The organism is Ruminococcoides sp. (genome assembly GCF_057037865.1).
The window spans coordinates 1-57671 of sequence record NZ_DBLZMS010000004.1 but is presented as its reverse complement, the minus strand read 5'-3'; the positions used below and the strand labels follow the sequence as shown (position 1 = coordinate 57671).

Sequence of the window (57671 nt, the reverse complement as noted above, 5' to 3'; positions counted from 1 at the left end):
CTGTTCCTGACAGAACGATTTAAGATCGGCACAGGTAACGGTCTTTCGGTCGGTTTCGATATTATCGGAAGGCGTGAAAATGCTCGTCTGAGTTTTTGAAAATACCTTTGCATACAATGAAAACGCTCCGTGCATAACAAGTCTGCGGGGACTTAATGCCCTGCAGTTTATGTATTCCGGCTTGGTTTTTGTGATGATAACCGGATTGTCGGGAGCGTCTTTTACCGAAAAGTTCTGTGAAAAATTCACGCTTTGTTCGCAACAGCGCACGCTTTTCTTTATGCTTTCCACATACATTACATTTACTGTGCAGAATCCGTCAATCTGGAGCTGACCTCCCGAAAGGGTTCTGCTCTGAATTTTGGGTGTGAGGGTACATTTCAGAATTTTTTCTATATCCGGACAATAATCGGGCAGAGTGAGGTCAACATCTGCAAGCTGTTCGGCAACCGTGTCCAGCACAGCCGACGGCGTGCAAAACGAGCGGTTTTCCTGATTAAACTCCATATTTTTCTCTCCTTTATGTTTTATAGTTCAATTATATTAGGGAGTGCGGAAAAATATTACCCGTAAGATTAATCATAATTTTATTTTAAAAAATAAGATGTGCAAAGTTTTTTGTAACTATGCACATCTTTGGCTCGAATTTATTGTAAACTATTACCAATAGCAAGATTTTGGAACAGCGTCCAAACATATGACTGTTATTCCGGCTTGGTTTCCTTTTTGATTCCGTAAATTTTTCTCAAAATTGCCGATATGAATTTTGGTTTCTCAATAAGTACAACTTTCATAATTACCTCCGTACACAACAAATACTGACAACTACGAGTGCGCCTGCCGCAATGACGAGTACCCATTCACTCGGCAGAAGTGATGCACACAGCAGTCCCAGTCCAAAGCATACTGCAGATTTTATTCTCTGTGTGTAACAATTCACTGTATCACCCTATATCAGAATATACACAAAATCAAATTATGTGCAAAAGCGGTTGAATTATTTTTAAAATTGATATAAGATAAACTGAGAAAACAATTACGGAGAATTTTACAGACTATGAGAACACTTGAAATTAAAAAGAATGACGCAAATCAGCGACTCGATAAATTTTTACAGAAAAGATTCAAAACTCTGCCAAAGTCGCTTATGTACAAATATATAAGAAAAAAGTGTATTAAGGTAAACGGCAAAAAGTGTGATATTCAGACCATGCTCAAAGAGGGCGATGTGCTTACCTTTTATATTAAGGACGAATTTTTTGAGGCATCGGAGCAAAAAAGCTATGAATTCATGAAGGCACCGAAAACCTTTGACATTGTTTATGAGGATGAAAACCTTATACTTATAGATAAAAAGCCGGGCATAATCGTACACCCCGACAAGAATTATCACTTTGATTCACTTGTTGCAAGAGTTCAGCACTACCTGTATGACAAAGGTGAATATAATCCCGATGAAGAAAAAGCCTTTGCGCCTGCACTTGTAAACAGAATTGACAGAAACACGGGCGGAATTGTTATTGCGGCTAAAAATGCCGAAAGTCTAAGAATCCTAAACGTAAAAATGAAAACAAGAGAGCTTGAAAAATACTATCTCTGCCTTTTATACGGAAAGCCAAAAAGGGACAGCGACACACTTCACGGCTATATGACCAAGAATGAAAGTAAAAACAAGGTTACTGTTTTCAAAAATGAAGTTGAGGGTTCAAAAGAAATCAAGACAAAATATGAAATTCTTGACTTCAACGGCAAATTCAGCCTTGCCGAGGTTGAACTGCTGACGGGCAGAACTCATCAGATAAGAGCGCATATGGCATCAATCGGACATCCGCTTGTGGGCGATACAAAATACGGCAAAGGCAAAAAAGCACCCGACAGCATTAAGTATCAGGCGCTTTACAGCTATAAGCTGAAATTCAATTTTGAAACCGATGCAGGCATTCTTAATTACCTTAACGGCAAGGAATTTGAGGTAAACGATGTATGGTTTGCAAAAAACAGAAAGATAAATCTAGATAGATAAAGGCGGTCAATAACCGCCTTTTGCTTTGCAAAAGCAAAAATAGTATTCTTATTTTATACACATAAATGCACTCATTGTGCCTCTGTGACCTTTGGTGGCACGGTGACTCCATAAGAGGTCGCTGTTGCAATTGGTGCAGACATCCGAAACTGTTATGTTTTCATTTTTTACACCTGAAGCAGTAAGAATCTGACGGTTGGTTTCTAAAAGGTCAACCATATATTTTCCGTTTCCTTTTTCAAAAACGAACTTTGAGCTGTCAAGGTCTGCAAGATTCAGAAAATGTTCTGCACACGGATAGTCAACCTCATAGCAACAAACTGAAATTGCGGGACCGATTGCAGCTTTGATATCGGCAGGATTTGTACCGTAAAGCTCAGTCATTTTCTCAACAACCTTTTCCCCTATTCTGCCGACAGTTCCCCTCCATCCGGCATGGGCAAGTCCGATTGCCTTATTCTTTGTATCGACAAAAAACAGCGGTGTGCAGTCGGCATAGTAGGTTACAAGGGTTACTCCCTTTTCATTTGTAATCAAAGCGTCAACGCTCTCCATATCACGGGGCTTGTAGATACCTATGCCCTTTTCGGCAGATGTTACCGCTCTTACAACCGTGTGGTGATCCTGTGCCGAGGCTACAAGACTTTCATAATCAAAGCCTGCACTTTTGCAGAATCTTTTGTAATTTTCGGTTACGCTGTCGGGATTGTCACCTCTGTTGAATGCCATATTCATTGATGTAAATTCACCCGTTGACACACCGCCGAGTCGGGTTGTGAATGCGTGATTGATGAAATTAATTTCTGATAAAGAATTATATGTAAGATACGGAACCGTATCAATGTTGTTGAGCTTCATTGTTTTTGAAAAAAATTTCATAAGTGTTCCTTCCATATTTTATAATAAGATTATTTTTAACCGATTAATTGCTTTGTCAATATTTTCCGACAAAATATTATGCTTGAAACACGGCTGAGTTAATGATATACTATATTCATTCAGAGGTGTTGATTATGAAAAAAAGTTTGTTTGGCAAGAATATTCCTGTCAACTGTTCATATTGCGAATACAACGGAATTGAAAATGATATTATGTTCTGCAAAAAGTCAAAGCAGGTCAAAGACGGAAAATGCAGATCGTTCAAGTATGACCCATTGTTGCGTATGCCGAATGTCACGGTTTTTAAGACAGATTTTTCGGCAAAGGATTTTAAACTTTAATCCGCCGTATTTCGTATTTTTATTATACAGGAATGAATTTTGTTAATATTCCTTTTCAGAATTAAATTACACATTCAAAAGAAAAAGCTTTACCGTTTTTTGGTAAAGCTTTTAGTTTTGCAGTCTTTATAAATTTACGCCATCTGAAAATCTCGAATATAGCTTGTGATAGCCTTTTCAATGATTTCCTTTGCCTTGTCAACACCGTCAGTTTCGGTTACCGAAGTAACCTTGTCAGCCTCAAGTGTTTTGTAAACCTGGAAAAAGTGCTGAATTTCTTCAAAATAGTGTTTTGGAAGTTCGCTGATGTCGCTGTAGCAATTGTAGTTGGGATCGTTAACGGGAACTGCAATAATTTTTTCGTCACAGCTGTCGTTATCAACCATATTGAGAACGCCGATAGGCTTGCATTCAACGAGCGTCATCGGCTGAATTGTTTCACTGCACAAAACAAGAACATCAAGCGGATCGCCGTCATCTGCAAAGGTTCTCGGAATAAAGCCGTAGTTTGCAGGATAGTGAGTTGATGTAAAAAGCACACGGTCAAGCTTGAGCATACCTGTTTCTTTGTCAAGCTCATATTTGTTTTTGCCGCCCTTTGAAATTTCGATTACTGCATAAAACTTGTCTTTTGTAATTCTCTTCGGAGAAATGTCGTGCCAAATGTTCATAATTTCTGCCACCCTTCTTAACCTTATTTTTTATATATCCTGTAATACCCTGTGAAACATTATGTTATGGTTTAATTATAAGAAATCTATCAAACTTTGTCAAGGAATTTTTGTAATTTCAATCAAAATAATTCAAAATAAATAATCCTCGGTCATAATTACTCAAAGATTATGACCGAGTTTGATTATTTAAGTGTTTTAAATTTTAAGTGTTGTCATAAACCTCTCGCCTGTGACCTATAGACAAAGCAAGAATAACAAGTTCTTCGTCTTCTATAAGGCAGAGCAGTCTGTAATCTCCGATACGATACCGCCATTGACCTTTGCAATTTGCCGTGAGAGCTTTTCCCTTTACTCTGGGGTTTTCACAACCCGACAAATTCTTTTCAATCCACGCTTTAATCATCTTCATGGTATATCTGTCGAGTTTTTTAAATTCTTTTTCAAATCTCGGAGTGGTTCTTACAACATAACTCATATGTCAAGTTCCTTCCAAAAATCAGAGATTGGTCTGCTTTCTTCACCGCTCTTTTTGTATTCATCATAAGCGTCATCAAAAACGGCAAGGTCATATTCTTCTTCGATTTTTTCAAACAAAGCCTGTTTAAAAGCCTCTCCGAGTGATATTGAGTGCAACCGAGCATAGCTGTCTACTATTTTCTTTTCCTGTTCTGTTAATCTGATTGAGAATGCCATAATACTGACCTCCTTGTATAGTACATTGTACTACATTATTATTTCTTTGTCAATGAATTTTATTCGATAAAAGTAAAAGAACACGACAAAATCAATCTGCCGTGTTCAATGTTATTAAATTTACTTTCTCACATTTTCAACAATAACTTTTACAAACTGAATTATAAATGTCGGGATGAATGCAAGGAGGGCTATAAAGCCTGCCTGTGCGCCTGTGAGTGCGGTAACGCTGAAAAGCGGCTGCATAAACGGAACAAACAATACAAATGCGAGCAGTAATGTTCCGATAAAGAAAGCACCTATGCTTGCCGTATTTGAAAAAAGTCCGAGTTTAAAGATTGAATGTGTACTTCTGCAATTAAAGCCGTGGAACAGTCTTGCAAGCGTGAGTGTTGCAAATGCCATTGTGCTTGCAACGGCTGGACTTGTCTGAAGTCCGATGTAGAATGAAATGAGCGTTACAACGGCAATCAAAGCGCCCTGTCCGAGCATAAGAGCAGAAAAGCTTTTTGTAAGGATTCCCTGTTTCGGATCACGGGGTTTCTGCCTGAGCAAATCTTTTTCGGGCTTCTCCATACCGATTGCAATTGCTGGAAGTGAGTCTGTAAGAAGGTTGATAAACAGAAGGTGAACCGCCTCAAACGGTACGGGCAGAGCCATGATTGAACAGAACAACACGGCAAAAATACCTGCCATATTACCCGAAAGCAAGAAAAGAATTGCATTTTTAATGTTGCGGTAAACATTTCGGCCGTTTGCAACCGCCTTGATAATTGTAGCAAAGTTATCATCCTGAAGAATCATAGATGCGGCGTCTTTTGAAACTTCGGTACCTGTGATACCCATTGCAACACCGATATCCGCTTTTTTGAGAGCGGGTGCGTCGTTTACACCGTCACCTGTCATGGAAACAATGTTGCCTTTTCTTTGCCAAGCCTCAACGATTCTGATTTTGTTTTCAGGAGAAACTCGTGCATAAACAGAAATTTTTTCAATTTTTTCGTCAAGCTCCTTATCGCTCATTGCGTCAAGCTCAAGACCTGTAACTGCGATGTCGCCGTCATTGAAAATACCAATCTGCTTTGCGATTGCACTTGCTGTGATTTTGTGGTCGCCCGTAATCATAACAGGCTTGATTCCTGCACGGATTGCATCGGCAACAGCCTGTTTTGACTCCTCTCTCGGAGGATCTATCATTGAAACAAGTCCGATGAATGTATAATCATTCTCTGTGTCAACCGTGAGAGCCTCATCAGATTCCTTATATGCAAAGGTGAGAACACGGAGTCCCTGTTCGGAATATTCACGGTTAACTCTTGAAATCTCAGCCTTATCTTCATCTGTAATAGGACGAATACCGTCTTTTGTTGCGATACTTACACAACGGTCAAGAATCGAATCAAGCGCACCCTTAGTGAGAATATGATTTACACCGTGCATTTTGTACTTTGTGCTCATCATCTTCCTGTCGGAATCAAACGGAACTTCCTCAACCCTTGTAAGGACATCCCTAAGCACATTTTCGTCAAGTCCGATATGCTGAAATGTTTCAAGCAAAGCGTACTCGGTCGGGTCGCCTATTCCCTTTCCGTCAACGATACTCGAATCGTTGTTTAGAACCATATCGTAAAGGAGATGACGGTGGCTTTCAATATTAAGGTCGAGCTGATCCTCAAGAATACTTTCGCCGTTCACATAGATTTTCTGAACAGTCATTTTGTTTTGTGTGAGCGTACCCGTCTTATCGGAGCAGATTACAGACACACAACCGAGGCTTTCAACAGCCTTCAAATCCTTGATAACGGCATTTTCTTTTGCCATTTTTTGCGTACCCATTGCCTGAACAATTGTGACGATTGAGCCGAGTGCCTCAGGGATTGCGGCTACTGCAAGTGCAACGGCAAACATAAGAGAGTTGAGAACCGACATTCCGTTGAACATACTCAAGCCGAAAACTACTACACAGATTGCCATAATAATAACGGCAAGTCTGCTCGAAAATTTATCAAGGCTGAGCTGGAGGGGAGTTTTCTTGCTCTTTGCCTGATTCATAAGTGTAGCAATTTTACCGATTTCTGTGTTCATGCCTGTTTCCGTAACAACGACAATTGCTCTGCCATATGTTACAAGGCTACCCGAAAAGACCATATCAGTGCGGTCGGCAAGCGGAACTTCCTTTTCAATTGTCTCCACACTTTTGTCAATATTTGTAGATTCACCCGTGAGCGAGCTCTCATTCACCTGTAATGAATAGTTATTGATTATTCTTCCGTCTGCAACAACAAGGTCACCTGCCTCAAGTACAACAATGTCGCCAGGAACGATGTTTTCTGAATCAATTTCAATTTTTCTTCCGTCACGGATTACCTTTGCCGAGGGTGACGAAAGCGATTTAAGGCTTTCAAGTGACTTTTCTGCCTTGACATGCTGAACCGTGCCGAGAATAGCGTTAAGTGTGATTACCGCAAAAATTACGATTGTGCTTTCAACACTTCCCGAAAACATTGAAACAATTGCCGCAATTATAAGGATTATTACCATAAGGTCGGCAAACTGACTTAAAAACACCTGAAAAACAGATTTCTTTTTGCTTTCTTCAAGCACATTTTTTCCGTGTTTTTCAAGAAGGCTGTCAGCCTGTTGTGACGAAAGTCCTTCGCTTGTGACACCGAGCTTGTCAAGAGTTTCGCTCTCGGTCAACTGATACCAATTTTTCATAATTTTCTCCTCCGTTCGGATTGCAGAATACAGACAGACTGAAAAAGGCAAATAAAAAAGACCTTTATTGCAAGGTGCAACTCACCCCACAATAAAAGTCTTGTTCTTTAAGATATAACCGATACCGAAAACGGTATGTACTGACGATTAATATCACAGATTATCTGCGAACTACTCCCCTTTATCTGCAACCATTCTATCAAATTTATTCCTCATTGTCAACAGAATTTTCCGAAATTTTGTTGATATCATCATTTTCGGCAACAATTTCATCTGTGACAAGGTGTCTTTTGCGTTTTTTGGGTTTACTGCAGGTTGCAAATATTATGCCCAAAAATGCAAGAAAAGCACCGCTGCATGAAAAGGCTGCGGAGAAATACGGGCGTTCAAGAGCATATGCAACAATTGTTGCAACAATGAAAAGCACTGCGGCAACAAGCATTAATATAAAAGCGGTTTTATAAAGACCGTTCATTTTTCTTTTCATAATCAATCACCAAGATTGTTTGCAATGTTTGCAAAATCTTCAAGTTTAAGCTGTTCCGCCCTTGCATTCAGAGGAACGGATGAATTTTCAAGAATTGCGTTGACCTCTGCCTTTGGCAAAGAAAGTCCCGATGCAAGAGAATTTGAAAGTGTTTTTCTTCGCTGTGAAAAGGCGGCTTTTACAACCTTAAAAAACTTCTTTTCGTCATCAACCTTCACGGGCGGTTCTTTGAGAATGTTAAGTCTTAAAACAGCCGAATCAACCTTTGGAGCAGGCATAAACGAGCCGGCACTAACCGAAAACAGCATTTCGGGTTCTGCGTAATAGTTGACCGATACCGTTACCGCACCGCTTGCACGAGAACCCACCTCAGCACAAATTCGCTGAGCCGCCTCTTTTTGAACCATAACCGTGATTGCACAAATCGGCAGTCTGTCCTCAAGTAATTTCATAATTACGGGAGATGTGATGTAGTACGGAAGATTTGCACACACAACAACATCCATTCCCTGAAATTCTTCTTCAATCAGCTTGTGCAAGTCAATTTTAAGAATATCATCGTTTACAACTTTAACATTGTCGTGTTCGGAGAGTGTTTCTTCAAGAACGGGAAGAAGTCGCTTGTCAAGCTCAACCGCTACAACCTTGTCGGCAAGCGAGCAAAGCTCTGTTGTGAGAACACCTATTCCGGGACCGACTTCAATTACGCCAACTCCCTCTCCGGCACCCGAAAGCTCTGCCATTCTCGGACAAACTGACGGGTTTATAAGAAAATTCTGACCGAGTGACTTTGAAAAAGTAAAGCCGTGTCTTGAAAGTATATCTTTGATTGTACCTATATCTGATAATTTTTTCATCTTAATATGCGAAGCCCTTTCGGATATTTATTTTTCAGTCTTGAATTTGACGCTTTGCCAAAGCCTGTTGTGATTCCGTTTACGCAGACAGCCGTATAGCCTTTGACATCCTGTGACACGGCAATTTCCTCACCGTGAAGATACGCTGCAATTTCTTTACTGTTCACATCAAAATCAACTGCGGATTTACAGTTTTCCTTTTTAGCTGCCGTAAATGCACTGTGATGCGGTTCGATTCTGTTCTTGACAATTTCGCCGAGAATAACTCCCGCACGTAGAATCTGCAAGCCTTTTACATCAAAATTATAATTCTGTGGAAGAACTATAATTTTATCCTTTATAACCTCAATATTTTCACCGAACGGTCTATCGATAAAAATACTGTCATAAAAATCAAAAATTTTCGAGTCAATTTTATTATTCTTTTTAGGAATATTATAATTAGAATACGGCTCGCCCTTTTTGTGAAGCTTGGCGGCAAAATGTCCTTCTCCGCCGTCCATCGGGAAAATTCTTCTCGCATAATCAAGCGTAGGTCTGCCGAATGTTACGCCCGAATCAACAAGTTCAAAATCGGGATTTTCTGTAAGGAAGCGAGAAATTACGCCCTCGTTTTCTTCCTTTGAAAAAGTACAGGTTGAATAAACCATATGTCCGCCGTTCTTTAGGGCATCCTTTGCACTGTTAAGAATCAAAAGCTGACGGGCGGCACAACTCTTTACATGCTCAATGCTCCATTCACGCTCCGCATCATTCTTGCGGAACATTCCCTCACCGCTGCAGGGGGCGTCAACAAGAATCCTGTCAAAACGATTTTCAAGCCTTTTGCAAAGTTCATCGGGACGGCAGTTTGATACAACTGCGTTTGAAATTCCCATTCGTTCAATATTCGATAAAAGAATATTCGCTCTGTTTCTTACAATTTCATTGCTCCACAAAAGTCCTGTTCCGTTAAGTTTAGCGCCAATTTGCGTACTTTTTCCGCCCGGAGCGGCACACAAATCAAGGACATAATCGCCCTCATGAACATCAAGCATTGTAACTGCCGAAGTTGCAGACGGTTCCTGAACATAGAATGCTCCTGCATGGTGCAGAGGATTGTTGCCGATTGACTTAACATCGGACGGAATATAGAAGCCCTCATCGCAAAACGGAGTTTTTTTGAGTTCAAAATCAAGAAGTGAACAAAGCTTTTCGGGCAAACATTTTAAGGTGTTGACACGAAGTCCCTTTATGAAATCGTCACTGTTGTAAAATTTTAAAAATTCGTCAAATTCATCACCCAGAAGTGATTTCATTCGCAATAAAAAATCATTCATGAATAAACAAGCCTTTTCGGGTTAATAATAGTTTTGTAAAGGAGGTGTTGAAATGAACTTCAATCAGAATCGGAACAACAATAAGAACAAGAACGAGCAGAACAGCCAGAATAAGAATCAGAACAACAATCAGAATAAAAATCAGCAGAACAGCCAGAACAAAAGTCAGAACAATTGCAGATGATTACATTCTGAAGTTCTCCCGAGCCGTGTCTTTTTGATACGGCTTTTTTCTTTATGGGAATTAATAGCCGTATTCTTCGCCGATGATAATAACCTTGATTCTGTCAATATGTCTTTGCTGAGCAGATACCACATAGTTACAGCAGATTCTTGTGTCACCGTGACAACCGTCACAGAGCTCGGGATTTTCTTTTCTCAATGAAACACATTCGCCTGTTTTTCCGCAAGGGGTTTCAATGCCGAGTCTGATTGTATTCTGCGGAGCGGCAATTGTTTTAACTCTCTTGATTGCCTCGTCAATATTCTTTACAATTTTGTTGATACCGCATACAACGATAACGCTTTTCGGACCGTAAAGAAGTGCGGCAACACGGTTTGAGTTGCCGTCAACATTATAAAGCTCTCCGTTTTCGGTAAGAGCGTTTGTACTCATAAAAAATGTGTCTGCCCTGAAAGTCTGACGGTAAACCTCTTCAACCTCGGGACGAGTCATTCCGGGTGCGGAACGGTCAAGAAAATTGTAATCGGGTGAATTAATTATCTGATAAATTCCCGTTTCGTCGAGAGTTTTTGAACCTCCGCATGAAATTGTTTCGCCCTTTTTAATGAGTGTTTTTACAAGTGCCTGAGCCTCTTCGCTGTTTTCGCAAAAATAAGGTTTCATCTTGTTGCGTTCAAGATTTTTCATAACTTTCTCAACTTTTGCTCTCATTTCATCCGTCATAATAATTTCTCCGTTTCATAATTTCATAAAGTAATTAAGCAAGCTTTTACATTAAATAATAGTTCTTTAAAAGAACAATATTCGCCCCTACACTTGACATTCTGCCTACGGTTACAATCTGCTCACACACAATAATTGTGATATTATACACTTGCCAACATTTTCGCCAAAATCATATGTAATCATTATACAATACAAATTGAATTTTGAAAAGAAAATTATTTGTCAACGGCACGCGTTTTGCGAATAAAATGATAAGAGATTAATTTTAGGAGAGATTTTATGCCGTCAGTTTATCTTTCACCGTCATTGCAGGAGTACAACCCTTATATTGACGGAGGAAATGAAGAATATTATATGAATCTTATTGCAGACGCCATGGAGCCTTATTTGAGGGCAAGCGGAATAGATTTCAGGCGAAACGATCCCGATATGACGCTGAGTCAGGCAATTGCAGATTCAAACAAGGGCAATCACGATTTGCACCTTGCAATTCACAGCAATGCCGCTCCCGAGGGTTCGGCGGGCAGATACACGGGTGCTGACATTTATTACTATCCGACAAGCAGTAACGGCAAGCGTTTCGCTGAAATTCTGCAAAAGAATTACAAGGATATTTATCCCGAATCGAACGATGTTGACATAATCCCTACCACCTCACTTGCGGAAGTCAGACGGACAAAATCACCGTCGGCATTGATTGAGGTTGCATATCACGATAACCCCGAAGAAGCTCAATGGATTAGGGACAACATTAATGCAATCGGCAGAAATCTTGCAAAATCAGTTGCCGAGTATTTTAATTTGCCGTTTGTCGAGCCGTAATTTAATTTTGACAAATAATAAAGGTCAACACGATTATGTGCTGACCTTTTGTTATTCATCAAGATATGCGTTTAAAAATAATCAGATCTTTCGCTCATATTGTTTCTTTCATTACATTTCAATTAGATGTTCACAACATTCGGAACACAAATTTCTTTTAATATTAACTGCTTGCCCAACCGCAAATTTCAATTTGTTTTTATACAACTTCAATATCATTCATCTCAATACTGCCCCAGGCTTTTTGCCAGGTGTTTTGGTATTTATCGGGTTTTCTTCTTCTGAAAGTCAAACCGTCTGCGACCTCTAAGGTTTCAAAGGGGGCGGCATCGTTCTTTCGGCTGTAAAAAACATAGCGTGTATAGTATCCGCCACGAACAATTTTTGATATGTCTATTTTCAATTTTGCCGTGTGGGTTTCGCCCTTTTTTCCCGAATAGAAATTTTCAACCACAAATGCGGTAACGGGATATCTTCGGTAATCGCTCACTTCAACACGCAGACAAAGATTTTCAATATCAGCCTTGTTTTTCCATGTGAGTTCAAGCAGAATCTGCTCGTCATCATAGAAAATATTATTCTCTTTGCCGTTATATCCGGCAAATTGCAGACATAGGTCGTTTCTGTCGGCATGATGCTTGTGTTCGTTTCCGACATATTCAATGGCACGGAAATTTTCGTTTGCACTTCCGAGATAGATTTTTACAGCGTCTTCAACATCGCCGTCAAAAACAATTTTGCCGTGATCAAGAACTATGCACCTGTCGCAAAGGTCACGAATAGTATTCATATTGTGTGAAACATAGAGGACAGTTCTGTCCTCCTCGGTTGCAAGGTCACGCATTTTCCCGATACACTTTTTCTGAAAGTGCATATCTCCGACAGCAAGCACCTCGTCCATAATCATGATTTCTGCATCAAGGTGTGCCGCAACAGCAAACGCAAGCTTTACGAACATACCCGATGAATAACGCTTTACGGGCGTGTCAATGAACTTTTCGCACTCTGAAAATTCAATAATACTGTCTATTTTTGAAGCGACCTCTTTCTTTGTCATTCCGAGGATTGCACCGTTAAGGTAGATGTTTTCCCTGCCGGTAAGCTCAGCGTGAAAGCCTGTTCCGACCTCAAGCATACTGGCAATTCGTCCCCTGAAACGCACTCTGCCGTCTGTCGGAGAGGTAATTCTGCATAAAACCTTTAACAGAGTTGACTTGCCTGCACCGTTAGCGCCTATAATTCCTATGCGTTCTCCACGGTTTACCTCAAGGTTCACACCGTCAAGTGCTAAAAATGTGTCGCCTTTTGTGTATTGTTTGGCACCGATTCTCTGATTCGGATCTTCTTTACCTCTTTTTTTTGCATACCAACTCTGCAAATCATGACGGAGAGTTCCCGAACCGATTGCACCGAGTCGGTATTCTTTTGAAAGATTTTCAATTTTTATTACGCAATTTTCATTCATTTCAGTCATGACATCATACCGTATCTATAAAATTCTTTTCTACCATATTAAAGACGATTATTCCGAACAGAAGAACGACTGCCGTAACAGCAAAGCTCAATATGAGATATTGCCACGGAAATGTTCCGCTGCCTAAGAATCCGTAACGGAATGTTTCAATTAGCGGAGCAACAGGATTTAAGAGTACAAGCGGACGGAATGAATCCGACACCTGAGAAACAGGATAAACAACAGGAGTAATATACATCCACAATGTTACTCCGAATGAAACAAGCACACCGAGGTCACGGTATTTTGTTGTTACAGACGAAACAATCAGTCCGCAGCCTGTGCCTAAAAGTGCCGAAGAAAGCAAAATCAAAGGCATAAGCAATGCACATAAATTCGGGTGAACATTTGAACCCGTAAACATATATATAAGAACAAGTATAAAGAACATTACAAAGTTAATCAAAAAACCGATTGTGTTGTAAATTATGTTTGCGCACGGCATTACGAGCCTTGGAAAATACACCTTGCCGAACAGCCTTGCGTTGCCGATAAAGGTTGATGAACTGCCGTTAAGACAGCTTGAAAAAAACGACCACAAAATATTGCCTGCCATAAAAAACAGGAATTGAGGCATTCCGTCAGTTGAGATATTGGCAATCATACCGAAAATTACGGTGAAAACAAATGTTGAAAGGAACGGCTTTATTATTATCCACAACGGTCCGAGTACGGTTTGCTTGTAGGAATTTTTAAAATCACGCTTTACGAACAGCATAACAAGGTCACGGTACTTTCGGACATCACCGAGATTAAGCTCAAACAATCTGCGTTTTGAAGTAATATCGGTTATTTCATTATTTTTCAAGCCACATTCCCCTTTTGTCGGTATTTCACATACAAAAAATTTTAACACATTTATATTTTTGTGTCAATTCAGGTTGATTTGCAGACATAATAATGATAAAATAAATTAAGTTTATTTACGAAAGGAATTTGAAAATGACAAAAATTAAAAAGATTTCGGCAATTATGGTTGCCGCAGTTATTCTCTGCACATGCTTTTTAATGAGCGGTTGCGGCGGTGACACAGAGAGCAGTTCTTCTGGAAAAGCAACTTCTGCAGTTTCAAACGAAGAAACGACATCCGCAAGCACAGACACAACCGACTACAAATCAAGCTACACAGCTACTATTGATGTTAAAGACTACGGTAAAATTGAAGTTGAGCTTTATGAGGAGCTTGCTCCGATTACAGTCAAGAACTTTGTTGACCTTGCAAAAGACGGCTTTTATGACGGTCTTACTTTCCACAGAATTATTACCGGCTTTATGATTCAGGGCGGCGACCCAAAGGGTGACGGCACAGGCGGCAGTAAAAAAACAATCAAGGGCGAATTTGCTCAGAACGGTGTTGAAAACAACCTTTCACATACAAGAGGCGTTATCTCAATGGCTCGTTCAAATGATCCCGACAGTGCAAGCTCACAGTTCTTTATTGTTCAGGCTGACAGCACATATCTTGACGGTCAGTACGCTGCATTCGGCAAGGTAACAAAGGGTATGGATATTGTTGATAAAATCTGCAAGGACACACCTGTTACAGATTCAAACGGTACTGTTGAAAAGAAAAATCAGCCTGTTATCAACTCAATTAAGATTGAGGAAAAATAATGAACGGTATAACTGTTCTTGTTGATGCGGATGCCTGCCCTGTTGTAAAATCGGTTGAAAGGATTGCACAAAAGCACAATGTTCCCGTTGTGCTTTTATGTGACACAAACCATGTTCTAAAGTCAGATTACAGCGAGATAAAAATTATCGGTGCAGGTGCAGACGCAGTTGATTTGGCGCTTGTCAACCTTTGTAAAAAGGGCAACATTGCGGTAACTCAGGATTACGGAGTTGCGGCACTTGTGCTTGGAAAGGGTGCGTACTGTATTCATCAATCGGGAAAAATTTTCTCGGATGATAACATAGGCGGTCTGCTTATGGACAGACACCTTGCCAAAAAGGCGAGAATGTCAAACGGCAAGCATCACATTAAAGGACCGAAAAAGCGTACAAAACAAGATGACGAAAACTTTGAAAAAAGCTTTGAATCTTTGCTTGTGAAAGCGTTAAATAATTCTAATTAAGAATAATAATTTTTCGGCATATACTTGAAATGCACAGAAATGTGTGTTTCAATAATCATAGGCAAAATGATGTAAATAGTCCATTGGGCAAAACGAAACCCTCGAAGCTACCGACTTTGAGGGTTTATTCATAGGTTGGCTGTTGAAGTTACTATCTATCCAACCACTTGCAAATGTAGTAGGCAACTACACTTGCTCCAACAGATAGGAAAAAGGATATAAGCAACTCCAAGAAAGTCGCCTCCTTCCTGCCGGAAAGAGTCAACAGCACAATCAGTATATCACATCTATTGAAATATGTCGATATACTTTGACACTCATTTACAAACAGAACACCCCGAAGAACTTAATCTTCGGGGTGTTTTATGTTTTACCGTAAGAATTTTTGCAGTCGCATACTCGGGCAAAATATGATATAAACGATTCAAACTATCTTCCCGACCGCACCTAACAGCTATTAACTTTTCACTCCTCACTTCCAACGGTATCCGTTGGTTCGGTTGATTTGACTTTTTTCTGATAGGTGTCAATACTAAAAATGCCGAGATTTTGTTTCCATTTCAGGATTCGCTTTACAGATGCGTCAACCTGAGCTTCGGGAATTTCACCGTTTTGAACAGCCTCAAGAACTGCGGGATATTGGGTATTGACAGATGAACAACAGAGCAAATCGTTACCGCATTTTGCCGCTGTGACTGCCGCCGCTTCATCCCCCGTAAAATCCGTGATTGCGTCCATGATAAGGTCATCGGTCATAATTACACCGTCAAATTTGAATTCATTTCTGAGAATATCATGCACCTTTTGTGAAAGTGACGCAGGATATTCGCTGTCCATGCAATTAACTATGTTGTGTGAAACAAGAATACAGTCGGCACCGGACTCAATTCCCTGATAAAACGGTTTAAAATCTGTATTTTCAAATTCCGAATAGTCACGGTCATCGTATGCAATTCCCGTGTGTGTGTCGCTGTTATTGCCGTAACCGGGAAAATGCTTCAGAACCGTGCCGAGCTTTTTTGATTTGCTTGTTTCAACAACGGTTCGCACATATCTGTTTTCCATATCAACATCCGAGCTGAAAGAACGGTCATACATAAAGCCGTATTCATCCGAGGTCATATCGCACACGGGAGCCAGATTCACATTGATTCCGAGTGAAAGGAGCAAATCCGCTTTTTCTTCTGCATCCTGCTTGACAGCATCCCAACCGCCGTCTGCATAAGTATCTTTTGGAGAAAGAAACGGAGTTTCACGGAGGTTTGGGTTACTGCTGACACGCACAACCGTTCCGCCCTCCTCATCAACGCCGATTAAAAGCGGAATATCCGCCTCGTTCTGATAGCTGTGAATATCGTCAACAACTTCATCTTTGGTTTTACCGTCAAAATCTCTGCCAAACAGGATGTAACCGCCGATATTGTACTCGCTGACCTGTTGCACAGCGTCTTCATCGGGACAGCGTACAAAAAACATCTGCCCCACCTTTTCTTCAAGCGTCATATCAGATATGAATTTATCAAGCTTTCGGTCATTAATTTCTTCGGCTGACATTGTTGTCGGCTGAACAGTCGTCTGCTCTGCAGGCTGTGATTTTTCGGACTGACTGCTGTTTTCGGCACAAGCCGTCATTACAAAAACCATACATAATGTAAGCAAAGCAGATGAAGTTATTTTTAATTTTCTGTTAAATATTTTCATAAACGCCTTATGCTTTCTGCATTTTAGTCTGCGCACTGCTTGTGACATATACAAGGCACCTTACCGTTACACCGTTTGCCGTGGTACATGATACTGTGGTTTTGCCCGTTTTGTTGGCTGTAATTTTTCCGCTGTTTTCATCAACAGACGCAACAGTCGGATCTGTTGACGAATAGGTTGTTGAACAGGTCGCCTCACCGTCTGCTACAGAAAGATTCAGCAAGCTTGAATTACCCTCTGAAAGTGAAATTTTATTTTTGCCAAAGCTAACCGCCATTGCAAGAAACTTTACATTCACATTCACATTTTTTGTTTTTCCGTCAGAGGTCGAAATCGTGATAACCGTATCGCCTATGCCCGTGGCAACAATATTGCCGTTTTCATCAACAGAGGCAACTGACGGGTTACTGCTTGAATAGCTGACTTCTATATCTCCCCTCAACTCCGTAATTTCGCTGTTAAGGGTGTAACTTTCAAAAAGTCCCATAGAAATGTCACTTTTCGGCAAAACAAGTTCAGACTTGCTCTGTACTGTTTCGTTAAGCTTTTCGGCAACGATGGGACCGTATATCTTCATATTGGCATATGCAAGAGGGTGAATCCCATCGCCTTTTTTGGTTGTTGCATTATATCTAAAATACTGTGTTGTAATTTCCTCATTATCACCGGTAAGCTCTGTTTCTTCCGAAAGGTCAACATAGGGAATTTCCCACTTATCAAGTATATTTTTCATTAAAGACCAATACTGTGACTGTTTTATTCTTGTTGAGCAATTGTGACAGAGTACGAACAGCTTAATTGAGTCTTTATAATTCTTGTCAAGAAAATAACAAATACTTTCCAACGCACCTGCTGTGGTGTATTCATTGTATTTTCCCGATTTATTATTTATATCGGTCATTGCACCCATTTCAACATTTTTGAACAGGTCATTAAAACCGCCGTCAAGCAGAATAACATCGTAACTGCCTTTCATTTCACGGACACGCTCAAGGATACTTCTGTGGTCTGTGCCGATAAAATCCTTTCTTATTGCAAGAGTTGTGCCGGGAGTGGCCTTGTTGGTCATTGTCATATTATATTTTTCGGCAACATAATTGCAGAAAGAATATGTTGAATTTCCCATTGTGTCCGTACCCGAACCGTAGGCAACGCTGTCGCCGTCACAATACATAGTTCTGCCCGAAAGGTAGTCGGGAGCAGAATACATAGCCTTTGCACACGGAAAAAGCTGTGCGTAAAATTCGTTGCCGACAGCCTGCAAAATAAGATTAACATCGTTTTCTGTGATTTTGCCGTCATCGTCAACATCGGCAGCCGTCAGTTCTTCCTCGGTCGGAACAGTGTCGATAAGGCTTTTGGCAAGCTTTGCATCAGCTGCCTCAACAGTTCCGTTGTTATCAACATCGCCGTAAATCACATTGCCCGACGAAACAAAGTTTAGCGAATTATCATTGCAATATTTTTCTGCGACAGTCCCCGAATAGCCTTCAAGAGTGAACGATGAATCGGTTGAATACTGCTGAGTGCTTATTGTCTGCTTACTGTAGGTGTCAAAAACGCCCTTTTGGGTTGAACAGCTTACCGCAAACGAATCATCGCAAATCTGCGTTACGGACATTGGAATGCTCACGGATTTAAGCTTTTTACAATTCATAAACGCACCGTAGCCTACAGTTTTTAAACCAAAATTCAGGTTGATTTTTTCAAGGCTTTCACAACCGTAAAAAGCCCACCATTTGATGCTTCTTACTGTGTTGGGAATTGTCACTTCCTTGATTTTGCCTGAATAAAATGCCGTCCTGCCAATTGAGGTTACAGGCTTTGAATCAATGCTGTCGGGAACAGTCACAACTGCATTCTTGCCCGTATAACCGCAGATTTCGGCTGTGTTATCGTCAAGAATTCTGTATTTAAAGTTTTTGTATGTGTGTTCATCGGTTGCGGCAAAAACGGTTGTACCGACACCTACAACTGATGAAACTATTATTACCGTTGAAAGTAAAAATGATAAAGTTTTTTTGAAATTTCTCATTAAATAGCTCCCATAAATCATTATTCCTATATTTTACTACAAAATGCAACATTTTGTAAATAGGCAAACAACCTAGAATTACCAAAAATAAAAAAACAGAGGAACAACATTGAAAGCAATTCAAAGAATGCTCCGGTTAATCCTCTGTATCCTTTATATATTTTTAAAAAATCAGCCTGCAAGCACAAGCGGAAGAACATCGTTACGGTCAATGTGAAGAACAACCGAAACCTCGTCACAAACCATTTTTTCAGCTTCTTTGAGAAAACGCTCGTCAGTAATGTGAAGTCGTCTACCCTTTTTGAGCTGGAGCTTACTGTGGAAGTGCATTCTCCTGATAAGCTCAACAAGCTTCATACAATCGCCGCCCGAAATAATCTCCTTGATTTTTTCACATCTTTCGGCTTTATTGTCAATCCATATTTCATTATCGGTTTTCTGTGACAAAATATCTTTAATTTCATCCGAAGAAAGGACAGCACGCATTCTTGACACAAGCATTTCATTCTGAGTCGGAACAAAAAGCGTTGAAGAATCCGAGCAAACAGGTTTTAAAACATAGTATTCAATAGAATCCTTTCCAATTTTTTTCGTTGTAATTTCGGTAATCTCACAAACTCCGTTTGAGCCGTAAAGAACAATCTCGCCAATACTGTACATACTCTCACCATCCGTATAATCGCATCATCTTAAATCTCAGATAAACACTGAGTTCTTACAATATTATTGTACCACATTTTGCATAATTTTGTTATAGGCAAAATTACCGAATTTGACAATTTTTTCACTGTGGGAAATTAGTTGAATTACAACTATGTACAATAATGCCGAAATGGAAACCCGCCGAAAAGTGAAATGACCGACAACAAGCGTCGGTCATTTTCGGGGTATATTGGGTTATAGAAGGAATATATCAATATGAATGAACGAAATAAGCATTGAATACAGGCAGAAGAAAGAACTTTTCACGACTAATTTCAAAACTCCAAAACAAATTACCTAAAAACAAATCTGTTTCAATGCTTATTCCGTGGGCATCAACTTTAGCTTTATTGTACAACAAAAGAGTTTTAAATTCAATTGCATTTGCAACGGAATTAAATCTTTGATGTAAAATATCCTTTGGAATTTTTATCTAATTGTTACAAAAATAACAATCTCAACCTTTGCAGAACAAAATTCGCCATCTTTTAGGTGTAAGTATTGAAGATATAAATATATATTTATATCCTTTTATTATTGCATTTATGTCAATTTATTATGATATTATCCAAGAATTTCGTCAGAAAGTTGTTCAAGCTGAGGAATATTTTCTTTTTTCATAGCAGAACGGATTGTCACAACAGTAGGACAAATTTCAACATTTTTCATTTCTTCAAGATATGTTCTCATTGTCTTTGCTGCCGAAGGAGCCCAAGAGCCGTTTTCAACCATAGCAACCTTTCTGTTCTTGTAGCCCTTGATTTTAAGGTGGTGCAGGAAATCGTTCATTATCGGGAACACGCCGCCGTCATAGCTCGGTGCGATAACAACCATTCTGCTGAAGCGGAATGCGTCCTCAATATCCTCGGCAAGGTCTGTGCGTGAAAGGTCAGCAATCGAAACCTTTTTGTCTGTTTTTGATTTGATGATTTCACAAAGCTTTTCGGCAGCCTTGGCTGTGTTGCCGTGAACCGAACAATATGCAATGAACACACCGTCGGTTTCAGGCTCATATTTGCTCCATGTATCGTAAAGACCGATGTACCAACCAAGATTTTCGTCAAGTACAGGACCGTGAAGCGGGCAGATTTTCCGAATATCAAGCTTTGCGGCTTTTTTGAGAAGATTCTGAACCTGAACACCGTACTTACCGCAGATATTGAAGTAATATCTTCTTGCCTCGCAAGCCCAATCGTCCTCCTGAGCGTCAAGTGCGCCGAATGTGCCGAAGCCGTCCGCTGAGAAAAGAACCTTTTCTGCACTTTCATATGAAACCATAACCTCAGGCCAATGAACCATGGGAGCCATTATGAATGTAAGCTTGTGCGAACCGAGTTCAAGTTCGTCACCCTCTTTGACTGTAACGGTTTTATCGGCAAAATCAAAATCCGGAAAAAACTGTGGGAGCATTGAAAAAGTCTTTGCATTACCAACAAGCTTCATTGACGGATATTTCTCGGAAACAACCTTAATATTTGACGCATGGTCGGGCTCAAGGTGGCTGATTACAAGATAATCGGGAGTTCTGCCGTTAAGCTCTCTGTCAAGATTTTCAAGCCATTCGTCAGTTTTTCTCTTGTCAACCGTATCCATAATTGCAACCTTTTCGTCAACAATAAGATATGAGTTGTAAGAAATTCCGTTGGGAACAAGATACTGACTTTCAAAAAGGTCGATTGTCTTGTCATCAACGCCAATGTATTTTATAGAATCGGAAATTTTAACCTGCATTGTATTCTCTCCTTTATAAATCTGTGTCCGTATTTGTCGGAAATTTTTGTTAAGTCAATTATACTATGTTATCAAGTTGAAATCAAGATGATTAGGATAATTTAAACACTATGCAAATTTTGTTCATGTGTCTGATTGTATATGAAATTATTTTGCTATTGATTTAAAAGAAAAGCGATGATATAATATTGTTAAAGAAAAATACAAACGGGTTGTTATTATGGAAGTAAAATATTCAAAAGCTGCACTCAAGTTCCTTGCAAAATCCGATAAAGCAACAGTTAATCGTATCAGAATTGGAATTGAGGGGTTAAAAATTAATCCTCCTAAAGGTGATATAAAATTAATGCAGGGATTTGATGACGGCAGACAACGATTAAGAATCGGTAAATACCGTATTATTTTTAAAAGGTTACTTGACGGTACTTATGAAATAATATATATTATGGATATAGGTTCTCGTGGAGATATTTATAAATGAAAGGAGTTGCCGTATATGAGTACGAAAACAGCTGAAATTGCTAAAATGATTGATATGCTTCCCGACAGTGACAAGGAACTTGCCTACGAATTGATTAAGAAACTCGTACTTGCTTGGGATCCTGACTACACAAAAGTTACCGAACAGGAGTATAAAGACATTACAGAAGCGGAAAACGGTGACTTTGTTTCCGAAGACGATATTGATTGGGATAATCTTTCAAGATATGCAAAATAAATAATTGCATTATTTTAGCGGTGGCATTGACCACCGCTTTTTATTTTAGTTTTTAATATTTTGAGTGTATGACATTTACCCACCAAAGCATAATTTTCCACTTTCAATTTTCAATTAACAAAACAGTCCCTTTCAATTTGCAAATTGAAAGGGACTGATTGTATAAATATTAAAAGTATTAGATTTCAGATTACAAAAATTACTTTCTGTTGTTTCTGTTAAAGCCGCCTCTGCGGTCATTGTGAGGTCTGCGTGGACGAGCTGCTCTTTCTGCGTCAATGTCGTTTTCGGGAACAAGACCGTCAACATCAATAAGAACCTGACGGCGAGAGAGGTTAAGTCTGCCCTTATCGTCAATTTCCATTACCTTAACACGGATAATGTCGCCTACATTAACAACATCTGTTACATTCTCTGTACGCTTAACATCAAGCTGAGAAATGTGAACAAGACCTTCCTTACCCGGAGCGATTTCAACGAAAGCACCGAAGTCCATAATACGGGTAACCTTACCGAGGTACATTGCACCCGGCTCAGGATCAACAGCGATTGTGTTGATGATTTCGATTGCACGCTTACACTTGTCGGAATCAATACCCGAAACAAATACCTGTCCGAGTTCGCCGTCTTCCTCAATGTCAACCTTAACTTCGCATTCAGCCTGAATTTCCTTGATAACCTTACCGCTCTTACCGATAACCTCGCTGATTTTGTCAGCAGGAATTGTTGTTGTGAACATCTTGGGAGCGTACTTTGAAAGCTCTTCTCTCGGCTCTGCAATAGCCTTGAGCATTACTTCATCAAGAATGTAGTTACGAGCCTTGTGAGTCTTGGCAAGAGCCTCTTTAACCATTTCAGGAGTAAGACCGCTAATTTTGAGGTCCATCTGAATAGCTGTGATACCGTCGTGTGTACCTGCTACCTTAAAGTCCATATCACCGAAGAAGTCCTCAAGACCCTGAATATCAACCATTGTCATCCAACGGTCGCCCTCTGTGATAAGACCGCATGAGATACCTGCAACAGGAGCCTTAATCGGAACACCTGCGTCCATAAGAGCAAGAGTTGAACCGCAGATTGAACCCTGTGAAGTTGAACCGTTTGAAGAAAGAACTTCCGAAACAAGGCGAAGTGCATACGGGAATTCTTCTACCGAAGGAATTACAGGAACGAGTGCTCTTTCTGCAAGAGCACCGTGACCGATTTCTCTTCTGCCAGGACCACGGCTTGGTTTTGTTTCGCCGACTGAGTAGCTTGGGAAGTTGTAGTGGTGGATATATCTCTTTTCTGTTTCACCGTCAATGCCGTCAAGAAGCTGTTTGTCGGAAACAGGACCGAGTGTTGCGATTGTGAGAACCTGAGTCTGTCCTCTTGTGAACATACCCGAACCGTGAACTCTCGGAATCACGCCAACCTCTGATGCGAGAGGACGGATATCGTCCATTCCTCTGCCGTCAACACGCTTCTGCTCATCGAGTAACCAACGGCGAACAATGAACTTCTGTGTCTTATAAAGGCACTCGTCAATGAGAGCTTCGCTTTCCGGATAAATCTCGTCAAATTTTTCATGAACTGCCTCATAGATAGGCTTGAGTCTTTCGTCACGAATTCTCTTATCATCTGTATCAAGAGCAACCTTAACATCTTCTTCTGCAAATGCCTTGATTGCCTCAAACATATCATGGTCGGGTTCAAGACTTGCAAACTCAAACTTAGGCTTGCCGATTTCAGCCTTGATTTCCTCAATAAAGCTGATAATCTTCTGGTTAGCCTCGTGACCTGCCATAATAGCGTTGTACATATCGTCATCAGATACGCAGTTTGCACCTGCCTCGATCATAGCAATTCTTGAGCTTGTTGAGGCAACTGTTGTTGCCATCTGAGAAACCTTTCTCTGTTCCTCTGTCGGGTTAATGATGTACTCACCGTCAATCATACCTACAGAACAACCCGAGATAGGTCCGTTCCACGGAACATCAGAAATTGAAATTGCGATTGAAGCACCAATCATGGCAACAATTTCAGGCTGACAGTCGGGATCAACGCTCATAACCGTACAAACGATTGAAACATCGTTTCTCATGCTCTTGTCAAAAAGAGGACGGATAGGACGGTCGATTACACGGCTTGTGAGGATAGCCTTTTCCGAAGGTCTGCCCTCTCTCTTGAGGTAAGAACCGGGGATTTTGCCTACTGCGTACATCTTTTCTTCATAGTCAACCGAAAGCGGGAAGAAATCAACGCCCTCTCTTGGCTTTTCTGATGCTGTAACAGCAACATGAACTGTTGTGTCGCCGTAGTGAACAAGACACGCACCGTTTGCAAGCTGTGTCATCTTGCCTGTTTCAACCTTTAAAGGTCTGCCGGCAAATTCTGTTTCAAATACTCTGTATTTGTCGAATGTCATAAGTCGATTCATTTTAGTAAAATCCTTTCCGAAACATAAGTTTCACATTTTAAATAAAGTTCAAATTTATTCAAACGGGATTTTACGCCGATTTAGCAATAAAACCATTAAACAAAACTTACAAACACACAAAAGCATATGTTATTTAATCGTTTTACCGCTAAAAAACAGCAAATAAAAATCCCGCAGAAAATCGAATTTAGGGCAAGCTTTCGCTTGCCCTTGTGTACTTAAAAAATTACTTACGGATACCGAGTCTTGCAATGATAGAACGATATCTTTCAATGTCTACCTTTGTGAGGTAAGCGAGAAGGCTTCTTCTCTGACCAACCATCTTGAGAAGACCTCTTCTGCTGTGGTGATCCTTCTTGTGAACCTTGAGGTGCTCGGTAAGGTCATTGATTCTCTTTGTAAGAAGAGCAATCTGAACCTCCGGAGAACCTGTGTCGCCTTCGTGAGTTGCGTACTCAGCCATGATAGCCTGCTTTTCTTCTTTAAGCATTAAAAATTCCACCTTTCAAAAATAGTCGCCAACATCTCAGGGCAGGGCTGTGAAAATCCGACAAACGGCATACTCCCTGTTCCGAGACACGGTCATCTGTTTTATATTATCACAATCAAAGTCAAAAGTAAAGTGTTTTTTACAAAATCTTCTTTGCTTTTTCATTGTAGAGCATATCTATATATTCACAAATTTTCTTCTGATCTTCTTTAGACATTGAGCGATATCTTGCAATGATTGCTCTTTCGGAAAGAGTCAGTACATTGAGCGTCATGTCACCGTCGGCAACTCTTCTTTCAAAATAATCTCTGTTGTCAAGAATTGCGTTATAATCAATACCGAACATTTTAACGATTTTTCCGAGAAGCTCGTGGCTTGGTTCAGAAACTCCCGTTTCATATTTTGTATAAGTTGTTCTGTTTATCTTTAATGCGTCCGCAACCTGCTGTTGGGTAAGTCCGCAATGAATTCTGTAATAACGCATTCTGAGTCCTACCGAAGCGTCGATATTACTGCACTTTCTTTTGGGCATCTTCTGCACATCCTATCACATAAAAGTATTTCCGCTTTGCACACTGCGATTCAATTATAATACTTTTAAATAAAATATTCCACAAATGTGATAACACTTCACTAAACAAAAATCAGCATGATTTTTGTGCATTATTTTGTATTCATAAATAATTTTTTGATGAATTATACCTGCATCTATTATTATTGATTCGTAAAACTTTTATGCCTCTCTTTCGGTTTTTGTAAACCTCTTTTTCAAATTTGGTATTGAAATCTTTAAATTTTTGATGTATAATCATGTAGCGGAAGTCAGTGTGTATGTTTTTATGCAATTTCTGCGTTCTGTATTTTTGCTTTATTACAGCCGAACAACCGAAAAATTAAACGCTGGAGTAGCGCAGTTGGTAGCGCAACTGATTCGTAATCAGTAGGTCGAGGGTTCAAGTCCCTTCTTCAGCTCCATAACAAAAACCGCATCAGAAAGCCGTTTTCAGGCTCTTTGGTGCGGTTTTTATTTGTTTATTTTTACCGTAAAATATTGCTTAAATATTAGTCAAATGTCAGTCAAAAAGCAGCAATCACATCAATCACACATATATACCTAATGCATATAAAACTAAAAGCACCCTGCATTTTGCAAAGTGCTTTAAAAATTACTCTTTCGTATTCGTTTTAGCCGGATTTTTAATCATTCTGCCGTTGACGAAGATGTAGTCATCATCGGAGTTTGCGTTTTCGACTGCTTCGGTTTCACGCTGAACTTCTTCTTCCGTGAGGACATACTGCACATTATCACCTGTAAAGTAACCGACAGACTCCTGCACGCCTTTTGCGATTACGGATACTATTATATAGGTTGCAATCATCGGGTAGAAAATTACCGAGAGAGCAACTGCAACAACAAGCATTGCACCCTTTGCATAGATTACTGCGAGGAATACTGCGAATGAAACTATTACGACAAGCACAAGTGCGACAATATTTCTGAGAATTTTACCGAAAATCAACAGGAGTGAATTTTTATAAATGTCACGGAGTCTGAGGTCATAGGTAATTGTTAGCAGAGGTACATAGAACAGCATAATCAGCATTGCAATTGAGAACACTATATATATGGTAAAGACAGAGCCGTAAACGATGTCTGTCTGAGCAAGTGTTCCGTAATAGAGAATTGCAAAAAACGAACATGCTACTATGAGGTAAGCGACAAATCCGTTGAAAATTGATTTTTTCAGATTTTCACGAAATGCCTGTACAAAAGTTTTGAAAACATTTACATCCTCTTTTTCAACCGAAATTTTGCGGATTACCATTACAAGTCCGGAATAGAACGGCATTGCGGGAATTATACCCAAGCTCCATAATATTACATTGTTGAATCCGGACAGAAAGCTTATGAGAATGAATATTCCGGAAAATACGGCAAACGGAATTGAGTACATCAATCCCGCAAATAACAGCTTAGGAAATCGGGTGAAAAATCGTGCAAGGGATGATTGATTGAAATTTTTCATAATTGCTAAATTAACCTTCTTAAAAAACAAATTTGACATAATTTTAGCACAAATCGCTTGTCATTTTCAATAGAATGACCATATTTGACAGGTTACAATATTGTAACTTTAATGTTACTTTAATATTTCTAATTTGACAAATAAGTCAAAAAACTCAGATAATATGCGGTTGTTTTTTGTTTGATTTTGAAATTACATTTGGTCAATACCTTCGTTTTGACTAATCACAGAGAAATTTTTTAAAAAAATCTATTGTATTTTCATAAATAGTGTGTTATGATTGTGGCAATAGAGAGAACACAGAATGTTGTTCTCTCGCCAATATCCGGGTTTAGCGGATAAATATTTTTAATTAAGGTGAAAGCTATGAAAAAATCAACAATCAAAAGAGCTGCAGCTCTTGCAGTTGCAGGTATGATGACTGCTACTGCTCTTGCAGGCTGCGGCGGTTCTTCATCATCAGGTTCATCAAAAGATGATTCAAGTGCAGCAGGCAACGCAAAAAACGGTAAAGTTTACTATCTTAACTTTAAGCCTGAGCAGGACAAGGATTGGCAGGCTCTTGCTAAGAAGTACACGGACGAAACAGGTGTTGAGGTAACTGTTAAGACAGCTGCCGAGGGTACTTATGAGTCAACACTTACAGCAGAGATGGACAAGGATAACGCTCCTACACTCTTCCAGGTTAACGGTCCTGTCGGTCTTGCTAACTGGAAAGACTATTGTGCAGACCTCAGCTCATCAGAAATTTACAATCAGCTTACTTCAAAGGATTATGCACTTGAAGAGGACGGCAAGGTTTACGGTATTGCTTATGTAATTGAAACATACGGCATTATCTACAACAAGACTCTTCTCCAGAAGTATTGCGATTCTGACTTTGCTTCGGTTAAGAAGATTGAAGACATCAACAGCTTTGAGAAGTTAAAGACTGTAGCCGATGAAATCCAGAAGAATAAGGATAAGCTCGGCGTTAAGGGTGCGTTCACATCAGCAGGTATGGATTCTTCATCTGACTGGAGATTCAAAACTCACCTTGCTAACCTTCCTATCTACTTTGAGTACAAGGATAAGGGCATCAAATCAACAGACGCTATCGAGGGTAAATACCTTGAAAACTATAAGAACATCTGGGATCTCTACATCACAGATTCAACATGTGATCCTGCAGACCTCGCAAGCAAGAAGGGTACAGACGCTGAAACTGAGTTCACATCAGGCGAAGCAGTATTCTTCCAGAACGGCAGCTGGGAATATTCAACAGTTACCAAGGCAGGTATGAAGGACGACGAACTCGGCATGCTCCCGATTTACATCGGCGTAGGCGATGAAGCTAATCAGGGTCTTTGCACAGGTTCAGAGAACTACTGGTGTGTAAACAACAAGGCAAGTGCTGACGATCAGGCAGCTACTCTTGAATTCTTGAACTGGTGTGTAACAAACAAAACAGGTACATCTGCTCTTGCTGACGATATGGGATTTGTAATTCCTTTCAAGAATGCTAAGGAAGCAACCAATGTATTTGTTAAGATTGATAACGAACTCACAGCAGCAGGCAAAACTCCTGTAAGCTGGAACTTCACAACAATGCCAAGTGAAGATTGGAAAAACGGTGTTGGCACAGCTCTTACACAGTATGCAGCAGGCACAGGCGACTGGGATGCTGTTAAGACTGCATTTGTACAGGGTTGGAAAACAGAATATGCAAAGGCTAACGGCTGATTGTAAAATTTCTGTTTTAATTTAACAGGTTCGGTAGGGGGGCGGCATTCCGCCCCCCTTTTTTATGAACGGAAAGGCAAAATATTATGTTTAGAAAACCTAAAAGAAAAATTTATTTTCTTATATTTGTTCTTCCTACTCTTGCTGCTTTCCTTATAGGTTTTGTATATCCGTTCTTTAACGGCATTTACCTTTCATTCTGTAAATTCAGAACAACAAGCGATGCAGTATTCATCGGGTTCGGAAACTATGTCAAGGCCTTTCAGAATGAGGGCTTTTTACATTCATTCTGGTTTACGGTACTGTTTGTTATAGTATCGGTTATACTCATTAACCTCATTGCGTTTTTTGTGGCGTATGCACTCACGCTCGGAATCAGGGGTTCAAATGTATTCAGAACTGTTTTCTTTGTCCCTAACCTTGTAGGCGGTATTATTCTCGGCTACATCTGGCAGTACATTTTTAACGGTATTCTTCAGTATTACGGAACAAACCTTGCGCTTAACGCAAACTTCGGCTTCTGGGGACTTGTAATTCTTATGTGCTGGCAACAGGCAGGTTATATGATGATTATTTACATTGCCGGTTTCCAGAGCGTACCTCATGATCTTTATGAGGCGGCTAAAATTGACGGCGCAGGCAAAAAACAGTTGCTTACAAATGTAACATTGCCGATGATGATGCCTTCCATCACAATCTGCACATTCCTTACACTTACAAACTCATTTAAGCTGTTCGACCAGAACCTTGCCCTCACAGGCGGTGCTCCGGGTATTGTATCACAGGGAAGCGGTACAATGGTTTATCAGACGGAAATGATGGCTCTCAATATTTACAATACATTCTATGCAAACCAGAATTCTCGTGGCGTAGGTCAGGCTGAGGGCGTTATCTTCTTCGTAATTGTTGTTATCATTGCCCTTATTCAGCTTTACTTCACAAGAAGAAAGGAGGTTCAGCAGTAATGGCAAAAGTTGCAGCAAAGGCTAAGGATAGGCCTGTAAAGAAAAAACAAACCGTAGGAATGAAAATTTTAACAATTCTCTTCTCTATTGTGTCAGTATTCTATGTTGCTCCCGTTTTCATTGTACTGATGAACTCCTTCAAGAGCAATGCGGCAATCAGCCGTGCAATCTTTGAATTTCCGAATGCAAACAGTTTTCAGGGCTTTCAAAGCTATATGACAGGTATGTTCCACGGCAACTATCCGTTCTGGAAGTCAATTGTATGGAGCTTCTTCATTACAATCGGCGGTGTTGTGCTTATTCTTTTCTGCACATCAATGTGTGCGTGGTACTTGCAGCGTTCAAATTCTCGTATATGCAAAATCATCTACTATTTCTGCATTTTCTCAATGGTTATTCCTTTCCAGATGGTAATGTTTACCCTCTCAAAGACAGCCGACAGTCTCAAACTTACAACTCCGTGGGGTATTTTGATTATATACCTCGGATTCGGAGCAGGACTTGCGGTATTTATGTTCTCGGGATTTGTTAAATCAATTCCTGTTGAAATTGAGGAAGCCGCAGATGTTGACGGAGCAGGTCCTTTGAGAACATTCTTCGGTATTGTTCTTCCGATTATGAAACCTACTTTTATTTCGGTCGCAATCCTTGAAACAATGTGGATTTGGAACGACTACCTTCTCCCCTATCTTATTCTTGATATGGATTACAAAACTATTCCGATTCACATTCAGTATCTTAACGGCAGTTACGGTCATACGGACACAAGTGCTATTATGGCGCTTATCGTTCTGAGCATCGTTCCGATTATTATTTTCTACTTTGCATGTCAGAAATACATCATCGAGGGTGTTGTTTCAGGTGCTGTAAAAGGTTAATCTTTCTTTCATTTTATTTTCAAAAAACGGCTGTGTACCTTATGCTACACAGCCGTTTTTTTCTCTTGTGTTTTTTCTCTCGTGTAGACAGTTTGTATAATGAAAAACAAATTATGCCCGAGCGTAACATTGCAATTGTCTGTGTAATCCAACCGTATGGGCGATTTTTGGACTCCCAAAAGTAATGATGCAATATGTTTTTTGATATTACAAACTATCTACACGAACAGGGTACGGTGGCTCGCCGTGTATGATTGTTCTTTAATAGAATTATATTGTAACAAAAAAATCGGGCAATCGTGATGACTGCCCGATATGCGGAAATTTTATGTGTTAACTTTTACCGTAAAAATCAGATTGACTGAAGAACAGGCTCACCGTTTTCGGCTGTAAGGTGCATTGCAGTAACACCGCCTGCGCCTGCCTCAATCATTGCGTTTGCAATTTTCTCCTCAACCTCTCTGCGAATTGTGTTTCTGAGGTCACGAGCACCGCTTGCACCGTTGCATGACTTTTCTGCAAGGAGCTGACAAACCTTTTCGTCAAATGTGAACTTGATGTGCTTTTCCTCAAGAGTCGGAACATACTCAGAGAGCATAAGGTCTGCAATCTTAACAAAATCGTCCTTTTTAAGGCTGTTGAATACGATAACCTCGTCAACTCTTGCGATAAATTCGGGACGGAGGAACTCGGAAAGTGCCTTCATAACCTTTTCTTTTGAGGCATCTTCTTCAGTCTTGCCAAAGCCTAATGCGCTGTCCTTTGATGCAGAACCGGCATTTGATGTCATAATGATAACAGTATTTTCAAAGTTTACTGTTCTGCCGTGAGCGTCTGTAACTCTGCCCTCGTCAAGAATTTGGAGCAAAATATTGAGAACATCGGGATGAGCCTTTTCGATTTCATCAAAGAGGAGAACCGAATAAGGTCTGCGGCGAACTTTCTCCGTTACCTGTCCTGCCTCATCGTAACCGACATATCCGGGCGGTGAACCGATAATTTTAGAAACCGAATGTTTCTCCATAAATTCACTCATATCAAGTCTGATAAGAGTTTCGGGGGTATCGAAAAGTTCCTTGCTGAGAACCTTTACAAGCTCTGTTTTACCGACACCTGTAGGACCTACAAAGATGAATGATGCAGGTCTGCGGCGAGGTGAAATCTGAACTCTGCTTCTTCTGATTGCAGATGCAAGAGCCTTTACAGCCTCATCCTGACCGATAATTTTCTTTTTAAGCTCGTTCTCAAGGTCGGCAAGCTTTGAAAGCTCATTTTCCTTGATTCTTGATGCGGGGATGCCTGTCCAGAGTTCGATGACCTTGGCGATATCCTCCTCTGTAACCTTTGAAACGAGAGTTTCGGGGTCAATTTCTTTAAGGTCACTGTCAATTCTTGCAAGGCTTGTGTTGACCTCGGCAAGCTGTTCGTAGTTTACCTCATCGGCATTTGTAAGAGCGTCCTTTTTGATAAGAAGCTTCTGTCTTTCATCCTCAAGCTTATCGTGACGCTCCATGCTTTTGTTGCGGAGAGCGGCACAGGCACAGCTTTCATCAAGAAGGTCGATTGCTTTGTCGGGAAGAAAACGGTCTGTTATGTATCTTTCGGAAAGGACAACCGTCTTGCGAACGATATCATCGTCAACAATTACACGGTGATGTGCCTCATAATAGCCTTTTACACCTGCGATAATATCAATTGACTGAGCAATTGTAGGCTCGCCGACCTTTACGGGCTGAAATCTTCTTTCAAGAGCAGAATCCTTTTCGATATATTTTCTGTATTCGTTGAATGTTGTAGCACCGATGACCTGAACCTCGCCCCTTGAAAGAGCCGGTTTGAGGATATTTGCGGCATTCATTGTACCCTCGTTGTCACCTGTGCCGACAAGGCTGTGAACCTCATCAATAAAGAGAATTATGTTGCCGTTCTCCTTGATTTCTGAAACAAGTCCTTTGATTCTGCTTTCAAACTGACCTCTGAACTGAGTGCCTGCAACAAGTGAGGTGAGGTCAAGAAGCTGAATTTCCTTGTTTTTAAGTCTTTGAGGAACATTTCCTGCGGCAATGCGGAGAGCAAGCCCCTCTGCAATAGCGGTTTTACCTACACCGGGTTCACCGATAAGGCAAGGATTGTTCTTTGTTCTTCTTGAAAGAATCTGAATTACACGCTCAATCTCGCTGTCTCTGCCGACAATGCGGTCGATTTTGCCCTCTCTCGCCTTGCGTGTGAGGTCTTCACAGTAAAGATTGATGTGCTTTCTGTTCTTTTCTTTTTTCTCTTTTTTGCCCTTTTTATTATTATCCTGATTTGTCGCATTGTTGTTCTGTCCGCCGAACATACTGTTGAAAAATGCAGGGAATGCAGGTGCACCGTGAGAGAAGTCATCATCTTCACTGCCGTCACCGTCTTTAGCAAAATCGCCCATCTGCTCGGCAAGGTTATCCGCACCAAGCTGTTCCATAAGCTGCGACATATCGCCGTCACCCATACTGTTCATGAGGGTATTCATCTGATCCTGAACATTTTCAAGGTCCTCGTCCGAGATACCCATTTTGCTGATAAGATCCTCAACCGGCTTGATTCCAAGCTCTTTTGCACAGGTAAGGCAATAACCTGCCGTTGGGGCGTCTTTGGAATTATTATTTGAAACGAAAACAACCGCAGGCCGTTTTCCGCATCTTGTACAAAGCATAGCATACTCCTTTTTAGGACACCAAATTTCACATTCGCTGTCATGGTAATATAAGAATTATACAACTGTTTAACAAATAATTCAATATTTATTTGTCGGAATTTATTTATTTTTAATGTCAGCTGTCTTTTTAAGTGATTCGTTGTACTCCTTAATCATTGCAAAATAGATTTTGCCGTAACGATACAAAGCGTATAGCATGGATGCGGCTGTAACCGAAAGCAATATCAGATCAAGCACCATATTTTCGTAGGCAAAAAAGGCCTTGAGAAATACGATAAGACATACGGAAAAGTAGAAAATGATTGTTCCGACCTTTCCGTACCAGTTTGCAGAAGGCGGAGTGAGTCTTTTTTTGATTAAATCTGCACCGCCGAGGAGCATAATAAGGTCTTTGACCAGAAGTGTTACAAGAATCGGAAGAACCATAGGCACATAAATCACCATACAGATAACGACCGCAAAAAGCGTTACCTTGTCTGCAATGGGATCAAGGATTTTTCCGAGAGGAGTTACTTGATTGAGTTTTCTGGCAGCCATTCCGTCAAAGCAATCGGAAAGCCCCGACAAACCTATACATATTGCCGCATATATATACTGTTCCGCAAGGAAAAAATATACGAACGGGATTATAAGCACAAATCTTACATAAGTTATAATATTAGGTATAGTAACCAAATCGGATGTTTTAAAGCTCCACACATCTTTTTCTTTTTCCATTACTGTTCCCTCCTGTTTCTTCATTCAGACTGCAACGCTGAAAAATTTAAAAACAGCACCCGAAATCATCGGGTTATTAAGCATTTCGGGATTTGAAAACTCAAGCACTCCCGAAAAGATATTAACGGCAAAAAATACAAGGATTGCCGCCTCTGCAAGTCCCAACACACCGCCGAGAAGCTTATTAATCTGTTTCACCACGGGTATTTTAAACACTCTCGCAAGTTTTTTAACAAGAATTTTTATAATTATAAAGATAATTATTGATATAACTACACCGATAACCAAGCGGAACATTCCTGTGATAACCGGCTGAATAAGATTTTCCACCGAAGTTGACACCGCCGCTGCGGCAGAGTTAGGAACCTGAAAATCGTTTGTATAGACACTTGAATCCAATCCGAAAATTGAAAGGAAGAATCCGAGCATTCCCATAACCCAGTTTGGCAAAGCCGAAAAACTGTTTGCAATGGCTGAGTTGATGCCCTGAGTGTCAATCATTTGTTGCAGATTTGTTGTTAAGGTCTGCTGAACAAATGCCGTATAAACCCACGATGCAAGAAAATTTGAAATGTGATATGCAAGAAAGCCCGTGAGAGCCACACCTGCAACATTGAGAATTGTAATTGCTATGCCACGCTTGAAATCAATAAAAAACAAAAGCGCAAACACGGCAATAATAATTATATCTGCAACCAAATTTATTACTCCTGTTTTGAAGTTTGAGCGGTATCGTCACTCGATACATTGTCAAGGTCAATAAACCTAATTTGATTTACGCTGAGAATGTAAGCGGTGTAGTCCGAGGCAAGCACAATCTTTTTTGAACCGGTTCCCGAATTTGTCGAATAAAGCAAATCGCCATTTTGATTATAACCGTAAACAACATTTCCGTCAAGGATTGCAACCGTACCCTTGTAGACAGAAAGCGAATCGGCTTTGTGTTCGGTATTTATTGTGTACTGTGCCTCACCGTTGCTGTTATAGCTTATGAGAGCAACACTTCTTCCGTCACCGCTCCTTGAAAGAGCCATTGTATAGGTTGATGTATCTGTGTTAAAGCAGTAATTTGAAAGAGTTTTGTCCTCATAGCTTACTGTTTTGTAATTCTTTTCACCTTTTTTAACAATATAGCTTGCCTGTGAGCCCACAAGAACCGCCGTATCTGAGGTCAGATACTTGCAATCAAGCACGCTGTCACCTGAAATTTTGTAGGTTGAAACAGGCTTTTCCTGTGAAAAATCAAGCACATAAACGCCCGTTACCGCCGAACCCTTATCACTTGACACACCTGTGGCAACGCAACCGGAGCCGTCCTTGTTAATTGCTACCGATGTTATATAATACTCTGAAAAAGAATATTTGTAAATTCTGTTATTATTTTTGCTGTAGGCATACAGCGTTGTAAGATAACCGTTGTCCTCGGTAACAAGACAGTATGTACCGTTTGAGGCAACATCACCTGTGTATATTTTATTTTCGGCATTGCCTGAGTAAAGCGTTTCGTCAAAACTGCTTATCTCATAGCTTGAACTGCCGATTCCGTATGTGAGAAATCTGTTTTCATTGTTTTTCATTACGGGATTTGAATGTGTAAGCTGAAGTCGTGCAACCTCTGTACCCGAATTTGTAAGGGTTACGAACGAGGTGTCCGACGCATACACGGCATGTCCCTGTGACACTGCAAAGTTGCCTGATGAAACCTCGGAACCGATAATGTCAACGGGATAGCCGTGACCTGCATTTCCGAGTACATCATAAGTCCACCAGTTTGAGATGTTCTCCCATGTGAGCTTGTCACGGTTTGCAAAGGCAAAAACTATAAGTCCTGCCGCAATGGCAATACACGCACCGAGTACGATTTTCTTGACAGCCTGCGGCGACATTTCGGTTTTTTCCTGTTCATAATCGTCAAGAGGCATATCCTCATAGCTCATTACATCTCTGTCGGTTTTATGTGTCTTTCGTTTTGAATAATGTCCTTTAAATTTTTTAAACATCAGCGTTCACTCCTTTTTGTGAACTGTTGTCATTTTCATAATTCACACGATTCAGGTACAATCCGCAAGCCTGTGCGGTGGGGCCCGAATATTTTCTGTTTTTCTTTTCTATAATGGAGGGAATTTCATCGGGAGCAATTTTACCCTGTTGAATCCTGAGAAGTGTTCCCACCATAATACGAACCATATTGTACAAAAAGCCGTCAGCCTCAACCTTCATTGTAACAAGGTCGCCCTCACGGGTTACCGAAAAGGCTTTTACATTTCTGGTCATATCCCCTTTTTCACGGTTATCAAGCGTGCAAAAGGAAGTGAAATCGTGTCTGCCGACATATGCCTGAGCGGCTTTGTCAAGCAGATTTTCGTCAATTTTGTATCTGTAATGAAGTGCGTATCCGTCAAGAAACGGATTTCGCACCTCGCTGTTCCAGATTTTGTAGATATATTCCTTGCTTGTGCAGGAATAGCGGGCGTGAAAATCGGGTGCAACCTCTTTGCAGTCAAGAACCGCAATGCTTAGCGGCAGCCAGCGGTTAAGCGCCGCCTTGAGCCTTTCGGGCTTTATGGGATGCTCTGTTTTAAGGCTGATGCAGTACATATTTGCGTGAACTCCGCTGTCTGTGCGACTGCATCCCTTTACATCAAAGTCATTGCCGATAATCTTTGAAAGAGCAGTTTGAAAAGCCTCCTGAACCGTCATTGCGTTCTGCTGAACCTGCCAGCCGTGGAACTTTTTTCCGTCATATGAAATTGTGAGAAGAAGATTTCTCAAACTGCCGCAGGCAGGAATATGTTGCATAAAATCACTCCGCCGATTAGAAGTGTGACCATTACAAAAGATACATAGTCACGCTTTGCCATATGAATAGTTTTCATTCGTGTTCTTCCTGTTCCGCCACGGTAGCAACGGCACTCCATAGCTGTTGCAAGCTCATAGGCTCTTCTGAATGCCGAAACAAAAAGCGGAATAAGAATAGGTATAAACGCCTTTACCCTCTGAATAATATTACCCGACTCCATATCGGCACCTCGTGCCTTTTGAGCCTGAGTAATTTTGTCGGTTTCTTCAAGAAGTGTGGGAACAAATCTTAAAGCAAGCGACATCATCATTGCAATCTCGTGAACGGGAAAGTGCAGTTTTGCAAGCGGCTTCATCAGTCTTTCGATTGCGTCCGTAAGCTCTGTCGGAGAGGTTGTGAATGTAAGACAGGAGCTTGCAAGGATAAGACATATGATTCTTACCGAAACAAAAATTGCTCTGTTAATGCCGTTTAAGGTAATTTTGAAAATCCCCCATTGTACAAGCGGATCACCCGAACCGTAGAACACATTGAGAATTGAGGTTACTATTATAATAAATATAATTACTTTCATGCTTTTGAAATAGAACTTTGCAGGCACCTTGCTTGCCGCAACAAAAAGTGCGGTAAAAAACACAACAAGCGCAAGCGAAGCATAATTAAAAGTACAGAAAATAATTACGAGAAATCCGACAAGCATAATCAGCTTTGCACGGGGATCACATTTGTGGATTACGCTGTTCGCAGGAAAATACTGACCGAACGCAACATCTCTTACCATATTTTACCCTCCTTGTCAAGCAGTGAGGAAATACAGTCCATTGCCTCATCAACAGTAAGTATTCCTTCGGGAACATTAAAACCTTTTTCACGCAGTTCAAGCATAATCTTTGTTATCTGCGGTACTCGAAGTCCTATTTTTTCAAGCTCTCGTCCCTTTGAAAAAACTTCTTTCGTCTTATCAAACATAACGAGGTTTGACTTGTTCATAACGATTATTTTATCGGCAACCCTTGCAATGTCTTCCATGCTGTGAGATACAAGGATAACGGTGTTTTTGCGTTCCTTGTGATACTGCACAATCTGGCTTAACAGCACATCTCTACCCATAGGATCAAGACCTGCGGTCGGTTCGTCAAGAACGAGAACCTCGGGATTCATTGCTATAACGCCTGCAATTGCCGCCCTTCTCTTTTCACCGCCCGAAAGGTCGAACGGAGATTTTTCAAGAAGTTCATCTTTAAGTCCGGTAAATCTTGCGGCGTCATTTACCGCTTTTTCAAGCTCTGCACCGCTCTTACCCATATTCGTAGGGCCGAATGCGATGTCCTTGGCAACGGTTTCTTCAAAAAGCTGATATTCGGGATACTGAAATACCATTCCGACTTTGAAACGGATTTTTCTGATATCCTTGGGATTTGCCCAGATATCCTCACCGTCAAGAAGAACCTGTCCCGAAGTTGGTTTCATAAGTCCGTTGAGCATTTGAACAAGTGTTGACTTGCCTGAACCAGTGTGTCCCATAATGCCGATAAACTCGCCTTTTTCAATTGAAAGGCTCAAATTATTGACAGCGGTTTTCTCAAACGGAGTGCCTGTTCCGTAAACATAGCTTAAATTTTTCAGTTCAAGCACCTTGCTCATGATAGCACCTCCTCAAGCATTTTTACACATTGCTCTGCATTGAGAGGAAGTTTGTCAAATTTCACTCCGCACCCCCTGAGTCTGTATGCAAGCTCTGTTGCCTGCGGAACATCAAGGCGGTGCTTTTTGAGCAGCTCCGCCTGTGAAAAAACATCTTCGGGTGTACCCTGAGTGAGGATTTTTCCTGCGTCCATAACGACAACTCTGTCGGCAATGACTGCCTCTTCCATATAGTGTGTGATGAGGACAACCGTCATATTCTTTTCACGGTTGAGTTTTAAAAGCGTTGTCATTACCTCGTCACGGCCGTTAGGGTCAAGCATTGCCGTGGGTTCGTCAAGAACTATGCATTGCGGTTGCATTGCAAGAATTCCCGCAATTGCAATACGCTGTTTCTGACCGCCCGAAAGTTTGAACGGAGCGTGTTCACGGTAATCGTACATATCAACGGCTTTGAGGGCATCGTCAACCCTCTGTCGTATTTCCTCTGGCGGTATTCCGAGGTTTTCGGGACCGAAAGCAACATCTTCCTCAACAACGCTTGCAACAAGCTGGTTGTCGGGATTTTGAAGTACAAGTCCCACTTTTTCTCTTATGTCATATGTCTTGTTTTCATCTGATGTGTCATCTCCGTCAACATACACTTTGCCCTTATCCGGCAATAGCATTGCGTTGAGATGTTTTGCAACAGTTGACTTTCCGCATCCGTTGTGACCGAGAAGGGCAACAAATTCACCCTTTTCGATATTGAGAGAAACACCGTCAACCGCATTTTTGTACGGCTGACCGCTTTCAATGTCGGAATATGAAAAGCTGATGTTGTCAAGTGAAATAAAGCTCATTTATTATTTCTCCCATATTGCGGTTGAGCCGCACGGCAATACAAGTCCCGTGTCGCTCACCTTCAGTCCTATTTCATCGCTTGATACTTTTCCGCCGAAGTCCTTCTGCAAAAGAACTCCGAGCAAATACTCCATTACAGCGGGAGAAAGTCCCGTTGTGTAGGAATTGAGAATGAAAAACAGCGGATTGTCTGAGAGAACCTGTTTGCACAGGGTTACGAGTGAATAAAGCTGTTCTTCAAGTTTCCAGACCTCACCGCCCGGACCTCTGCCGTACGACGGAGGATCCATAATGATTCCGTCATACCTGTTGCCACGGCGGATTTCACGCTGTACAAATTTTACGCAATCGTCAACGAGCCAACGGACAGGTCTGTCGGCAATACCGCTTGATGCGGCATTTTCCTTTGCCCACTGAACCATGCCCTTTGATGCGTCAACATGGCAAACGGTTGCGCCTGCGTTCATACACGCAAGAGTTGCACAGCCTGTGTAACCGAAAAGGTTGAGAATTTTAAGCGGTCTGTTTTCGTTTTTAATTTTTTCTGCGGCAAAATCCCAGTTTACTGCCTGTTCGGGGAACACACCCGTGTGCTTGAATCCCATAGGCTTGATGTTGAAAACGAGGTCGCCGTAATTTACAGTCCAGCGGTCGGGAACTTTTTTGTACTGCTCCCAACTTCCTCCGCCACGATTTGAGCGGTGGTAACGGGCATGTGCCGAATACCAAAGAGGATTTTTCTTTTCGCTTGACCAGATAATCTGCGGATCGGGACGGATAAGGATTATATCTCCCCATCTTTCCAGTCTTTCCCCGTCAGAGGTATCTATAAGTTCATAATCTTTCCATTTATCAGATAATCGCATTATGCAAGTCTTTCCCTTACTACCTGTGCGGCTTCTTCCGCAAGGTTCTGAATTTCTTCGAGGTTTTCACCCTCGAGCATTACTCTTACGAGAGGTTCTGTTCCCGACACACGAACAAGGATTCTGCCTCTGTCACCGAGGATTTCGCTAACTCTTTCGATTTCAGCCTTGATTTCCCTGTCTGTATAGAATGAGAGCTTGCCCTCTCTGCTGACCTTTACATTAATGAGCACCTGCGGCAAACGCTCCATAATCTTTGCAAGCTGACTGAGCTTTTCGCCTGTTCTCTTCATAATGCTGAGAATCATTGCACCTGAAAGCTGACCGTCGCCTGTTGTTGCGTAGTCAAGCAAAATGATGTGACCGCTCTGCTCGCCGCCGATGTTGTAGCCCTCCTGCATCATAGCCTCAAGAACATATCTGTCGCCAACCTTTGTTGAAACAAAGTGCATATCGTTTTCTTCGCAGAACTTGTTAAAGCCCATGTTTGTCATAATTGTTCCGACAACGGCATTCTTTTTGAGTACGCCTCTCTGCTTCATATCATTTGCACAGATTGCAATAAGATAATCGCCGTCAACAAGGTTTCCGCTTTCGTCAACCGCAAGACATCTGTCGGCGTCACCGTCAAATGCAAGACCGCATGAAAGCTTGTGTTCACGAACATACTTCTGCAATTTGCTCATATGAGTTGAACCGCAGTCACGGTTGATGTTCACACCATCAGGCTTGTCAAAAAGCATATGAACCTTTGCACCAAGCTTTGTGAAAAGCTTTTCGGCTGTTCTTGAAGAAGAACCGTTTGAGCAGTCAAGGGCGATTTCCATACCCTCAAAGTCGCAGTCAACTGCCGAAACAAGGTGGTCAATATACAAATCAGCCGCCTCTGTATCATATGTTACTCTGCCGATATTTTCATCTGTTGCGGATGCATACGGCACAACATGGTCAAGTACGATTTCTTCAATTCTGTTTTCGAGGGCATCGGGGAGCTTGCATCCGTCAGAACTGAAAATTTTGATACCGTTAAATTCAAACGGGTTGTGTGATGCGGAAATCATAATACCTGCATCGGCATTGTATTTTCCTACAAGATAAGCAACCGCAGGAGTAGGAACTACCCCGAGAATGTGAACATTTGCACCTACCGAGCAAAGTCCTGCAATAAGTGCGCCCTCGAGCATATCGCCCGAAAGTCTTGTGTCCTTACCGATTAAAATTGTGGGGTGTTCAACCTCATCGCTGATAAGAACCATTGCCGCCGCTCTGCCTATATTCATTGCAAGTTCGGGTGTAAGCTCTGCGTTTGCAACACCTCTTGCACCGTCTGTACCGAATAATCTTCCCATTATATATATTCCTCCGTTAAAATTTGTAGATTGTAAATTTTCAAAACTGCAATTTTCGGTATAACCCAAGTAAAAGCCTTGCACTCTGTCGAATTATACACTCATATTGTGACTGATTTATGACTCCCTGTCACCAAAGAGAGTCGGCTGTGTAGGCTGTGCATTTACAACGCCCTTAGGAAATTCACAGCCGAGATGCTTGCAAGCCTCGGCAGTTATGCATCTGCCTCTCGGTGTTCTGCTGACAAAACCTATCTGCAAAAGATACGGTTCATAGACATCCTCGATTGTTACAGCCTCTTCACCGATTGCCGCCGCAAGTGTTTCAAGTCCGACAGGACCGCCGTTGTAAAAACGAACGATTGCCTCAAGCATTCTTCTGTCGTTGCGGTCAAGACCGAGTTCGTCAATTTCGAGTCTGTCAAGTGCTGTCCTTGCGGTTTCAAGTGTGATGACGCCGTTTGACATAACCTGTGCAAAGTCACGCACACGCTTTAAAAGTCGGTTTGCAATTCGTGGTGTTCCCCTTGAACGGGACGCAATTTCAAGCGCACCGTCATGTTCAATTTTTATTCCGAGGATTCCTGCACTTCTTTCAACAATCTGTGCAAGCTCCTCGGGAGTGTAGAGCTCAAGTCTTAACACCACACCGAAGCGGTCACGCAAAGGAGCGGTCAGCTGACCTGCTCTTGTGGTTGCTCCGACAAGTGTAAATTTTGGCAACGGCAGATGATACGAAGCCGCCATCTGACCTTTACCCGTGATGATGTCAATTGCAAAGTCCTCCATTGAAGGGTAAAGTATTTCTTCAACGGAACGGCTCAGTCTGTGAATTTCGTCAATAAAAAGCACATCGCCCTCGTTAAGGTTGGTAAGCAATGCCGCAAGATCACCCGGCTTTTCAATTGCAGGGCCTGAGGTTATTCTCATTGACACACCGAGTTCATTCGCAATGATTCCCGAAAGAGTTGTTTTACCGAGTCCCGGAGGGCCGTAGAGCAGTACATGGTCAAGGGTTTCGCCTCTGATTTTTGCCGCCTCGATAAAGACCTTGAGGTTTTCCTTTGCCTTTTCCTGTCCTATGTATTCCGAAAGTGTTTTCGGTCGCAGAGGGTTGTCGCTCTCTGCCGTATCTTCGGGAATTTCGGAAGTATCGGTTATTCTGTTTTCAAAATCAAATTCATCCGAGAATTCCATTTTACTCATATGTTACTGTCTTCCCATCTGTTTTAATGTGAGCGAAATAAGCTGTTCAACAGGCAAGGCGCTGTCGAGTGTTGCGAGTACGGGCGAAACATCCGAAGGAGAATAACCCAAAACCCCGAGTGCCTCGATTGCTTTCGGAACATTTCCCGTTGAAACATTCACACTGTTATGTGCCGCCTGTGCAAAAGAGCTGTCCTCCTTAGCCGCTTTTGCAAGCTTGTCCTTGAGTTCAAGAACAATTCTCTGTGCAATTTTTTTGCCTATTCCCTGTGCTCTTGTAATTGTTTTGAGGTCATCGGAGGCAATTGCCATTGCAACCTGTTCGGGACTGAGCTCCGACAAAACCGCAAGTCCTGCCTTTGGACCTACACCGCTTACGCTGATAAGGTTTTTAAAGGTTTCAAGCTCTGCCTTTGTTGCAAAGCCGAAAAGGTCAACCGCATCTTCCCTTACATTAAGGTAGGTGTAAAGCGTTACCTCTGTGTTAAGCTTTACGGCTTTGAGTGTGTTCATTGTTGTCTGGCACATATAGCCGACACCGCCGCACTCTACTACCGCCGCATTTGATTCTATAGCAATAAGTTTTCCTCTTACGGAATAAAGCATATTTAAAGTCCCTTTCCGTACATTACTCTTCTGAGCTGTGAGCCTGCCGCCTGTGTGTGACAGATTGCAATTGCAAGTGCATCACAGGTATCATCGGGTTTTGGAATTTCTTTCAGCTTTAAAAGCCTTGCGGTCATTTCCATAACCTGTGGTTTTTTAGCCTTGCCGTATCCCGTTACAGCCGTTTTGACCTGAAGAGGAGTGTACTCAAAGATTGGTATTTTAAGTTTTTGTGCCGCAAGCAGGGTTACTCCCCTTGCCTGAGCAACATTGATAGCCGTTTTCTGATTGGTCTGAAAGTAAAGTTTTTCGATTGCAAGAGCGTCGGGGCGACATCTGTTGAGAATAGCATAGGTTTCGTCATAGATGTACTCAAGCCGTTTGTTAAAATCAGTTCCGGCAACAGTTTCAATTGCACCGTAACCAAGAGTTTTATATGTATTCGATTGAAAATTGATTGCTCCCCAACCTACAATGGCATATCCGGGATCAATTCCAAACACTACCAAAACAATACCTCCGAAAAAATCCAAAAATGGCATAATAACATAGCTTAAAACATTATAACACACACAACTTTATTTATCAATAAAATTATTCGTTAATCTGCGTATTCCGCTCAAAATGTACATAAGAAACATTGAACGGCTGATTTACTCGGTTTTTTGCGTGTTATCGGCACAGCTGAGCGTAATTTTTGAACCGTTGTATGACAAATCGAGCTTTTTTCCGTGGGGAATATATTCAAAGGTGTAGTTTCGGTAAAGTTTCGGCACAAATATGACAAGCGTTGTATCATCGGCAACATATTTTCCGCAAAGCTCCGCCTTGTCTTTTCCGCTCATCATAATAAGAGACGCATTGCCACCGTCAAACGAAAGGCTTATCTTTCCGCCGCCGTCAAGCTCTGCACTCCAGTCTGTGCAGGTAAGCTCGTTTTGATATCCCGATGTGTCGGCACTGCATGAACAAAGCAGAAAACATAAGGAGATTAAAAGCAAAATGACAAATTTCTTCATAAAAAACGCCCTCACAGGTATATGATATTATTACAGATTATTCATGAAATCCGAAAATTAGTACATATACCGTTGACGGCAGAAAACGAAATTTACAGTTTTGTTATAATTCTTGAAAAGCATAATTATTTTGTGTATATTGTATGGTGTGATTTTATGGAAAATTTTAAAAACGAGAACACGGAGGGATTGTTTTGCAACATGAGATAACCGAAAAGCATAATGTTTTTGAAGAAAACGGAGAGGTTATGTGTGCAGGCTGGGCAAGAACGCCTGTTTTTGAATATAACAGCGAACAGAGCAAAACAAGCGGAAAACACAGCGAAAGGGATTGCTATTTCATAAGCAACACAGAGGTTTCGCTCTATCTTTCGGTTGAAAATTTAGGCATGGAATTTGCGGTAAAAATTGCGGTTGCCGACCTTAAAAGAGGCGGTGTGATTTATGATTGTGTTATAAAGAAATTTGTTTTCAGCAAGAACGAGCTTCCCGAATCGGGCAGTTCGGGAGAGCTTTTGTACACGGACAAAAGGCTTCAGCTGCAGTTGACAAACACACCGAACGGAAGATTTTTAAAATGTGATTTTATCGACTTTGGCGGCATAAAAAATCTTTACTTTAACATTAATCTCAAAAAGACGGCGGGCGAAAGTCTTAACGAAATTGCACCCTTTGAGAGAGACAGAAAATATTTTTATCTCAAACGCTTTGTTCCCAAATTTGTCGCAGGCGGAATTATCCGTGTTGGCGGTATGGAATATTCTTTAAACGAAACAACCACAAACGCTTACTTTGACTGGACACGCTTTTCAAAACCGAGAAAGCATGATTATCAGAGATTAAGCTCCGACTGCTTTATTGACGGAAAACGCTTTTCCCTCTGCCTTGCAAGCAGAGTCGGTGACAACCGTTACGGCAACGAAAATTGCTTTTTCACAGACGGTCATCTTGTAAAATTGTCGCAGATAAATGTTAAAAGCACAGGCGGAAAGCTTGACAGACCGTGGTACTTTAAGGCGGGATATTCGGCAGTTGACATTACATTCAAACCGTTCACCGTAAAAGGCGAGGCTATGGCGGCATATATGGACAAAACAACCGTAATTTTCGGCAGACTCTACGGAGAACTAAAGAGAGTTGATATGGATAAGCCGTTAGTCCTCGATAATTCTCAGGCACACATTGTTCTGACGGAATTTTAAAAATAAAATCGGCAAAAATAAACACGGCAATCATTTCAGATAATGAACTGCCGTGTTTTAATTTTATAAAATAAAGTCTGGAAAACAATGCTTTGCATTAAGCAAACTGTGTTCCCGACCGAAATTTTCAATTTTCCGTTTTCAACTTTTAATTTGTAAAATTACACTTCCCTGTTCGGGTCTGTGTTTTTCTGCTTAACAGGAGCTTTTGTAGCATCCTTGTCGGTAAATCTTGCAAAGATTGAAAGTGTTGTGAGAAAACAGATAAGAATGTACAAAAGAAGTGCAATTACAGAAGCAAGGCTGATTGTATAGCTTACCATTGTGATAATTGAAAGCACACCGAGCAGACAGCAGATGATTGAAACGATATTCTTCATATTGCGTTCTTTGTCAAGAGCGCAGAAGAAAAATCCTGCAATCGGAATAATGAAGAAAATCGGCATAAAGAGCGAATACTTAAAAACCGCATCATTTGAACCGCTGAGTCCCCATACAGACATAACATCAAATACGGAATAAGAATGGAGTACATTTTTTTCGTCAATGTACTGGAAATACGGCAACGCACAGAGTACGATTTCAACGAGATAAAGCACGCAAAGTGTGATTCTTAATTTTTTTCTTGTTTTGTTTTCGGGTATTTTGAGCATTTTGTTCCTCCGAGATTTTTTTAAAATCATTTTTAAATCATCAATATGTTACATTGTAACACAAATTATTCAGTTGCACAATAGAAATTTTAGTGTTATAATTATGACTAATGTACACAAAACACTGCATTCGTACATTGCTTTATTCTGTGCAAAAAGGAGATAATATAATGGGATATATAAATGAATCCGTAATTTACAATATTTATCCGCTCGGTTTTTGCGGAGCACCAAAGGAGAATGATTTCAAGCAGGAATACAGACTTGACAAAATTTACGGCTGGATTGACCATATGAAGTCAATGTCGGTAAACGCACTTGTTTTTAACCCTGTTTTTGAAAGTTCAAAACACGGCTATGATACTATTGATTATAAAAAAATCGACTGTCGGCTCGGTGACAACGAATCTTTCAAAAAAATTTGCAAAACACTTCACGATAACGGCATCAGAATTATGCTTGACGGCGTTTTTAATCATGTGGGAAGAGATTTCTTTGCCTTCAAAGATGTTCAACAGAACCGTGAAAATTCAAGATATGCGTCTTGGTTTGAAAATGTAAACTTCCGGAACAACAACCCGTATAACGACGGTTTCAGCTATGAGGGCTGGGCAGGTTACTACGACCTTGTAAAGCTTAATCTCCACAATGACGAGGTAGTAAACTATCTTCTTGACTGTGCAAGATTTTGGATTGATGAGTTTGATATTGACGGACTTCGCCTTGATGCGGCTGACTGCATTGACATTGAATTTTTCAAGAAATTAAAAAATGTTTGCAAAGAGAAAAAGTCCGATTTCTGGCTCTACGGTGAGATTACCCACGGCGATTACAATCATTGGGCAAATCCCGATGTACTTGACTCGGTTACAAACTACGAATGCTACAAAGGCATTTATTCAAGCCATAATGACCACAACTATTTTGAAATTGCTCATTCTCTTAACAGACAGTTTGCTAACGGCGGTATTTACAGAAACATCTACACATATAATTTCGTTGATAACCACGATGTAAACCGTGTTGCAAGTATGCTTAAAGACAAAAATCATCTCAACAATGTTTACACGATGATGTATACAATGCCCGGAGTACCGTCAATTTACTACGGAAGTGAATTTGGCATTGAGGGTATGAGAACTGCCTACAGCGATTATGAGCTTCGTCCCTGTCTTGATCTTGATTCCATTCCGAATCCGAACTATGAACTTCTTGAGCATATCAAAAAACTCGGTGTAGTAAGACTTGCACTCGAAGCTCTCAAGTACGGCGATTTTGAAAACATAAATATTCAGAATGAAAAGCTTGTATACAGAAGAAAAACCGACAATCAGACTGTTTTTGTTGCATTCAACCTTACAGACCGTGTTGAAAGAATCGGTTTTGACACAGGCTGCAACGCAAAGCTTACAGATGTTCTCAACGGCAACGAAGTTATTGATGTAAACGGTTACTATGAAATTGAAATGCAGCCGTATCAGTCAAGGATTCTTGTTGTTAATGACGGAAGTTTCAGGGTTGATTTCAATGCAGACAATACAGATTGCAGGGCAGCTGAAATTGACGAAGCTCCTGCAAATGAAGAAACTTCAGTTAAAGCTGTTAAAACAGAAAATTGCTGTGAAAGCAATTCGGACAATGCCGAAAATACGACAAAAGAAATCAAGCCGGGTATTTACCTACATTTCAAGGGTGGCGAATATGAGGTTATCAACTTTGCAACCCACAGCGAAACAGGTGAAAAACTTGTAATTTACAGAAATCTCCACAACACAAGTGAAGTGTGGGCAAGACCTGTCGAAATGTTTGCCGAAAAAGTTGATGTTGACGGCAGAAAAACAGACAGATTTACTTTTATAGGTTGACAATAAGCGTAAGCAAATGATTAAAAAGACCGAATATATTTTTTATTCCGGTCTTTTTTTGTGTAAAAATACTGCTTTTTAATCGTGATGACAAGATTTGACTATATTTTTGCAAATAGTGTGTTGAATAAATCACATAATATGATAAAATAGACATATGTTGTGTTTGACTGAATTTTTGTTTTTTTTGAAAGTAACTTAGGGGGATTGAATATTATGTTGAGGGATTTAAAGCCAACCGATAATGTAGGTGGTTTCGATGTCAGACCCGGCAACTTTCTTTTAAACGGTGCAACAACCGTTTCCGGCGGTGTGAACTTTACTATTCATTCGGTTTATGCCGTTGAGTGTACATTGCTTTTATTCAGACCTTATGCAAAATTTCCGTATGCAAGGCTCAGATTTCCGGATTCTTACAAAATCGGCAACACCTATTCAATGCTCGTGTTCGGTCTTGATGAGATTGATTTTGAGTATGCATATTCCTTTGACGGTCCGTATGAACCCGAAAAAGGAATTATTTTTGATAAAAAGAAATACATTCTTGACCCATACGCAAAGGCTGTAATCGGTCAGAGCGGCTGGGGTAAAAAACAGGAGCATGAGGGTGTTTATAAGGCAAGAGTTGTAAACAGCGACTATGACTGGGGCAACTGCACTCAGCCGAAGCTTCCGTTTGAAGAGCTTATTATTTATGAATTGCATGTAAGAGGCTTTACTCAGGACGGCTCCTCAGGCGTTAAAAACAAAGGCACATTCGCAGGTATCCGTGAAAAAATCCCCTATCTTAAAGAACTGGGCATCAATGCCGTTGAAATGATGCCTATTTTTGAGTTTGACGAAATGGGCTCATATCGTAATTATGAGGGTCGTCAGCTCTACGATTACTGGGGCTATAACACCGTATGTTTTTTTGCTCCGAACACAAGCTATGAAAGCGACCACAAGCATCATCACGAAGGCAGAGAGCTTAAACAGCTTGTTCGTGATCTTCACGAAAACGGAATTGAAGTTATCCTTGATGTTGTGTTCAACCACACGGCAGAGGGCAACGAAATGGGACCGTATTTCTCGTTCAAGGGCATTGACAACAACATTTACTATATGCTCACTCCGGACGGAAAGTATTACAATTTCAGCGGTTGCGGCAATGTTCTCAACTGCAATCAGCCGATTGTGCAGCAGTTTATACTTGACTGTCTGCGTTATTGGGTAACAGAATACCGCATTGACGGTTTCCGTTTTGACCTTGCGTCAATTTTGGGAAGAAACGAGGACGGTACTCCTATGGATAAACCTCCGCTTCTCAAGAGCCTTGCGTTTGATCCGATTCTCGGCGGAGTAAAGCTTATTGCGGAGGCATGGGACGCAGGCGGACTTTATCAGGTCGGCAGTTTCCCGTCATGGAACAGATGGGCTGAATGGAACGGAAGATACCGTGACGACCTCAGAAGATTTCTTAAAGGCGACAGCCACCTTGCATGGGATGCGGCTCAGAGAATTACAGGCTCAAGAGATTTGTATGACCCTACCTACAGAGGCTACAATGCGTCGGTAAACTTTCTTACCTGTCATGACGGATTTACTCTTTATGATATGTATTCATACAACGAAAAGCACAATCTCGAAAACGGCTGGAACAATACTGACGGTGCTAATGACAACAACAGCTGGAACTGCGGTGCCGAGGGTGATACAAATGATTACAATATCAACAAGCTCCGTATCAAAATGATAAAGAATGCTTTTGCAACCCTTATGTGCAGTCAGGGACCTGCTCTTTTCCTTGCAGGTGATGAATTTTGCAACACTCAGTTCGGCAACAACAACGCTTACTGTCAGGACAACATTATCTCATGGCTTGACTGGACAAGAAAAGAAAAGCATAAGGATGTATTTGAATTTTTTAAATATATGATTGCTTTCAGAAAGAGATTCCACATTATTACAGACAGCAGAGGCAAGGCAACATGCAGTTATCCGCCTGTCAGCATCCATTCAAATGTTGCGTGGAGTGCCAAGTATTACGATGATACAAGAATGATTGGCGTTATGTATGCCGGTGTAAGTCTTAAACAACAGGGGCTTGACGAGTTTGTTTACTTTGGCGTCAATGCTTATTGGGATTATGTAAATGTTGAGCTTCCCGACCTTCCCGAAGGATACCACTGGAAGCTTTATGTAAACACAGGCAACGAGCCTCAGGATGTAATCCTTGAGGACAGAAATGTTATTCTCTATGACAGACGAATTAATATGGCAGGCAGAAGTGTCATTGTTGCTGTCGGAGAAAGATTTTAATTATAAGGACAATTTCTTTGTTTAAGAAAACCGCCCCTACACGAAAATGTGTGGGGGCTTCATGTTTTTATATATAATTTCTAAATTCTTTAATAATCGGAAAACAAAAAACAATTTTAGGGGCAAAAACAGGAATCGTTTATGCGAGCGACTCCTGTTTTTTGTATGAAAATATTGAGAAAAAGTTAGTTTAGCTTTACGGTCTGTTACCAAAGCCTCCGCCCATATTGCCGTTGGGCGCTTGACCTCTGCCGTTCGGACCGCCTTGTCCGCCACCGTTAGGAGCTCTGCCCTGAGTGGATTCGCCGTAGATAATATCCGACATTTCAATTGTTGTACTGCTGTCACCTGTTGTAAGTGTGTAGGTTGAGCCTTTTTTGACATCGGGTGTGCTTACAACTACCGAATTATATTCCCGTGACGGAGTGAATGAAACAAGCACATTGCCGTTGCTGTCTTTGAGAACAACCTCACCGCTTGTATTGGTTGCCGTGTTTGAAAGGATTGAACCCTGTGTTGAAGATGAGCCGAAGTTCTGAGTAATTCCGCTCATACCGACCGCAACGATTGTACCGCCCGTAATCTGTGCGTCACCGTTATAATCGAGAGCGCCGTTGCCGTTGTCCGAAGGACCTGTTACAAAGATTTCACCGCCCGATACACAGAGCGAGCCGTTGGAATCAAGACCGTCACCCTTTGCATCAACTGTAATCTTTCCGCCCGAAATTGTGATTTTGGCATCGCTGTCGGCTGAAAAATTATCCTGTGGCATTCCGCCGCCGTAACCGCTTGAATCATTACCGCCTGCGGCATTGAATCCGTCATCGCTTGACACAACAGAGAGTGTACCGCCGCTTACCGTAATTTCAAGTCCCTCAATACCCTCGTAGCTTTCCGTTACATTGATTGTACCGCCTGAAATTTTAAGACTGCTGTCGGCATGAATACCGTCATCACCCGTTGCAATTGTAAGATTGCCGTTTGAAATGCTGATATCAGCGTTTGAATGAACAGCGTCATCTGCACAGTCAAGGCTGAGTGTACCGCCCGAAATTGAGAGATTTCCGCCTGCCTTAATACCCTTTGCGCTTGCGGTATCGCTGTCTGTGCTTGATGAAGCATCTTCCATTCTGCCGAATTCTTCCTGTTTTTTCTCGGCATTTGATGCACCGCCGCCCGACTTGATTGTTGCGTTGCAATCGAGAATTGTCAGGTGTGCCGACGCATCCATTCCGTCGCCGTCACTTGTGATTCTGAAAGTGCCACCTGCAATATATATGAATCCGAGTGAGGTATCATCGGCATTTTCGCTGTGAATACCGTCCTTGTCGGAATTGAGCGTAAATGTACCCGATGCGATTCTCACGCTGTCCTTACCGTCAAGAGCGTGTGAACTTGATGTAATCGAATATGTACCGCTTGTGATTTTTAAATCGTCCTTTGACACAATGCCGTGTCCGCAGTTTGTTGTGATTTCAAGACTGCCGTTGCCGTTGAGAGTAATATCATCTTTTGAGAAAATTACCGCATCAACATTGTTGTCACCGTCTGCCGTGAATTTCTTATTGTTTGTAAGAACATTTTTACTGCTTTCGGCAAGAGTGATAAACAGCTTGTCGGTCTGCTTTACATAAATCGGTGCGCCTGTGTTTGAATTGATTGTCACTCCGTCAAGGATAAGACGGATTTTTTCATTTTTGTCTCCGTCAATAATAATCTGACCGTCAGAGAGCGTACCCGAAACGATGTATGTTCCCTGCTCGCTTACGGTTATCGTGTTGCCGTCAATCTTAACGCTTTTAAGACTGCTTGTGCTTGCATTGTCTGAAAGTGTAATCGTTTCGCATTCTGATTCGTCATATCCGATTTCCTTGTCCCTTGCCGTGAACATTTCATCATCGGTTGATGAATCGTCTGCATTTGATGAAGTTGAACTTGATGATATTTTTACTGTTGCCTCATCGGCTGTCTGTGTGTCGGAATTTGAACAGCCTGCAAAGGCTGCGGTTACAAATGCCGAAAGCAATACAGCCGAGATAATTTTTTTACAGCTCATTAACAGTCGCCTCCTGTGCCGAGAGCATAATTTCAAGGTTGCCGTTTCTGCATCTTAACGCATCAATAAACTCCTTTTCAAGGCTTGGATTTCTGAGTGTAACATGATAAGTCAGCTTGAACATACTGCCCATATTGGTGGTTTTTGCAGAAAGCATCTTGTAATTTGTTGTGTATTTTTTAAGAAGATCGTCAAACATATTTGTGTAGTCGAGATCCTCGGGAATTGTGATTCTCAGCAACCTTTCACGGTCGGCAGATTTTGATGAACCGATATTGGTAAGATTGCAGATTAGGAACGCAACTCCCAAAATGAGGGCGAATACTACTGCAAATCCGAGATATCCCATACCTGCAACAAGACCTGTACCCATTGCCATAAAGATTGAACAGATTTCCTTTGCACTTCCGGGTACCGAACGAAAACGAACAAGACTGAATGTGCCTGCAACAGCTACACCGGCTCCGATATTGCCGTTGACCATCATAATTACAACGCAGACAATTGACGGCAGAAGTGCAAGAGTTGTCACAAAGCTTTTTGTGCATTGGTTCTTGTAGGAATAGACTAACGCAAGAAAAATTCCGATTACAAGTGAAACTCCCACGCATAATAGAAACATCGGAACAGAAATTACGCTCTGCGTTGCCGAATCAAATACACCTGAAAATAAATTATTAAGCATAGTACTTTTCCTCCTTGAGTGATCTTTCAAAAATGGTTTTGTAGGCTGTGCCGTACTTTGAAAAAGATGTTTTGTAGATGTGATTTTCGCTTAAAAACATTGTCAGCCACATTGGAATTGCCGCCGCAGTTTTGACCTCAAGCAGAACTTGATTTTTCTTCAAAATCGGTTCGCCGTAAACTCCTTTGCAAAGTGAAAGGTCGTAATCTCTCCACAAAATATTGCGGTCAAAGGTCATTCTAAAATCGCTGTCTGTTTTTGAAAAGAATGCCTCTCGCTCATATGAGAGATAAACCGTAGGTTTCGGATTGTTGTAGAAGTCGAGAAAATAATCAATTTCACGGGTAATCTGCGTATCCTTAACAGGGTTTCTTTCACAGAGAAATTTCATTGCATCCTGTTCGCTCATACCGATTCTGCGTTTATAGACAACCGACTTGTACTTCTTTTTTAATTCCGCAAATACGGTTGAATCATTTTTCGGAGTGCCGTAACTGCGAAGTCTGAGTTTTTCTTTGTAGACAGGCTTTTCAATTGAATGTCTGATGAGAAGATAATCGGGTGTGTCAAAATAGAGATTGCATATTGTGCTTTTTCCGAATTCATCTCCCTGCATATATTTTTTCATAAGCTCTTTGAGCTGAATGTACTGCTGTGTTGTCAGCATAAATTTAAGTTCGTAACGCTTGAATATATTTTTAACGCCCATTGTAAGACCTCCCTGTCTTTACCTTTTCTTTACTGTGGCTATATAATAATTTACAAACTTTAAATGAAATTTAAAAAAAGCAGAAATCCCGAATTTTTTCAGAATTTCTGCTTTAAATAATAATATGGAGTTTTATTTTCGTTATAAAATTATCTTTCTCTAAGCAACACACTTAAATCCGTTTTTTCAGAACGTTTTACTGCCCAAATGCTGACGATTGCAAGTACAATCAAATAAATCACGAGGAACAGCAGTACATAAACAGTCGAAACATTCACGGTCATTTCCATCATTGTATTGCCCACAAAATTCATAAGATACGGATTTATAAGTAATATATCGAGTAATACAGTCAAAATTGTACCGACTGCAATTGATATTATTCCGATAAGGAAATATTCTGCGAATATTATATAGAAAAGTTGATTAGACTTGTAACCGAGTGAGCGATACAAAGCAAGTTCTTCGCTTCGTCTGCTTATGTTGCTCTTGACGAACATATACTGTCCCGCAATTACGAACAATGCAAAAAATACAATTGAACCTATAATAATTATGAGTGCGATATTGTATGACTGAGAATCAAAGTTCAAGTCCATTGTATACGGTTCGCAATATGAGGAAACCTCGGATTGTACACTTTCAAGATTTTTTGCATCATCAACGAGAATTTTATAAGCCTTATCGGAAGTTATTGAAGTCGAACCTTTGGCATTTGCAATAACTTCATTATTGAACTCAATCAAACTGTTGCGTGGAATAAGAATTTGATTGCCTGTAAAAATCGGGTCAGATGTGTTATACACTCCGACAATTTTAAGCTTATGTTCCTTGCCCGATTCATCAGCGAAAACAAGATTTTTGCCCACAAGCGTTTTGCCGTCAATTTTATTGATTCGTTGACTTTCGCTGTTAAAATCCTTTAAAACTTCGGGAACAACTGCAACATTTTCTTCATTTTCTTTGAAAGCTCTTCCGCTTGTTATTTTAAGGTTATACCCCTCGTGAACATAACTGAGAGTATAATCAGAAAACAGCACTCCTGAAGTTTCCGACACATCAAGTTCGGCAGGCACGTTATAAACACTCGTTATGTGTTCAATGCTTTTTATGCTTAAAATTGTATCGTCAATTTCATTTTGAGGAGTATTTTCGTTTATCTCAAAATTCAACTCTCTGTTAAGAATATGATTATTTATGTTTTGGTCAATATTATTTTTCAGCGGCATAACCGCTCCTGCCGACACAAGAACGAGAATGGTTGCAATAACCATAAAGCAACAAAAAAATATTGTTGCACCTTTTCGTGAAAGAATTGAGGCTTTAACAAGCATACCGAGTTTTTTATTTTTCATTTTAATTTTCCTCTAAAATGCCGTCTTTCATAACGCAAATTCTGTCTGCAAAATCGGTTACGGCATCATTATGGCTGACAACAAGAACACCCTTGCCAAGCTCTGTAAGTTTTTTCAACTCTTCAAAAATCATACGTTCGTTTTTGCTGTCAAGGTTGCCTGTAGGTTCATCGGCAAGAATAAAGTCGGGATTATTGGCAAGTGCTCTTGCAATGGCTGTTCTCTGCTGTTCACCGCCTGAAAGTTCCCTCGGATAGTGGTCAATGCGGTGTGTAAGACCGACCTTTTGCACAAGCAATTCGGCAGTTTCTTTCATTTCGGCTCTGTTTTTGAAATGGTCGTTTATGAGCATTGGAACCATTATATTTTCAAAAACTTTGAGATGCGGATTGAGATGAAATGCCTGAAAGACAAATCCGAGTGAATTCATTCTTGTGTCGGCAAGTTCGTTTTTGTCGAGTGATGACACATCTTTGCCGTTAATCAAAATCTGACCTGAGGTGCAGTTGTCAAGCAAACCTGCCATTTGGAGCAGAGTGCTTTTTCCGCTGCCCGACTGTCCCATAACAGCCACAAATTCGCCCTCTGACAATGTAAACGATACATTATCCACGGCGGTTACTTTGTTATTGTATATTTTAGAAACATTTTTTAATTCTATTGATTTCATTATTTCACCCTCAAAAATTATTCATTCATTGCGTCTTTGGGCTGAATTTTATTCAGCTTGCGTAATGCTATGAGCTGACATATCAGCGGAACTATTGTCACTATCAAAAACGAAATTGCAAGCAAAATTCCGAAAGTTCCCCAATTGATAATGTACAGACGGTCGATGAAATTTCTGTTTGCAAAGAAAAAATTTGAAACAGCCGTAACTATAATCGAAATAATTGTTCCAACCGCAAATCCGGTAAATGTAACCCTAAGCTGTTCGCAGTAAAGGCAGGCAAATATCTGACTGTTTTTATAACCTATCGCTTTGAGCAAGCCTATATCGGATTTACGAAGTGAAAGTGCGTTTACTGTTGATTGTATAATCATAATCACAGAAAGCAACACTGTAGAAATAATAAGAAATACGCTTGCAAAGCTGAATATATTTGAAGCGTTTACTATGCTGTCCTGTATTCCGAGTTCGGAGTCATCGGCACAGCATACATTCATATCGGTAAGTGCGTTATATACCGATTCAATATTTTCAAAATCATCAACAACAACATAGTGAGTCCTCAGCGATAAATCATTCCACCACTTGCCGACAGTGGTTTCGTTATCTTTTGAATATCCGCCTTTTGTAAGTGCGTCATCTAATATTTTCGTAGCTGTTTCCTCTGAAATATAAATCGAATCATAATAGCCTGTTTCGGTCGGTGACAGATAATAAGTACCCACTACCTTTAATTTATATTCAATTGCAGGAAGATTAAGAGTAGAAGTACTGACAAAATCTCCACCCATATTATAGTCTTGTATTAAATCATCGTTGTATGCTTTTACTGTTATGGTTTCTCCTATTAAACCTTCACCGTCAATATAATCAGGCTTTTTATTTTGATCCTCAACCTCAAAAGGATAAAAATCACTCGGAACAACACAGTTCATGGCTAATTAAAGGGAACAAAAAGAAAGGAAAAGCACAATCCAGACGGTATCAGCGGCAGGCTACAAGAATAAATTGTGATTACACAAGATTGGTGTTATAATAAGAGAAAAGTTCCTGCCGGGGCAGCCGCCCCGGTGGTATGGATAGAAAGGCAGGAAAAATATGCACATCAGCTATAAACCACTCTGGCACACACTGTTAGAGCGTGATATGAGGAAAGAGGATTTAAGGCTTGCCGCTGGTATGACAACGAATATGATTGCCAACATGAGTAAAGAGGGAAAGCACATCAGCATGGACACATTAGCCCGTATCTGCGAAACGCTGAATTGTGAGATTACTGATGTAATTGAGTTAGTACCAGACGAGCCTGCTTCCACAGGAGGTAAGGAACATGAGCGAATTAAAACCAAGAATAACGGAAAACGGAATTGATTATATCCTTGTTGGAGATTACTACATCCCAGACTTGAAGCTGCCGGAGGAACACCGCCCCATCGGAAAGTATGGACGGATGCACCGGGAATATTTAAGAGAAGTCCACCCAGCCCGATTGAACACATTGACACTGACCGGGGAGTTATGGACATATCTTGCAGACCTGAATGAACAGGCACAGGAACGGTTAGACACTATCATGGAACAGATGAAAGCTACCGAGGGCGTGACAGAGGAATTAAAGCGTACCTGTCAAATGGAATGGGTGCAGCGTTGCAATAACATTCACAACCGGGCAGAAGAAATTGTTTTGCATGAGATGATTTATTCATAACGGTATGGATAGAGTGTTTT

General features: G+C 40.9%; 58 protein-coding genes, 1 tRNA gene and 1 pseudogene (1 of these 60 running past the window's edge). 17 read left to right on the top strand and 43 right to left on the bottom strand.

What is annotated here, in order from left to right; genetic code table 11:
* The 3 genes from AC2HW8_RS04765 to AC2HW8_RS04755 all read right to left on the bottom strand — a co-directional run.
* Window positions 1–507, bottom strand: the beginning of a protein-coding gene (locus AC2HW8_RS04765) for a DUF3794 domain-containing protein (protein ID WP_293639554.1). 1017 nt of this gene lie to the left of the window's left edge; the window shows 507 of its 1524 coding nt (coding positions 1–507); it begins with the start codon at window positions 505–507; its stop codon lies beyond the left edge, outside the window.
* Between the two features lie 197 nt (window positions 508–704).
* Window positions 705–794 (bottom strand): stage V sporulation protein SpoVM, encoded by a 90-nt coding sequence (spoVM, locus tag AC2HW8_RS04760; RefSeq protein WP_021884148.1) that lies wholly within the window; start codon window positions 792–794, stop codon window positions 705–707.
* Window positions 795–796: 2 nt separating this feature from the next.
* Window positions 797–940 (bottom strand): hypothetical protein, encoded by a 144-nt coding sequence (locus AC2HW8_RS04755; RefSeq protein WP_173018961.1) that lies wholly within the window; start codon window positions 938–940, stop codon window positions 797–799.
* Window positions 941–1057: 117 nt separating this feature from the next.
* On the opposite strand from AC2HW8_RS04755, the gene AC2HW8_RS04750 reads away from it, so the two are divergent.
* Window positions 1058–2023, top strand: coding sequence for an RluA family pseudouridine synthase (locus AC2HW8_RS04750; RefSeq protein WP_484327218.1), 966 nt, complete (start codon window positions 1058–1060; stop codon window positions 2021–2023).
* Between the two features lie 48 nt (window positions 2024–2071).
* Here AC2HW8_RS04750 and pgeF read toward each other — a convergent pair whose 3' ends face one another.
* Window positions 2072–2902, bottom strand: a complete 831-nt coding sequence (gene pgeF, locus AC2HW8_RS04745; protein ID WP_293616051.1) for a peptidoglycan editing factor PgeF — start codon at window positions 2900–2902, stop codon at window positions 2072–2074.
* A 134-nt stretch (window positions 2903–3036) separates the two neighbouring features.
* Here pgeF and AC2HW8_RS04740 point away from each other — a divergent pair, with 134 nt between their 5' ends.
* Window positions 3037–3243 (top strand): hypothetical protein, encoded by a 207-nt coding sequence (locus AC2HW8_RS04740; protein WP_015524077.1) that lies wholly within the window; start codon window positions 3037–3039, stop codon window positions 3241–3243.
* Between the two features lie 134 nt (window positions 3244–3377).
* Here the strand turns inward: AC2HW8_RS04740 and AC2HW8_RS04735 are convergent, their stop codons facing one another.
* From AC2HW8_RS04735 to AC2HW8_RS04705, 7 genes are all read right to left on the bottom strand, one after another.
* On the bottom strand, window positions 3378–3914 hold the full coding sequence (locus AC2HW8_RS04735) for an inorganic diphosphatase (protein ID WP_015524078.1): 537 nt from the start codon (window positions 3912–3914) through the stop codon (window positions 3378–3380).
* A 205-nt stretch (window positions 3915–4119) separates the two neighbouring features.
* Window positions 4120–4392: a type II toxin-antitoxin system RelE family toxin gene (locus tag AC2HW8_RS04730; RefSeq protein ID WP_298762961.1), complete on the bottom strand. Its 273-nt coding sequence runs from the start codon at window positions 4390–4392 to the stop codon at window positions 4120–4122.
* Window positions 4389–4610 carry a type II toxin-antitoxin system RelB family antitoxin gene (gene relB, locus AC2HW8_RS04725; RefSeq protein ID WP_015524080.1) on the bottom strand — a complete coding sequence of 74 codons (222 nt, stop codon included), beginning with the start codon at window positions 4608–4610 and terminating at the stop codon, window positions 4389–4391. The genes AC2HW8_RS04730 and relB overlap by 4 nt, the downstream gene beginning before the upstream one ends.
* A gap of 120 nt (window positions 4611–4730) precedes the next feature.
* A complete protein-coding gene (locus tag AC2HW8_RS04720) occupies window positions 4731–7328 on the bottom strand; it encodes a cation-translocating P-type ATPase (protein ID WP_117519623.1) in 2598 nt (865 codons plus the stop codon).
* A 205-nt stretch (window positions 7329–7533) separates the two neighbouring features.
* A complete protein-coding gene (locus AC2HW8_RS04715) occupies window positions 7534–7815 on the bottom strand; it encodes a hypothetical protein (protein ID WP_119251640.1) in 282 nt (93 codons plus the stop codon).
* 2 nt (window positions 7816–7817) lie between these two features.
* Entirely contained in the window at window positions 7818–8672 is an 855-nt protein-coding gene (gene rsmA, locus AC2HW8_RS04710) for a 16S rRNA (adenine(1518)-N(6)/adenine(1519)-N(6))-dimethyltransferase RsmA (RefSeq protein WP_117519624.1), read from the bottom strand.
* A complete protein-coding gene (locus AC2HW8_RS04705) occupies window positions 8669–9991 on the bottom strand; it encodes an RsmF rRNA methyltransferase first C-terminal domain-containing protein (protein WP_337806020.1) in 1323 nt (440 codons plus the stop codon). The genes rsmA and AC2HW8_RS04705 overlap by 4 nt, the downstream gene beginning before the upstream one ends.
* A gap of 52 nt (window positions 9992–10043) precedes the next feature.
* On the opposite strand from AC2HW8_RS04705, the gene AC2HW8_RS04700 reads away from it, so the two are divergent.
* A complete protein-coding gene (locus tag AC2HW8_RS04700) occupies window positions 10044–10175 on the top strand; it encodes a hypothetical protein (RefSeq protein WP_484327217.1) in 132 nt (43 codons plus the stop codon).
* Window positions 10176–10235: 60 nt separating this feature from the next.
* Here AC2HW8_RS04700 and AC2HW8_RS04695 read toward each other — a convergent pair whose 3' ends face one another.
* Window positions 10236–10898: a lactate utilization protein gene (locus AC2HW8_RS04695; RefSeq protein ID WP_303671992.1), complete on the bottom strand. Its 663-nt coding sequence runs from the start codon at window positions 10896–10898 to the stop codon at window positions 10236–10238.
* Window positions 10899–11180: 282 nt separating this feature from the next.
* Here AC2HW8_RS04695 and AC2HW8_RS04690 point away from each other — a divergent pair, with 282 nt between their 5' ends.
* A complete protein-coding gene (locus AC2HW8_RS04690) occupies window positions 11181–11723 on the top strand; it encodes an N-acetylmuramoyl-L-alanine amidase family protein (protein ID WP_021884141.1) in 543 nt (180 codons plus the stop codon).
* A gap of 199 nt (window positions 11724–11922) precedes the next feature.
* Here the strand turns inward: AC2HW8_RS04690 and AC2HW8_RS04685 are convergent, their stop codons facing one another.
* Window positions 11923–13197, bottom strand: a complete 1275-nt coding sequence (locus AC2HW8_RS04685) for an ABC transporter ATP-binding protein (RefSeq protein ID WP_296665927.1) — start codon at window positions 13195–13197, stop codon at window positions 11923–11925.
* A 4-nt stretch (window positions 13198–13201) separates the two neighbouring features.
* Window positions 13202–14044, bottom strand: coding sequence for an ABC transporter permease (locus AC2HW8_RS04680; protein ID WP_484327216.1), 843 nt, complete (start codon window positions 14042–14044; stop codon window positions 13202–13204).
* Window positions 14045–14178: 134 nt separating this feature from the next.
* Here AC2HW8_RS04680 and AC2HW8_RS04675 point away from each other — a divergent pair, with 134 nt between their 5' ends.
* Together AC2HW8_RS04675 and AC2HW8_RS04670 are read left to right on the top strand one after the other, a co-directional pair.
* On the top strand, window positions 14179–14850 hold the full coding sequence (locus tag AC2HW8_RS04675) for a peptidylprolyl isomerase (RefSeq protein WP_304013688.1): 672 nt from the start codon (window positions 14179–14181) through the stop codon (window positions 14848–14850).
* Between the two features lie 8 nt (window positions 14851–14858).
* Window positions 14859–15314 carry a YaiI/YqxD family protein gene (locus tag AC2HW8_RS04670; protein WP_484312208.1) on the top strand — a complete coding sequence of 152 codons (456 nt, stop codon included), beginning with the start codon at window positions 14859–14861 and terminating at the stop codon, window positions 15312–15314.
* 465 nt (window positions 15315–15779) lie between these two features.
* Here AC2HW8_RS04670 and AC2HW8_RS04665 read toward each other — a convergent pair whose 3' ends face one another.
* From AC2HW8_RS04665 to AC2HW8_RS04650, 4 genes are all read right to left on the bottom strand, one after another.
* A complete protein-coding gene (locus AC2HW8_RS04665) occupies window positions 15780–17063 on the bottom strand; it encodes a glycoside hydrolase family 3 protein (RefSeq protein ID WP_015524091.1) in 1284 nt (427 codons plus the stop codon).
* Window positions 17023–19050 (bottom strand): leucine-rich repeat protein, encoded by a 2028-nt coding sequence (locus AC2HW8_RS04660; RefSeq protein WP_015524092.1) that lies wholly within the window; start codon window positions 19048–19050, stop codon window positions 17023–17025. Before AC2HW8_RS04660 ends, AC2HW8_RS04665 begins: the two co-directional genes overlap by 41 nt.
* Window positions 19051–19221: 171 nt before the next feature.
* Entirely contained in the window at window positions 19222–19710 is a 489-nt protein-coding gene (locus AC2HW8_RS04655; protein ID WP_015524093.1) for a CarD family transcriptional regulator, read from the bottom strand.
* A 606-nt stretch (window positions 19711–20316) separates the two neighbouring features.
* Window positions 20317–21483 carry an FprA family A-type flavoprotein gene (locus AC2HW8_RS04650; protein WP_484327215.1) on the bottom strand — a complete coding sequence of 389 codons (1167 nt, stop codon included), beginning with the start codon at window positions 21481–21483 and terminating at the stop codon, window positions 20317–20319.
* A 220-nt stretch (window positions 21484–21703) separates the two neighbouring features.
* On the opposite strand from AC2HW8_RS04650, the gene AC2HW8_RS04645 reads away from it, so the two are divergent.
* Both AC2HW8_RS04645 and AC2HW8_RS04640 read left to right on the top strand, forming a co-directional pair.
* A complete protein-coding gene (locus AC2HW8_RS04645) occupies window positions 21704–21964 on the top strand; it encodes a type II toxin-antitoxin system RelE family toxin (RefSeq protein WP_021884131.1) in 261 nt (86 codons plus the stop codon).
* 15 nt (window positions 21965–21979) lie between these two features.
* Complete coding sequence (locus tag AC2HW8_RS04640) at window positions 21980–22201, top strand: hypothetical protein (protein ID WP_046432286.1); 222 nt, start codon at window positions 21980–21982, stop codon at window positions 22199–22201.
* 199 nt (window positions 22202–22400) lie between these two features.
* On the opposite strand, the gene AC2HW8_RS04635 is transcribed toward AC2HW8_RS04640, so the two are convergent.
* From AC2HW8_RS04635 to AC2HW8_RS04625, 3 genes are all read right to left on the bottom strand, one after another.
* Window positions 22401–24620 carry a polyribonucleotide nucleotidyltransferase gene (locus AC2HW8_RS04635; protein ID WP_304010895.1) on the bottom strand — a complete coding sequence of 740 codons (2220 nt, stop codon included), beginning with the start codon at window positions 24618–24620 and terminating at the stop codon, window positions 22401–22403.
* 226 nt (window positions 24621–24846) lie between these two features.
* Window positions 24847–25110, bottom strand: a complete 264-nt coding sequence (gene rpsO / locus AC2HW8_RS04630) for a 30S ribosomal protein S15 (RefSeq protein WP_015524098.1) — start codon at window positions 25108–25110, stop codon at window positions 24847–24849.
* 139 nt (window positions 25111–25249) lie between these two features.
* Window positions 25250–25642: a helix-turn-helix domain-containing protein gene (locus AC2HW8_RS04625; RefSeq protein ID WP_484327214.1), complete on the bottom strand. Its 393-nt coding sequence runs from the start codon at window positions 25640–25642 to the stop codon at window positions 25250–25252.
* Window positions 25643–26009: 367 nt separating this feature from the next.
* Between AC2HW8_RS04625 and AC2HW8_RS04620 the strand changes: the two genes are divergently transcribed.
* A tRNA-Thr gene (locus tag AC2HW8_RS04620) sits at window positions 26010–26085 on the top strand.
* Window positions 26086–26276: 191 nt separating this feature from the next.
* Here AC2HW8_RS04620 and AC2HW8_RS04615 read toward each other — a convergent pair.
* Complete coding sequence (locus AC2HW8_RS04615; RefSeq protein ID WP_117886069.1) at window positions 26277–27137, bottom strand: DUF624 domain-containing protein; 861 nt, start codon at window positions 27135–27137, stop codon at window positions 26277–26279.
* Window positions 27138–27503: 366 nt separating this feature from the next.
* On the opposite strand from AC2HW8_RS04615, the gene AC2HW8_RS04610 reads away from it, so the two are divergent.
* From AC2HW8_RS04610 to AC2HW8_RS04600, 3 genes are all read left to right on the top strand, one after another.
* Window positions 27504–28859, top strand: a complete 1356-nt coding sequence (locus tag AC2HW8_RS04610) for an ABC transporter substrate-binding protein (RefSeq protein WP_117951557.1) — start codon at window positions 27504–27506, stop codon at window positions 28857–28859.
* Window positions 28860–28945: 86 nt separating this feature from the next.
* Complete coding sequence (locus AC2HW8_RS04605) at window positions 28946–29824, top strand: carbohydrate ABC transporter permease (protein ID WP_015524102.1); 879 nt, start codon at window positions 28946–28948, stop codon at window positions 29822–29824.
* Window positions 29824–30702, top strand: coding sequence for a carbohydrate ABC transporter permease (locus AC2HW8_RS04600; protein ID WP_046432620.1), 879 nt, complete (start codon window positions 29824–29826; stop codon window positions 30700–30702). The genes AC2HW8_RS04605 and AC2HW8_RS04600 overlap by 1 nt, the downstream gene beginning before the upstream one ends.
* 352 nt (window positions 30703–31054) lie before the next feature.
* On the opposite strand, the gene AC2HW8_RS04595 is transcribed toward AC2HW8_RS04600, so the two are convergent.
* The 14 genes from AC2HW8_RS04595 to AC2HW8_RS04530 all read right to left on the bottom strand — a co-directional run bounded on the left by AC2HW8_RS04595 (window position 31055) and on the right by AC2HW8_RS04530 (window position 44447).
* Window positions 31055–33394: an ATP-dependent Clp protease ATP-binding subunit gene (locus tag AC2HW8_RS04595; protein WP_295024296.1), complete on the bottom strand. Its 2340-nt coding sequence runs from the start codon at window positions 33392–33394 to the stop codon at window positions 31055–31057.
* A 102-nt stretch (window positions 33395–33496) separates the two neighbouring features.
* Window positions 33497–34114 carry a CDP-alcohol phosphatidyltransferase family protein gene (locus tag AC2HW8_RS04590; RefSeq protein ID WP_173018963.1) on the bottom strand — a complete coding sequence of 206 codons (618 nt, stop codon included), beginning with the start codon at window positions 34112–34114 and terminating at the stop codon, window positions 33497–33499.
* A 24-nt stretch (window positions 34115–34138) separates the two neighbouring features.
* Window positions 34139–34813, bottom strand: a complete 675-nt coding sequence (locus AC2HW8_RS04585) for a CvpA family protein (RefSeq protein ID WP_101069484.1) — start codon at window positions 34811–34813, stop codon at window positions 34139–34141.
* Between the two features lie 5 nt (window positions 34814–34818).
* Window positions 34819–36114 (bottom strand): DUF5711 family protein, encoded by a 1296-nt coding sequence (locus tag AC2HW8_RS04580; protein ID WP_046432609.1) that lies wholly within the window; start codon window positions 36112–36114, stop codon window positions 34819–34821.
* Complete coding sequence (gene truA, locus AC2HW8_RS04575; protein WP_337620344.1) at window positions 36107–36913, bottom strand: tRNA pseudouridine(38-40) synthase TruA; 807 nt, start codon at window positions 36911–36913, stop codon at window positions 36107–36109. The genes AC2HW8_RS04580 and truA overlap by 8 nt, the downstream gene beginning before the upstream one ends.
* On the bottom strand, window positions 36883–37695 hold the full coding sequence (locus tag AC2HW8_RS04570) for an energy-coupling factor transporter transmembrane component T family protein (RefSeq protein WP_484327213.1): 813 nt from the start codon (window positions 37693–37695) through the stop codon (window positions 36883–36885). Before AC2HW8_RS04570 ends, truA begins: the two co-directional genes overlap by 31 nt.
* Window positions 37689–38558, bottom strand: coding sequence for an energy-coupling factor transporter ATPase (locus AC2HW8_RS04565; protein WP_021884121.1), 870 nt, complete (start codon window positions 38556–38558; stop codon window positions 37689–37691). The genes AC2HW8_RS04570 and AC2HW8_RS04565 overlap by 7 nt, the downstream gene beginning before the upstream one ends.
* On the bottom strand, window positions 38555–39400 hold the full coding sequence (locus AC2HW8_RS04560) for an energy-coupling factor transporter ATPase (protein WP_484327212.1): 846 nt from the start codon (window positions 39398–39400) through the stop codon (window positions 38555–38557). The genes AC2HW8_RS04565 and AC2HW8_RS04560 overlap by 4 nt, the downstream gene beginning before the upstream one ends.
* 3 nt (window positions 39401–39403) lie before the next feature.
* Window positions 39404–40267 carry a class I SAM-dependent rRNA methyltransferase gene (locus tag AC2HW8_RS04555; RefSeq protein ID WP_015524111.1) on the bottom strand — a complete coding sequence of 288 codons (864 nt, stop codon included), beginning with the start codon at window positions 40265–40267 and terminating at the stop codon, window positions 39404–39406.
* The gene (glmM, locus tag AC2HW8_RS04550) at window positions 40267–41616 is read right to left on the bottom strand and encodes a phosphoglucosamine mutase (RefSeq protein ID WP_484327211.1); all 1350 of its coding nucleotides are present in this window, start codon (window positions 41614–41616) and stop codon (window positions 40267–40269) included. Before glmM ends, AC2HW8_RS04555 begins: the two co-directional genes overlap by 1 nt.
* 117 nt (window positions 41617–41733) lie before the next feature.
* Window positions 41734–42813 (bottom strand): Holliday junction branch migration DNA helicase RuvB, encoded by a 1080-nt coding sequence (gene ruvB / locus AC2HW8_RS04545; protein ID WP_046432628.1) that lies wholly within the window; start codon window positions 42811–42813, stop codon window positions 41734–41736.
* A gap of 12 nt (window positions 42814–42825) precedes the next feature.
* Window positions 42826–43428: a Holliday junction branch migration protein RuvA gene (gene ruvA, locus AC2HW8_RS04540; RefSeq protein ID WP_304027320.1), complete on the bottom strand. Its 603-nt coding sequence runs from the start codon at window positions 43426–43428 to the stop codon at window positions 42826–42828.
* Between the two features lie 2 nt (window positions 43429–43430).
* Window positions 43431–43931, bottom strand: a complete 501-nt coding sequence (gene ruvC / locus AC2HW8_RS04535) for a crossover junction endodeoxyribonuclease RuvC (RefSeq protein ID WP_306526550.1) — start codon at window positions 43929–43931, stop codon at window positions 43431–43433.
* A gap of 150 nt (window positions 43932–44081) precedes the next feature.
* Window positions 44082–44447, bottom strand: a complete 366-nt coding sequence (locus tag AC2HW8_RS04530) for a hypothetical protein (RefSeq protein ID WP_484327210.1) — start codon at window positions 44445–44447, stop codon at window positions 44082–44084.
* A gap of 194 nt (window positions 44448–44641) precedes the next feature.
* Here AC2HW8_RS04530 and AC2HW8_RS04525 point away from each other — a divergent pair, with 194 nt between their 5' ends.
* Window positions 44642–45649 (top strand): DUF2804 family protein, encoded by a 1008-nt coding sequence (locus tag AC2HW8_RS04525; RefSeq protein ID WP_484327209.1) that lies wholly within the window; start codon window positions 44642–44644, stop codon window positions 45647–45649.
* Between the two features lie 161 nt (window positions 45650–45810).
* On the opposite strand, the gene AC2HW8_RS04520 is transcribed toward AC2HW8_RS04525, so the two are convergent.
* Window positions 45811–46302 carry a hypothetical protein gene (locus AC2HW8_RS04520; protein ID WP_484327208.1) on the bottom strand — a complete coding sequence of 164 codons (492 nt, stop codon included), beginning with the start codon at window positions 46300–46302 and terminating at the stop codon, window positions 45811–45813.
* 170 nt (window positions 46303–46472) lie between these two features.
* On the opposite strand from AC2HW8_RS04520, the gene AC2HW8_RS04515 reads away from it, so the two are divergent.
* Together AC2HW8_RS04515 and AC2HW8_RS04510 are read left to right on the top strand one after the other, a co-directional pair.
* Window positions 46473–48167, top strand: a complete 1695-nt coding sequence (locus tag AC2HW8_RS04515) for a DUF1653 domain-containing protein (RefSeq protein ID WP_295024306.1) — start codon at window positions 46473–46475, stop codon at window positions 48165–48167.
* A 216-nt stretch (window positions 48168–48383) separates the two neighbouring features.
* Window positions 48384–50468, top strand: coding sequence for a glycogen debranching protein (locus AC2HW8_RS04510; RefSeq protein ID WP_304004604.1), 2085 nt, complete (start codon window positions 48384–48386; stop codon window positions 50466–50468).
* 196 nt (window positions 50469–50664) lie between these two features.
* Here AC2HW8_RS04510 and AC2HW8_RS04505 read toward each other — a convergent pair whose 3' ends face one another.
* The 6 genes from AC2HW8_RS04505 to AC2HW8_RS04480 all read right to left on the bottom strand — a co-directional run bounded on the left by AC2HW8_RS04505 (window position 50665) and on the right by AC2HW8_RS04480 (window position 56878).
* The gene (locus tag AC2HW8_RS04505) at window positions 50665–52524 is read right to left on the bottom strand and encodes a carbohydrate-binding domain-containing protein (protein WP_484327207.1); all 1860 of its coding nucleotides are present in this window, start codon (window positions 52522–52524) and stop codon (window positions 50665–50667) included.
* A complete protein-coding gene (locus AC2HW8_RS04500; protein ID WP_484312425.1) occupies window positions 52514–53209 on the bottom strand; it encodes a DUF4956 domain-containing protein in 696 nt (231 codons plus the stop codon). The genes AC2HW8_RS04505 and AC2HW8_RS04500 overlap by 11 nt, the downstream gene beginning before the upstream one ends.
* Window positions 53202–53918, bottom strand: coding sequence for a VTC domain-containing protein (locus AC2HW8_RS04495; protein WP_484312423.1), 717 nt, complete (start codon window positions 53916–53918; stop codon window positions 53202–53204). The genes AC2HW8_RS04500 and AC2HW8_RS04495 overlap by 8 nt, the downstream gene beginning before the upstream one ends.
* A 149-nt stretch (window positions 53919–54067) precedes the next feature.
* Window positions 54068–55273: an ABC transporter permease gene (locus AC2HW8_RS04490; RefSeq protein WP_484327206.1), complete on the bottom strand. Its 1206-nt coding sequence runs from the start codon at window positions 55271–55273 to the stop codon at window positions 54068–54070.
* Window position 55274: 1 nt separating this feature from the next.
* Entirely contained in the window at window positions 55275–55943 is a 669-nt protein-coding gene (locus tag AC2HW8_RS04485; protein WP_101069493.1) for an ABC transporter ATP-binding protein, read from the bottom strand.
* Between the two features lie 17 nt (window positions 55944–55960).
* Entirely contained in the window at window positions 55961–56878 is a 918-nt protein-coding gene (locus tag AC2HW8_RS04480) for an ABC transporter permease (RefSeq protein ID WP_484327205.1), read from the bottom strand.
* 75 nt (window positions 56879–56953) lie between these two features.
* Here AC2HW8_RS04480 and AC2HW8_RS04475 point away from each other — a divergent pair.
* A pseudogene (locus AC2HW8_RS04475) lies at window positions 56954–57314 on the top strand (helix-turn-helix domain-containing protein).
* On the top strand, window positions 57274–57651 hold the full coding sequence (locus tag AC2HW8_RS04470; protein ID WP_015524253.1) for a TnpV protein: 378 nt from the start codon (window positions 57274–57276) through the stop codon (window positions 57649–57651). Before AC2HW8_RS04475 ends, AC2HW8_RS04470 begins: the two are co-directional and overlap by 41 nt.
* The last annotated feature ends 20 nt before the right edge of the window (window positions 57652–57671 follow it).

Coding starts and splice junctions, on each gene's coding strand:
- glmM (WP_484327211.1), bottom strand. CDS start 41,616: ATGGGAAGATTATTCGGTACAGACGGTGCAAGAGGTGTTGCAAACGCA.
- AC2HW8_RS04605 (WP_015524102.1), top strand. CDS start 28,946: ATGTTTAGAAAACCTAAAAGAAAAATTTATTTTCTTATATTTGTTCTT.
- AC2HW8_RS04530 (WP_484327210.1), bottom strand. CDS start 44,447: ATGAAGAAATTTGTCATTTTGCTTTTAATCTCCTTATGTTTTCTGCTT.
- AC2HW8_RS04690 (WP_021884141.1), top strand. CDS start 11,181: ATGCCGTCAGTTTATCTTTCACCGTCATTGCAGGAGTACAACCCTTAT.
- spoVM (WP_021884148.1), bottom strand. CDS start 794: ATGAAAGTTGTACTTATTGAGAAACCAAAATTCATATCGGCAATTTTG.
- AC2HW8_RS04695 (WP_303671992.1), bottom strand. CDS start 10,898: ATGACGGATGAAATGAGAGCAAAAGTTGAGAAAGTTATGAAAAATCTT.
- AC2HW8_RS04485 (WP_101069493.1), bottom strand. CDS start 55,943: ATGAAATCAATAGAATTAAAAAATGTTTCTAAAATATACAATAACAAA.
- AC2HW8_RS04685 (WP_296665927.1), bottom strand. CDS start 13,197: ATGACTGAAATGAATGAAAATTGCGTAATAAAAATTGAAAATCTTTCA.
- ruvA (WP_304027320.1), bottom strand. CDS start 43,428: ATGCTTTATTCCGTAAGAGGAAAACTTATTGCTATAGAATCAAATGCG.
- AC2HW8_RS04480 (WP_484327205.1), bottom strand. CDS start 56,878: ATGAACTGTGTTGTTCCGAGTGATTTTTATCCTTTTGAGGTTGAGGAT.
- AC2HW8_RS04490 (WP_484327206.1), bottom strand. CDS start 55,273: ATGAAAAATAAAAAACTCGGTATGCTTGTTAAAGCCTCAATTCTTTCA.
- AC2HW8_RS04565 (WP_021884121.1), bottom strand. CDS start 38,558: ATGAGCAAGGTGCTTGAACTGAAAAATTTAAGCTATGTTTACGGAACA.
- AC2HW8_RS04750 (WP_484327218.1), top strand. CDS start 1,058: ATGAGAACACTTGAAATTAAAAAGAATGACGCAAATCAGCGACTCGAT.
- AC2HW8_RS04495 (WP_484312423.1), bottom strand. CDS start 53,918: ATGGGCGTTAAAAATATATTCAAGCGTTACGAACTTAAATTTATGCTG.
- AC2HW8_RS04675 (WP_304013688.1), top strand. CDS start 14,179: ATGACAAAAATTAAAAAGATTTCGGCAATTATGGTTGCCGCAGTTATT.
- rpsO (WP_015524098.1), bottom strand. CDS start 25,110: ATGCTTAAAGAAGAAAAGCAGGCTATCATGGCTGAGTACGCAACTCAC.
- AC2HW8_RS04560 (WP_484327212.1), bottom strand. CDS start 39,400: ATGAGCTTTATTTCACTTGACAACATCAGCTTTTCATATTCCGACATT.
- rsmA (WP_117519624.1), bottom strand. CDS start 8,672: ATGAAAAAATTATCAGATATAGGTACAATCAAAGATATACTTTCAAGA.
- AC2HW8_RS04660 (WP_015524092.1), bottom strand. CDS start 19,050: ATGAGAAATTTCAAAAAAACTTTATCATTTTTACTTTCAACGGTAATA.
- AC2HW8_RS04600 (WP_046432620.1), top strand. CDS start 29,824: ATGGCAAAAGTTGCAGCAAAGGCTAAGGATAGGCCTGTAAAGAAAAAA.
- AC2HW8_RS04610 (WP_117951557.1), top strand. CDS start 27,504: ATGAAAAAATCAACAATCAAAAGAGCTGCAGCTCTTGCAGTTGCAGGT.
- ruvB (WP_046432628.1), bottom strand. CDS start 42,813: ATGGAATTCTCGGATGAATTTGATTTTGAAAACAGAATAACCGATACT.
- AC2HW8_RS04515 (WP_295024306.1), top strand. CDS start 46,473: ATGGGATATATAAATGAATCCGTAATTTACAATATTTATCCGCTCGGT.
- AC2HW8_RS04590 (WP_173018963.1), bottom strand. CDS start 34,114: ATGGAAAAAGAAAAAGATGTGTGGAGCTTTAAAACATCCGATTTGGTT.
- AC2HW8_RS04470 (WP_015524253.1), top strand. CDS start 57,274: ATGAGCGAATTAAAACCAAGAATAACGGAAAACGGAATTGATTATATC.
- AC2HW8_RS04740 (WP_015524077.1), top strand. CDS start 3,037: ATGAAAAAAAGTTTGTTTGGCAAGAATATTCCTGTCAACTGTTCATAT.
- AC2HW8_RS04635 (WP_304010895.1), bottom strand. CDS start 24,620: ATGAATCGACTTATGACATTCGACAAATACAGAGTATTTGAAACAGAA.
- AC2HW8_RS04520 (WP_484327208.1), bottom strand. CDS start 46,302: ATGCTCAAAATACCCGAAAACAAAACAAGAAAAAAATTAAGAATCACA.
- AC2HW8_RS04655 (WP_015524093.1), bottom strand. CDS start 19,710: ATGTACAGTATTGGCGAGATTGTTCTTTACGGCTCAAACGGAGTTTGT.
- AC2HW8_RS04735 (WP_015524078.1), bottom strand. CDS start 3,914: ATGAACATTTGGCACGACATTTCTCCGAAGAGAATTACAAAAGACAAG.
- AC2HW8_RS04505 (WP_484327207.1), bottom strand. CDS start 52,524: ATGAGCTGTAAAAAAATTATCTCGGCTGTATTGCTTTCGGCATTTGTA.
- truA (WP_337620344.1), bottom strand. CDS start 36,913: ATGCAACATATTCCTGCCTGCGGCAGTTTGAGAAATCTTCTTCTCACA.
- pgeF (WP_293616051.1), bottom strand. CDS start 2,902: ATGAAATTTTTTTCAAAAACAATGAAGCTCAACAACATTGATACGGTT.
- AC2HW8_RS04650 (WP_484327215.1), bottom strand. CDS start 21,483: ATGCAGGTTAAAATTTCCGATTCTATAAAATACATTGGCGTTGATGAC.
- AC2HW8_RS04615 (WP_117886069.1), bottom strand. CDS start 27,137: ATGAAAAATTTCAATCAATCATCCCTTGCACGATTTTTCACCCGATTT.
- AC2HW8_RS04645 (WP_021884131.1), top strand. CDS start 21,704: ATGGAAGTAAAATATTCAAAAGCTGCACTCAAGTTCCTTGCAAAATCC.
- AC2HW8_RS04625 (WP_484327214.1), bottom strand. CDS start 25,642: ATGCCCAAAAGAAAGTGCAGTAATATCGACGCTTCGGTAGGACTCAGA.
- AC2HW8_RS04700 (WP_484327217.1), top strand. CDS start 10,044: ATGAACTTCAATCAGAATCGGAACAACAATAAGAACAAGAACGAGCAG.
- AC2HW8_RS04715 (WP_119251640.1), bottom strand. CDS start 7,815: ATGAAAAGAAAAATGAACGGTCTTTATAAAACCGCTTTTATATTAATG.
- AC2HW8_RS04500 (WP_484312425.1), bottom strand. CDS start 53,209: ATGCTTAATAATTTATTTTCAGGTGTATTTGATTCGGCAACGCAGAGC.
- AC2HW8_RS04665 (WP_015524091.1), bottom strand. CDS start 17,063: ATGTCACAAGCAGTGCGCAGACTAAAATGCAGAAAGCATAAGGCGTTT.
- AC2HW8_RS04555 (WP_015524111.1), bottom strand. CDS start 40,267: ATGCGATTATCTGATAAATGGAAAGATTATGAACTTATAGATACCTCT.
- AC2HW8_RS04705 (WP_337806020.1), bottom strand. CDS start 9,991: ATGAATGATTTTTTATTGCGAATGAAATCACTTCTGGGTGATGAATTT.
- AC2HW8_RS04595 (WP_295024296.1), bottom strand. CDS start 33,394: ATGCTTTGTACAAGATGCGGAAAACGGCCTGCGGTTGTTTTCGTTTCA.
- AC2HW8_RS04580 (WP_046432609.1), bottom strand. CDS start 36,114: ATGTTTAAAAAATTTAAAGGACATTATTCAAAACGAAAGACACATAAA.
- AC2HW8_RS04570 (WP_484327213.1), bottom strand. CDS start 37,695: ATGGTAAGAGATGTTGCGTTCGGTCAGTATTTTCCTGCGAACAGCGTA.
- AC2HW8_RS04720 (WP_117519623.1), bottom strand. CDS start 7,328: ATGAAAAATTGGTATCAGTTGACCGAGAGCGAAACTCTTGACAAGCTC.
- AC2HW8_RS04730 (WP_298762961.1), bottom strand. CDS start 4,392: ATGAGTTATGTTGTAAGAACCACTCCGAGATTTGAAAAAGAATTTAAA.
- AC2HW8_RS04510 (WP_304004604.1), top strand. CDS start 48,384: ATGTTGAGGGATTTAAAGCCAACCGATAATGTAGGTGGTTTCGATGTC.
- relB (WP_015524080.1), bottom strand. CDS start 4,610: ATGGCATTCTCAATCAGATTAACAGAACAGGAAAAGAAAATAGTAGAC.
- AC2HW8_RS04640 (WP_046432286.1), top strand. CDS start 21,980: ATGAGTACGAAAACAGCTGAAATTGCTAAAATGATTGATATGCTTCCC.